The 56220-nt window shown below is 41.9% G+C and carries 66 protein-coding genes and 3 pseudogenes (2 of these 69 cut by a window edge); 39 read left to right on the top strand and 30 right to left on the bottom strand.

Translation table 11 applies throughout. The features are described from left to right. The 4 genes from M1D94_RS11835 to tatAC form a co-directional block, all read right to left on the bottom strand. On the bottom strand, positions 1-358 hold the 5' end (the start) of the coding sequence (locus M1D94_RS11835; protein ID WP_163136074.1) for a YrpD family protein. It extends 365 nt beyond the left edge of the window; only the first 358 of its 723 coding nucleotides appear in the window; the start codon lies at positions 356-358; the stop codon falls past the left edge of the window. 160 nt (positions 359-518) lie between these two features. After that, entirely contained in the window at positions 519-875 is a 357-nt protein-coding gene (locus tag M1D94_RS11830; RefSeq protein WP_070549048.1) for a YoqO family protein, read from the bottom strand. Positions 876-1120: 245 nt separating this feature from the next. Then, positions 1121-1345, bottom strand: a complete 225-nt coding sequence (locus tag M1D94_RS11825; protein ID WP_015713994.1) for a hypothetical protein — start codon at positions 1343-1345, stop codon at positions 1121-1123. A gap of 175 nt (positions 1346-1520) precedes the next feature. Next, on the bottom strand, positions 1521-1709 hold the full coding sequence (gene tatAC, locus M1D94_RS11820) for a twin-arginine translocase TatAC (protein WP_003231634.1): 189 nt from the start codon (positions 1707-1709) through the stop codon (positions 1521-1523). Between the two features lie 78 nt (positions 1710-1787). Here tatAC and M1D94_RS11815 point away from each other — a divergent pair. Further along, a pseudogene (locus tag M1D94_RS11815) lies at positions 1788-1947 on the top strand (hypothetical protein). Positions 1948-1963: 16 nt separating this feature from the next. Continuing rightward, positions 1964-2362 (top strand): hypothetical protein, encoded by a 399-nt coding sequence (locus M1D94_RS11810; protein WP_009967329.1) that lies wholly within the window; start codon positions 1964-1966, stop codon positions 2360-2362. Positions 2363-2426: 64 nt separating this feature from the next. Here M1D94_RS11810 and M1D94_RS11805 read toward each other — a convergent pair whose 3' ends face one another. Continuing rightward, a complete protein-coding gene (locus M1D94_RS11805) occupies positions 2427-2861 on the bottom strand; it encodes an SRPBCC family protein (RefSeq protein ID WP_015713997.1) in 435 nt (144 codons plus the stop codon). A gap of 148 nt (positions 2862-3009) precedes the next feature. Here M1D94_RS11805 and M1D94_RS11800 point away from each other — a divergent pair, with 148 nt between their 5' ends. From M1D94_RS11800 to pghL, 10 genes are all read left to right on the top strand, one after another. Next, on the top strand, positions 3010-3132 hold the full coding sequence (locus tag M1D94_RS11800) for a hypothetical protein (RefSeq protein WP_015713998.1): 123 nt from the start codon (positions 3010-3012) through the stop codon (positions 3130-3132). A gap of 37 nt (positions 3133-3169) precedes the next feature. Next, the gene (locus M1D94_RS11795; protein ID WP_003231626.1) at positions 3170-3358 is read left to right on the top strand and encodes a hypothetical protein; all 189 of its coding nucleotides are present in this window, start codon (positions 3170-3172) and stop codon (positions 3356-3358) included. Positions 3359-3650: 292 nt separating this feature from the next. Continuing rightward, positions 3651-5213 carry a spore germination protein gene (locus M1D94_RS11790; protein WP_077671711.1) on the top strand — a complete coding sequence of 521 codons (1563 nt, stop codon included), beginning with the start codon at positions 3651-3653 and terminating at the stop codon, positions 5211-5213. A gap of 29 nt (positions 5214-5242) precedes the next feature. Further along, a complete protein-coding gene (locus M1D94_RS11785; RefSeq protein WP_070549054.1) occupies positions 5243-6334 on the top strand; it encodes a spore germination protein in 1092 nt (363 codons plus the stop codon). Next, complete coding sequence (locus M1D94_RS11780) at positions 6324-7538, top strand: Ger(x)C family spore germination protein (RefSeq protein WP_424935104.1); 1215 nt, start codon at positions 6324-6326, stop codon at positions 7536-7538. The genes M1D94_RS11785 and M1D94_RS11780 overlap by 11 nt, the downstream gene beginning before the upstream one ends. Positions 7539-7664: 126 nt before the next feature. Beyond that, positions 7665-8471, top strand: coding sequence for a hypothetical protein (locus M1D94_RS11775; protein ID WP_038827866.1), 807 nt, complete (start codon positions 7665-7667; stop codon positions 8469-8471). A 4-nt stretch (positions 8472-8475) separates the two neighbouring features. Further along, entirely contained in the window at positions 8476-9093 is a 618-nt protein-coding gene (locus M1D94_RS11770; protein ID WP_424935103.1) for a DUF4166 domain-containing protein, read from the top strand. Continuing rightward, entirely contained in the window at positions 9090-10730 is a 1641-nt protein-coding gene (locus tag M1D94_RS11765; protein ID WP_456270253.1) for a YndJ family protein, read from the top strand. The genes M1D94_RS11770 and M1D94_RS11765 overlap by 4 nt, the downstream gene beginning before the upstream one ends. A gap of 89 nt (positions 10731-10819) precedes the next feature. Then, positions 10820-11134 carry a hypothetical protein gene (locus M1D94_RS11760; protein WP_166668700.1) on the top strand — a complete coding sequence of 105 codons (315 nt, stop codon included), beginning with the start codon at positions 10820-10822 and terminating at the stop codon, positions 11132-11134. Positions 11135-11357: 223 nt separating this feature from the next. Next, entirely contained in the window at positions 11358-12116 is a 759-nt protein-coding gene (gene pghL, locus M1D94_RS11755) for a gamma-polyglutamate hydrolase PghL (RefSeq protein ID WP_151870217.1), read from the top strand. Between the two features lie 26 nt (positions 12117-12142). Here pghL and M1D94_RS11750 read toward each other — a convergent pair whose 3' ends face one another. Further along, positions 12143-12592, bottom strand: coding sequence for a YndM family protein (locus M1D94_RS11750; RefSeq protein WP_003245454.1), 450 nt, complete (start codon positions 12590-12592; stop codon positions 12143-12145). Between the two features lie 208 nt (positions 12593-12800). Between M1D94_RS11750 and fosM the strand changes: the two genes are divergently transcribed. Together fosM and M1D94_RS11740 are read left to right on the top strand one after the other, a co-directional pair. Then, positions 12801-13235 (top strand): FosM family fosfomycin resistance protein, encoded by a 435-nt coding sequence (fosM, locus tag M1D94_RS11745; protein ID WP_456270252.1) that lies wholly within the window; start codon positions 12801-12803, stop codon positions 13233-13235. After that, positions 13144-13402 (top strand): annotated as a pseudogene (locus M1D94_RS11740) (hypothetical protein). The gene fosM and the pseudogene M1D94_RS11740 overlap by 92 nt, the downstream one beginning before the upstream one ends. A 370-nt stretch (positions 13403-13772) precedes the next feature. On the opposite strand, the gene lexA reads toward M1D94_RS11740, so the two are convergent. Further along, positions 13773-14390, bottom strand: a complete 618-nt coding sequence (gene lexA, locus M1D94_RS11735) for a transcriptional repressor LexA (protein WP_003238209.1) — start codon at positions 14388-14390, stop codon at positions 13773-13775. Between the two features lie 149 nt (positions 14391-14539). Between lexA and yneA the strand changes: the two genes are divergently transcribed. The 6 genes from yneA to M1D94_RS11705 all read left to right on the top strand — a co-directional run bounded on the left by yneA (position 14540) and on the right by M1D94_RS11705 (position 18901). Beyond that, complete coding sequence (gene yneA / locus M1D94_RS11730) at positions 14540-14857, top strand: cell division suppressor protein YneA (RefSeq protein ID WP_003231598.1); 318 nt, start codon at positions 14540-14542, stop codon at positions 14855-14857. 18 nt (positions 14858-14875) lie between these two features. Beyond that, positions 14876-15529, top strand: a complete 654-nt coding sequence (locus M1D94_RS11725) for a YneB family resolvase-like protein (RefSeq protein WP_041850785.1) — start codon at positions 14876-14878, stop codon at positions 15527-15529. Positions 15530-15592: 63 nt separating this feature from the next. After that, positions 15593-15826: a DUF896 domain-containing protein gene (locus M1D94_RS11720; RefSeq protein WP_003231595.1), complete on the top strand. Its 234-nt coding sequence runs from the start codon at positions 15593-15595 to the stop codon at positions 15824-15826. A gap of 168 nt (positions 15827-15994) precedes the next feature. Next, on the top strand, positions 15995-17998 hold the full coding sequence (gene tkt, locus M1D94_RS11715; protein WP_003231593.1) for a transketolase: 2004 nt from the start codon (positions 15995-15997) through the stop codon (positions 17996-17998). A gap of 152 nt (positions 17999-18150) precedes the next feature. Continuing rightward, complete coding sequence (sirA, locus tag M1D94_RS11710) at positions 18151-18597, top strand: sporulation inhibitor of replication protein SirA (protein WP_003231591.1); 447 nt, start codon at positions 18151-18153, stop codon at positions 18595-18597. An 85-nt stretch (positions 18598-18682) separates the two neighbouring features. Beyond that, positions 18683-18901 (top strand): YneF family protein, encoded by a 219-nt coding sequence (locus tag M1D94_RS11705; RefSeq protein WP_003221221.1) that lies wholly within the window; start codon positions 18683-18685, stop codon positions 18899-18901. Between the two features lie 73 nt (positions 18902-18974). On the opposite strand, the gene ynzD is transcribed toward M1D94_RS11705, so the two are convergent. Continuing rightward, positions 18975-19148: an aspartyl-phosphate phosphatase YnzD gene (gene ynzD, locus M1D94_RS11700; RefSeq protein WP_010886518.1), complete on the bottom strand. Its 174-nt coding sequence runs from the start codon at positions 19146-19148 to the stop codon at positions 18975-18977. 219 nt (positions 19149-19367) lie between these two features. Between ynzD and ccdA the strand changes: the two genes are divergently transcribed. From ccdA to M1D94_RS11685, 3 genes are all read left to right on the top strand, one after another. After that, positions 19368-20075, top strand: a complete 708-nt coding sequence (gene ccdA / locus M1D94_RS11695; RefSeq protein WP_015383767.1) for a cytochrome c-type biogenesis protein CcdA — start codon at positions 19368-19370, stop codon at positions 20073-20075. An 88-nt stretch (positions 20076-20163) separates the two neighbouring features. Then, positions 20164-20526 (top strand): response regulator, encoded by a 363-nt coding sequence (locus M1D94_RS11690; RefSeq protein WP_014476939.1) that lies wholly within the window; start codon positions 20164-20166, stop codon positions 20524-20526. A 78-nt stretch (positions 20527-20604) separates the two neighbouring features. Continuing rightward, complete coding sequence (locus tag M1D94_RS11685; RefSeq protein ID WP_072174017.1) at positions 20605-21096, top strand: CcdC family protein; 492 nt, start codon at positions 20605-20607, stop codon at positions 21094-21096. Positions 21097-21126: 30 nt separating this feature from the next. Here the strand turns inward: M1D94_RS11685 and yneK are convergent, their stop codons facing one another. The 4 genes from yneK to sspO all read right to left on the bottom strand — a co-directional run bounded on the left by yneK (position 21127) and on the right by sspO (position 22587). Then, positions 21127-21555 (bottom strand): DynA interaction protein YneK, encoded by a 429-nt coding sequence (gene yneK / locus M1D94_RS11680; RefSeq protein WP_003231580.1) that lies wholly within the window; start codon positions 21553-21555, stop codon positions 21127-21129. Between the two features lie 234 nt (positions 21556-21789). Continuing rightward, the gene (gene cotM / locus M1D94_RS11675; RefSeq protein ID WP_072174018.1) at positions 21790-22182 is read right to left on the bottom strand and encodes an outer spore coat protein CotM; all 393 of its coding nucleotides are present in this window, start codon (positions 22180-22182) and stop codon (positions 21790-21792) included. An 80-nt stretch (positions 22183-22262) separates the two neighbouring features. After that, positions 22263-22409: a small acid-soluble spore protein P gene (locus M1D94_RS11670; protein WP_003221237.1), complete on the bottom strand. Its 147-nt coding sequence runs from the start codon at positions 22407-22409 to the stop codon at positions 22263-22265. Between the two features lie 31 nt (positions 22410-22440). Next, on the bottom strand, positions 22441-22587 hold the full coding sequence (gene sspO / locus M1D94_RS11665; protein ID WP_003244839.1) for an acid-soluble spore protein SspO: 147 nt from the start codon (positions 22585-22587) through the stop codon (positions 22441-22443). A 227-nt stretch (positions 22588-22814) separates the two neighbouring features. Here sspO and acnA point away from each other — a divergent pair, with 227 nt between their 5' ends. From acnA to M1D94_RS11630, 7 genes are all read left to right on the top strand, one after another. Continuing rightward, positions 22815-25544, top strand: coding sequence for an aconitate hydratase AcnA (gene acnA, locus M1D94_RS11660; protein WP_021479772.1), 2730 nt, complete (start codon positions 22815-22817; stop codon positions 25542-25544). A 71-nt stretch (positions 25545-25615) separates the two neighbouring features. Beyond that, positions 25616-26128: a redoxin domain-containing protein gene (locus M1D94_RS11655; protein WP_021479773.1), complete on the top strand. Its 513-nt coding sequence runs from the start codon at positions 25616-25618 to the stop codon at positions 26126-26128. A gap of 80 nt (positions 26129-26208) precedes the next feature. Next, entirely contained in the window at positions 26209-26334 is a 126-nt protein-coding gene (locus tag M1D94_RS11650) for an FbpB family small basic protein (RefSeq protein ID WP_003244964.1), read from the top strand. A 64-nt stretch (positions 26335-26398) separates the two neighbouring features. Continuing rightward, positions 26399-26545 carry an acid-soluble spore protein SspN gene (sspN, locus tag M1D94_RS11645; RefSeq protein ID WP_003231569.1) on the top strand — a complete coding sequence of 49 codons (147 nt, stop codon included), beginning with the start codon at positions 26399-26401 and terminating at the stop codon, positions 26543-26545. A 36-nt stretch (positions 26546-26581) separates the two neighbouring features. Then, positions 26582-26833, top strand: a complete 252-nt coding sequence (gene tlp / locus M1D94_RS11640; protein ID WP_003231568.1) for a small acid-soluble spore protein Tlp — start codon at positions 26582-26584, stop codon at positions 26831-26833. 84 nt (positions 26834-26917) lie between these two features. After that, positions 26918-27334 carry a YbgC/FadM family acyl-CoA thioesterase gene (locus M1D94_RS11635; protein WP_017696516.1) on the top strand — a complete coding sequence of 139 codons (417 nt, stop codon included), beginning with the start codon at positions 26918-26920 and terminating at the stop codon, positions 27332-27334. A gap of 15 nt (positions 27335-27349) precedes the next feature. Beyond that, a complete protein-coding gene (locus M1D94_RS11630) occupies positions 27350-27649 on the top strand; it encodes a hypothetical protein (protein ID WP_024571429.1) in 300 nt (99 codons plus the stop codon). Between the two features lie 30 nt (positions 27650-27679). Here the strand turns inward: M1D94_RS11630 and M1D94_RS11625 are convergent, their stop codons facing one another. Together M1D94_RS11625 and plsY are read right to left on the bottom strand one after the other, a co-directional pair. After that, complete coding sequence (locus tag M1D94_RS11625; protein ID WP_003231562.1) at positions 27680-27967, bottom strand: HesB/YadR/YfhF family protein; 288 nt, start codon at positions 27965-27967, stop codon at positions 27680-27682. An 87-nt stretch (positions 27968-28054) separates the two neighbouring features. Further along, entirely contained in the window at positions 28055-28636 is a 582-nt protein-coding gene (gene plsY, locus M1D94_RS11620) for a glycerol-3-phosphate 1-O-acyltransferase PlsY (protein ID WP_003231560.1), read from the bottom strand. Between the two features lie 169 nt (positions 28637-28805). Here plsY and M1D94_RS11615 point away from each other — a divergent pair, with 169 nt between their 5' ends. From M1D94_RS11615 to parC, 3 genes are all read left to right on the top strand, one after another. Then, positions 28806-29213 carry a CoA-binding protein gene (locus M1D94_RS11615; RefSeq protein ID WP_003245606.1) on the top strand — a complete coding sequence of 136 codons (408 nt, stop codon included), beginning with the start codon at positions 28806-28808 and terminating at the stop codon, positions 29211-29213. A gap of 399 nt (positions 29214-29612) precedes the next feature. Then, positions 29613-31580 carry a DNA topoisomerase IV subunit B gene (gene parE, locus M1D94_RS11610; RefSeq protein ID WP_014479944.1) on the top strand — a complete coding sequence of 656 codons (1968 nt, stop codon included), beginning with the start codon at positions 29613-29615 and terminating at the stop codon, positions 31578-31580. Positions 31581-31583: 3 nt separating this feature from the next. Beyond that, positions 31584-34004: a DNA topoisomerase IV subunit A gene (gene parC, locus M1D94_RS11605; protein WP_014479945.1), complete on the top strand. Its 2421-nt coding sequence runs from the start codon at positions 31584-31586 to the stop codon at positions 34002-34004. Between the two features lie 46 nt (positions 34005-34050). On the opposite strand, the gene M1D94_RS11600 is transcribed toward parC, so the two are convergent. Together M1D94_RS11600 and M1D94_RS11595 are read right to left on the bottom strand one after the other, a co-directional pair. Beyond that, a complete protein-coding gene (locus M1D94_RS11600) occupies positions 34051-34176 on the bottom strand; it encodes a hypothetical protein (RefSeq protein ID WP_003231548.1) in 126 nt (41 codons plus the stop codon). 25 nt (positions 34177-34201) lie between these two features. Next, positions 34202-34555, bottom strand: coding sequence for a hypothetical protein (locus tag M1D94_RS11595; RefSeq protein WP_014476950.1), 354 nt, complete (start codon positions 34553-34555; stop codon positions 34202-34204). A 509-nt stretch (positions 34556-35064) separates the two neighbouring features. Between M1D94_RS11595 and M1D94_RS11590 the strand changes: the two genes are divergently transcribed. From M1D94_RS11590 to M1D94_RS11580, 3 genes are all read left to right on the top strand, one after another. Beyond that, positions 35065-36462, top strand: a complete 1398-nt coding sequence (locus tag M1D94_RS11590; RefSeq protein WP_021479777.1) for an alanine/glycine:cation symporter family protein — start codon at positions 35065-35067, stop codon at positions 36460-36462. Positions 36463-36764: 302 nt separating this feature from the next. After that, complete coding sequence (eglS, locus tag M1D94_RS11585) at positions 36765-38264, top strand: endo-1,4-beta-glucanase EglS (protein WP_326243430.1); 1500 nt, start codon at positions 36765-36767, stop codon at positions 38262-38264. A 74-nt stretch (positions 38265-38338) separates the two neighbouring features. Continuing rightward, positions 38339-38602: a YnfE family protein gene (locus tag M1D94_RS11580; RefSeq protein WP_077671716.1), complete on the top strand. Its 264-nt coding sequence runs from the start codon at positions 38339-38341 to the stop codon at positions 38600-38602. A gap of 258 nt (positions 38603-38860) precedes the next feature. Here the strand turns inward: M1D94_RS11580 and xynC are convergent, their stop codons facing one another. Beyond that, positions 38861-40129, bottom strand: coding sequence for a glucuronoarabinoxylan endo-1,4-beta-xylanase XynC (gene xynC, locus M1D94_RS11575; RefSeq protein ID WP_038827855.1), 1269 nt, complete (start codon positions 40127-40129; stop codon positions 38861-38863). 130 nt (positions 40130-40259) lie between these two features. Further along, positions 40260-41801, bottom strand: a complete 1542-nt coding sequence (gene xynD / locus M1D94_RS11570; protein ID WP_072175926.1) for an alpha-L-arabinofuranosidase — start codon at positions 41799-41801, stop codon at positions 40260-40262. A gap of 674 nt (positions 41802-42475) precedes the next feature. Here xynD and M1D94_RS11565 point away from each other — a divergent pair. The 3 genes from M1D94_RS11565 to M1D94_RS11555 all read left to right on the top strand — a co-directional run bounded on the left by M1D94_RS11565 (position 42476) and on the right by M1D94_RS11555 (position 44491). Continuing rightward, a complete protein-coding gene (locus tag M1D94_RS11565; protein ID WP_014479951.1) occupies positions 42476-42922 on the top strand; it encodes a GtrA family protein in 447 nt (148 codons plus the stop codon). 6 nt (positions 42923-42928) lie between these two features. Beyond that, on the top strand, positions 42929-43822 hold the full coding sequence (galU, locus tag M1D94_RS11560; RefSeq protein WP_003245127.1) for a UTP--glucose-1-phosphate uridylyltransferase GalU: 894 nt from the start codon (positions 42929-42931) through the stop codon (positions 43820-43822). A 72-nt stretch (positions 43823-43894) separates the two neighbouring features. After that, entirely contained in the window at positions 43895-44491 is a 597-nt protein-coding gene (locus tag M1D94_RS11555; RefSeq protein WP_003231529.1) for a DedA family protein, read from the top strand. Positions 44492-44539: 48 nt separating this feature from the next. On the opposite strand, the gene nrnB is transcribed toward M1D94_RS11555, so the two are convergent. From nrnB to M1D94_RS11495, 12 genes and pseudogenes are all read right to left on the bottom strand, one after another. Next, entirely contained in the window at positions 44540-45739 is a 1200-nt protein-coding gene (gene nrnB, locus M1D94_RS11550; protein WP_046160444.1) for an oligoribonuclease NrnB, read from the bottom strand. Between the two features lie 167 nt (positions 45740-45906). Then, positions 45907-47442 carry an acyl-CoA carboxylase subunit beta gene (locus M1D94_RS11545; protein ID WP_080344200.1) on the bottom strand — a complete coding sequence of 512 codons (1536 nt, stop codon included), beginning with the start codon at positions 47440-47442 and terminating at the stop codon, positions 45907-45909. Between the two features lie 10 nt (positions 47443-47452). Then, entirely contained in the window at positions 47453-48235 is a 783-nt protein-coding gene (locus M1D94_RS11540; RefSeq protein ID WP_282627602.1) for an enoyl-CoA hydratase, read from the bottom strand. Between the two features lie 20 nt (positions 48236-48255). After that, the gene (gene ldeG, locus M1D94_RS11535) at positions 48256-49155 is read right to left on the bottom strand and encodes a hydroxymethylglutaryl-CoA lyase (RefSeq protein WP_038827842.1); all 900 of its coding nucleotides are present in this window, start codon (positions 49153-49155) and stop codon (positions 48256-48258) included. A 14-nt stretch (positions 49156-49169) separates the two neighbouring features. Beyond that, entirely contained in the window at positions 49170-49391 is a 222-nt protein-coding gene (locus M1D94_RS11530; RefSeq protein WP_021479784.1) for an acetyl-CoA carboxylase biotin carboxyl carrier protein subunit, read from the bottom strand. Positions 49392-49405: 14 nt separating this feature from the next. Continuing rightward, the gene (locus M1D94_RS11525) at positions 49406-50740 is read right to left on the bottom strand and encodes an acetyl-CoA carboxylase biotin carboxylase subunit (RefSeq protein ID WP_282627601.1); all 1335 of its coding nucleotides are present in this window, start codon (positions 50738-50740) and stop codon (positions 49406-49408) included. Between the two features lie 9 nt (positions 50741-50749). After that, positions 50750-52399 carry an AMP-binding protein gene (locus tag M1D94_RS11520; protein ID WP_282627600.1) on the bottom strand — a complete coding sequence of 550 codons (1650 nt, stop codon included), beginning with the start codon at positions 52397-52399 and terminating at the stop codon, positions 50750-50752. A 43-nt stretch (positions 52400-52442) separates the two neighbouring features. Beyond that, positions 52443-53585, bottom strand: a complete 1143-nt coding sequence (locus M1D94_RS11515; protein WP_282627599.1) for an acyl-CoA dehydrogenase — start codon at positions 53583-53585, stop codon at positions 52443-52445. Positions 53586-53675: 90 nt separating this feature from the next. After that, a pseudogene (locus M1D94_RS11510) lies at positions 53676-53979 on the bottom strand (DUF5367 family protein). Further along, positions 53969-54121 (bottom strand): hypothetical protein, encoded by a 153-nt coding sequence (locus M1D94_RS11505; protein ID WP_282627598.1) that lies wholly within the window; start codon positions 54119-54121, stop codon positions 53969-53971. The pseudogene M1D94_RS11510 and the gene M1D94_RS11505 overlap by 11 nt, the downstream one beginning before the upstream one ends. Positions 54122-54205: 84 nt before the next feature. Further along, on the bottom strand, positions 54206-55738 hold the full coding sequence (locus M1D94_RS11500; protein ID WP_282627597.1) for a glycoside hydrolase family 10 protein: 1533 nt from the start codon (positions 55736-55738) through the stop codon (positions 54206-54208). Positions 55739-55873: 135 nt separating this feature from the next. Next, on the bottom strand, positions 55874-56220 hold the 3' portion of the coding sequence (locus tag M1D94_RS11495; protein WP_160243729.1) for a DUF1360 domain-containing protein. The gene runs 46 nt beyond the window's last position; the window shows 347 of its 393 coding nt (coding positions 47-393); its start codon lies beyond the right edge, outside the window; its stop codon occupies positions 55874-55876.

Raw genomic sequence — 56220 nt, 5'->3', positions numbered from 1 at the left:
CGATGTACGTTTCTTCATTTTTGGACCCAACCTTCATGAGGGGCTTCCAGACGTTGTATTGTTTGCTGTACTGAAGCCCGATATCTGCTTCAGTGCCGCTTGTTGCCCTAAAGCCAGAATAAATATAGGGAGTGGAGACCGAGTCGTTGTTTTTTACAGTTTCAGGAAGCGCAATTTTAGCTGTAAAAACGGCGCCCGTACTGTTCAGGTAGACACGGCCGCCGATTCCGTTAGGCAGCTGGGATGCTGCTTTTGCGACTTGAGCGTCTGCCGCGGGTAAGCCTGGTATACCTGATGAAAGGGTTCCGAAAAGAACTGCTGTTCCTACTGCACCTGCAATCAATACTTTTTTCACCAAAATTCCCCCTTTAGATAGTGGTTTCGCCATTTATTATACCTTATTTTGGAACTGGATTGATGTATATAAATAGACAAAATATTTCATTTTGAATGATGTTAGGGACGAAAAGCTTCTCCAATCTGAAAGCTATGTAACTTTATCAGAGGAAAGAACGAGATCACAATCGTTTTAACCGATTTGAAATTTTCCTCAAAATAAAAGTACAAATGCTTAAAGAAACGATCATTAAAAGAATGCCCGCTATCGTTTCCCAGCCTGTAAAAAAGAGGTGACGTTTCATCAATGTCTGTCCTTGTAAAATGATAAAAGCACAGATACCGACTAAGAAAAGAAAACAAATACTTAGGATTGCTAACGCTTTACGTGAGTATGTTTTCATGTCGTCTTTAAGGTATAGCAATACGAAAACAAAGCAGATAACATTGGCTATTGTGCTTATCACCTCAAAGCTTTTCATGACAACTGATATAAATAGACAAAGTAAAATGAGATAAAATACGATGTTTCTATACAAAAAACCTCTCCTTTTATGTATGATCCTCAAAGAGTTTATAAAAGTTTCTTTGTAACTGCAATAAACTGAATGCGCTCACTTATGAACTAACTAAACTATGTACTAAATTTTCATTATCGTTTTTTAGATTCAGTCACCAAGGTTTTCATAGAAAGGGAAGATTCAGAAATATACATATAGTGCATAAACAAAAAAGACCCGGCAATAGCCGGGGGAAAGTAAAAACGAGGAGATGTTAATGGCGTTTAGTAGTGTTTTTTATGCTTTTTATACTCTACAACATAATCATAGTCTTTTTTATCGTGATCATAATATTTTTTATCATAGTCATCATATTTTTTGTCGTAATCACAGTCATCATATTTTTTATCATGGTGGTCATAGTATTTTTTATCATATTCGTAATACTTCTTATAATACGTTTTTTTGACCGTATAATACTCTTCTTTGTATTTTTTGTAATAACCCATATATACTCCTCCTTTATTTTTACTACGCTTTATTATACGGCGAGTAGATTTTGCGGCTTGGACAGTTAAAATCATAGAAGGAAAAAAGGGCTGTCCAAATGATTAAAAAAAGACAGATGACACAAAAACAAATCAAAATAAAGAGCCGATTTTTCATCGGCCCAAACGATTTATCCTACATTTGTTTGTCTTCTTTGTTTTCTGAGTCATTTTTTCTGATATCCTGAGTCAGTCCGCTTGTTGCTTGTTTAAATTCTGATAAGGCTTTTCCTGCTGCACGGCCAAGCGCCGGCAGTTTATCAGGCCCAAATACTAAAAAACCCACAAACAAAATAACGAGTATTTTTGTGAAGCTTAATTCCATATCCTTTTCCCCCTGATTGAAGTACAACCTTTTAAACAAATTATAAGAGATAGCAGTACAAATGGGAATGCATTTATTTTGAACATTTTAAAACCAGCACAAAGGCAGATTCATAAAACGGCTGCTGCTGAATATAATGTCCAATGCCACCTGCCTAAGAAGCAGTGAGGCAGGCTGGATCAATTATGTAGCTCTGCCGGAAATGATACAAACGTATCTACGGCTATTATTGAAATAGAGGAGTGGTGTAGCTGATGAGATTCACTAAGGTAGTTGGATTTTTGTCTGTTTTAGGATTGGCTGCGGTTTTTCCATTAACGGCACAAGCAGAAAAAGCCGGAACTGCGGGGGCTGGAGAGTGGGATAAGTTGGGGACTTACACATATACTTACTCAAGTCCGACGGTATACTCGACCGGAGGAGATTTTAGAGTGTGCCTTTCAGGAAGCACTCCTTTTTCTGTTTCACTGCACTTGTATGAGGATGATCCCGGTGACAATCCTGATGATTATGTAGGGGCAAACTATTTTTCACCCGGAGAATGCCACACCTTTGGCAGTATTGGAAAATTTGTAGATGGGAGCAATAACAAGGCCGAGTTCTTTGTTACCGATTACTCTGGTAAATCTAAAACTGTTACGTTTTATGATTGATGGACTCAAATTGTGAAGTATAACCCTTGGAAAAAAACAAAAAAGAGAGATACCTCTCTCTTTTTTATTCTTCGATAGCCTTACGAAGCCGTTCATTTACAATGCCAGTCCAGCCGCCATCCATCTTACCGCGAACGACGGAGCTTTTCTCGTTTGCTTTGCCGATCACTTCATTCGGCTCTTTCCAGCCGCTGTGAATAAGGGTAAACCCTGTCTTTTCCCCCAAGTCTTCTAATTGAAAGGTAACGACCCATCCTTCTGTATCCCATTCAAAAGAAAGTTCAGTTGGAGCTTGAACAGCCAAAACTTTACAAGGGGACGGCCCAAACGGTGATTGTAAGTGAAATTCTTGTCCTTCTTTGAGCTGAAAGTCATTGGGCATAAACCACTTGGCAATGCCTTCTGAAGTAGAGACTGTCTCCCAGACTTTCTGAATGGGAGCCTCTAGGGTAATGCTTTTTGTAATATCTGGTAATGTGTTTTCGTTGTTTTGAGCCATTTCGTTTACCTCTTGACAAATGATGTTTTTTCAATTCAATCATATAATAACTAATAAGATCATGTCCATAGCGTGCATTATTTATGCTAGAGCTGCTGTTCAACAGCGTGTCAGTCGCCAGTCTGATCTGTGAATGGGAGAATTCTGCATGTTCGAGAAAGAGAGAGACGTGTATGTTGTCATTTCGTTCATGCTTGTTTGCTCAGCCGCAACTGTTATGTTTGAACTGGAATTCCTGTTCAGCCAATTTATTTTGCGATTTTTGTTTTAATAGTAAATGAGCCATTTTCTAAAACAGGAGGTTTTTTATGCTTGGAAAAATCAAAGCAGCCATTGATAACAGTCCAGGGAAGCCGGCCAGAATTTTAGTTAGTGAAAAAGCGTTTCAGCAATTAGAGGAAGAAATGCGCTTTGTTTACGTTTCCAAACCGAAAACGATAATGGGGATTCCTGTGGAAGTTTCAGATCAGGCAGAAAGCTTCAAGCTGGAATTTTAGTTTTCCCAGACTGCTAAAAGGCTCATTTTGTGTTAATTATGCAAAATGGTCAGGTTGATTTCTTTAAAAGCATGATGAAATGTTCATCATGCTTTTTTATTGAGAAAAAAGACGAACATAAAAAATAGGTATACGGGAAAAATAATCCTATTAGAGAGAGGGGAAATGACAGATGGATAACATGATATCAACACTTACTGATTGGAATGTGTGGTTTCAAGCGTTAGTAGTATTTCTCGTTCCATATGTAATCTATAAAGTGTTTACTTGGATTCATGTATAAGAAGGTGCAATGATGAGGTGGCGGAACAATCAGTACAAAACACAGAAGCAGCATAAATCAGATTATTCGACAGCTGAAAAGCAGGATCAGGATGTGTTAACCGGTAACATCGGATACGACTTAGAACATGTAAAAAGAAAAATAGGACATAACGGGGACGTTCATTTCCGTGAGCTTGAAATCACTCAATTACATGTGAAAGCGGCATTGATCTTTGTTGAAGGACTGTCTGATCAGGACTTGATTAATAAAGGACTATCAGTGTTAGTCATGAATCAACCTAATCAGGTAAGCGATGAAATTTCTCAATCCGGCAAAGGTATTTTAACTTCGAAACAGATAAAAAATCAAATCGTATCAATCGGTGATGTCATAGAATCAGAGAAAATCAGTGATATCGTGTTGAATGTTTTCATGGGTTCGACAGCGCTTCTCATTGATGGAATACCGCAGGCCTTTCTTCTGGGAACTGTAAAAAAACAAAATCGAAGTATCGAGGAGCCGCTTTCAGAAGCGCTTGTCAGAGGGCCGCGCACAGGCTTTACAGAAGAGTTGAGTACGAATACAGCTCTTTTGAGACAGCAAGGAAAAAATGATCAATTAACATTGCAGAGATTTGAAGTAGGAACACGATTAAAAAAGGATTTAATCATCGCTTATATGAATGACATTGCAGATCCAAAAGTAGTCGAGGAAGTAAGAAAAAGAGTGAGAGGGATTGAGATCGATCATTTGCCGGAGTCAGGCTACGTTGAACAGTTAATTGAGGATAATTATTTGAGCCCGTTCCCGCAAGTACAGAGTACAGAACGTCCTGATCGCGTCATAAGCGGATTAATGGAAGGAAGAGTAGCCATTCTGCTTGACGGCACTCCGTTTGCTTTGATTGTTCCAGTCACTTTCAGCATGATGCTTCAATCGCCTGAAGATTATTATGAACGGTGGTTCCCGAGCTCGCTCATCAGATTGCTGAGGTTCATCGCAGCAATGATAACGTTATTCGCACCCGCTTTATATATATCATTTATTTCTTTTCATCCGGGGTTAATTCCGACCAAGCTGGCGATTTCAATTTCCGGGACGCGCCAAGGTGTTCCGTTCCCATCTCTGATTGAAGCCTTATTTATGGAAGTCGCGATTGAAATTTTAAGAGAGGCGGGGCTTCGTTTGCCAAAACCAATTGGACCCGCAATAGGCATAGTTGGCGGATTAATCATCGGGGAAGCAGCTGTGCAGGCGGGGATTGTCAGTCCAATCATGGTCATTGTTGTTGCGCTCACAGCAATTTCTTCATTTGCCATCCCGCATTATAGCACAGGTATAGCACTTCGGATGCTTCGGTTTGGCGCGATGTTTTGTGCGGCGGTGTTTGGATTGTTTGGAGTCATTATGTATTATCTGCTGCTAAGCAGCCATGTCGTAAAGCTAAAGAGCTTTGGTGTGCCATACGCAAGTCCGGCAGTGCCCTATCACTTAAAAGATTGGAAAGACTTTGTTATCAGAATGCCTCTTTTAGTCATGAAGCGCCGGCCTAAAATGATGAATACAGATAATACAAAACGGGTGAAGTGATGAACTCGACAGGATGGTGATAAAGTCTCATGTTCAGCCCAACCAGTAAAATCACAACCGCTCAGGCAACGATTATCATCATTAATTATATGCTTGCTGCCGGAGTTCTTACGCTCCCTCGGACAGTAACAGAACAAACACAATCTCCTGATGGATGGATTTCAGTTTTATTAGGCGGGGTTCTAGCGGTAATAGCCGGGATGATTATAGTTAAATTAAGCCAGCAGTATCCTAAGGAGACCTTTTATGAATACTCCCGACATATTGTAGGAAAATGGCTCGGGCATCTGATCAGTATTGTTTTTATTACTTATTTTCTGGCACTCGGTGCATTTGAAGTCAGAGTCATGTCCGAAATCGTGGATTTTTTTCTCCTCGAAGGGACACCGTCTTGGGCCATCATTATGACAGTTCTTTGGATTGGGCTTTATTCAATTACACAAGGCCTAGATCCGATTGCACGGCTTTTTGAAATGATTTTTCCGATTACGGTCATCATCTTTTTAACGATAGCCCTCATGAGTTTAGGCATATTTGAGATCAACAATTTGCGGCCTGTATTAGGTGATGGAATCATGCCTATTCTTAGAGGTGTAAAGACAACGAACCTTTCATTTACATGTTCAGAAATTATGTTCATTTTAGTAGCATTTATGAAAAAGCCGAAAAATGCGGTGAAAGCAGTTGTGATCGGGACAGGCGTTGTGACCAGTTTTTATATGATTACGATGATTATGGTCATCGGTGCACTATCAGTTGAGGGAGTTGTGACGAGAACATGGCCGGGGCTTGACCTGATGAGAAGTTTTGAAATACCTGGTTTAATATTTGAACGGTTTGAATCATTTCTGCTTGTGATTTGGATTATGCAGCTTTTTGCCACGTTTATTATCACTTTTTATGCAGCTTCCCTGGGAGTCTCACAAGTTTTTAAAAAGAAACCCCTTTCATGTATGTTTGGGCTGCTTCCTGTTATATATATCCTCTCTTGCATGCCGAAAAATGAAAATGACGTCTTTATATTGGGCGATACGGTCAGTCATATCGCTTTGTATATATTTGGCGCTTTGCCGATTTTGCTGTTAGTCATTTCGAAATGGAGGAAAAGAGGTGAAAAGTAAACTAAAACGTCAATTGCCTGCTATGGTCATAGTATGTCTGCTGATGATTTGCGTAACAGGATGCTGGAGCAGTCGGGAAATAGAAGATCTGGGTCTCACATTCGCTATCGCAATTGATAAAGGAAAAGAAACGAACACTGAAAAAGAGTTAAAAGAAGAGGGCGGGAGCTATCCGAAAAAAGACAACATTACGCTGACCTATCAATTTGTTAATGAAAAAGCGGCAGGCGCGGGCACAAGCGGGGGAGGCGGTAGCGGACAAGGAGCACAAAAAGCGTACATTAATATAAGTGAAACAGGGGATTCATTACAGCAGATCGGAAGTGAGGTTGCATTAAGACGGGACCGAGAAGTGTTTAGCCCGCATTTAAAAGTTGTTGTCATGAGTGAAGATGTGCTGCACACATTTCCTATCGACGAAATGCTGGATCAATTTTTTCGTGATAATGAAATCAGGCTGAGCTGTCTTGTTTTATCTGCTAAAGGGGAAGCAAGAGACGCTCTCCAGCTGAAAGAGAACGGAGAAATTCCGGCATTTCGGCTGATTGGATTAGGTGAAAATGAACATAAAGTTTCCAGAATTCTTCCCCCTATGACACTCGCGAAACTAATTGGAAAACTGCATTCTGGCAGCAGTTTTTTACTGCAAAATGTGGTTGCGGCCAATGGAGCGGTCAAGTATTCCGGAGCAGCTGTAATCAACGGAAAATCGAAAAAAATGATAGGCACTTTAAATGAATATGAAACTGAGGGGATTACATGGATTAGAGGAGAAGGGAAAGGCGGAGTTGTCAAAAGCCATGATAAAAAGAGCCAACAAACGATAGCGTATGATATCAATAAAATCAAAAGCAAAATTCAGCCAATCGTAAAAGGGAAAGATATTTCATTCCATGTCGATATTGAATCAGAAGGCGATTTGGTTGAAAACTGGAACACAAAAGAGGCGTTGGACACCCAGTTTATAGATCGTCTCGAAACGACTATTGAAAACGAGGTAAAGAAAATAGTTGGTCAGGTATTAAAAAAAATTCAGCGTGATTATAAAGCAGATGTTGCGGGTTTTGATGAATCTTTAAGACTTACATATCCTCACTTATGGAAAAGGGTGAAAAATAACTGGGATGACACCTTCAGTAAAGCCGACATCACATACAGTGTGAACGTCACAATTACTCATTACGGCACGGTTAAAACTCAGTAATGAATCCCAAGGAAGAGAAGGAAACCTCTCTTCTCTTTTTTATACTTTTTTTGGAGAGATATACACTTTTCAAATCGACCAATATGCTAATATAGGAATTGCTTGAAATAGAAGGGAGAAGGGGCTGTGAGGCAGAAACCGATTTATGTAGAAATCGAAATGAAATCTGATCTGGATACACTCTGGGAATATACACAAAACCCATCACTGCATAAGGAATGGGATCTCCGGTTTTCAAATATTACGTATTTGAATAGACAACCATGCGAAAAACAGAAGTTTCTTTACGAAACAAGGGTAGGCTTTGGATTAAAGGTGTCAGGTACAGGAGAAACCGTCGGTGTTTTCAACAAATGTTCATCTGAAAGGTCTTCTTCACTGGCTTTTGGCTCTAATCATCCGTTATCTCTGATTCGGCATGGAAGCGGCTACTGGAAGTATATACAGAGAGAAAATGGGAAAATGACGTTTTTAACACAGTACCAATACAAAACAGCCTACGGACTGCCGGGAAGATGGATCGATCGTTTATTATTTCGACCGCTGCTTGGCTGGGCGACTGCCTGGAGCTTTGATGCATTAAGGCTTTGGGTAGAGCAAAATAAACATCCGAAGCGCTTTATTCGATCCGCTATCATCTATGTGTTCATGTGTCTGTTTTTCAGCCTGTTTTGGTTCTATCAAGGCTTTGCAGGTGTTGAGACAAGCATATTGGCAGGAACAGCGGAGATAGGCTTAGCTATTTTGTGGCTGATTCCTTTAAAAAGAAAATGGATCATTCATGGTGTCCAGGCTTGTATTTTTGCTGGGTTTGCTTGTCTAGGTTCCGAAATATTCATGTGGGTTCTATTGAGTGTGTTTTCCGCTGCAAGCGGCGCTCTTAGCCTGCAGCTCCCCAGTGCCAGGCGCACAAAACGAAAGAGAAAGAAGTGACATTGTGAGTTCGATTTATGAAAAATCAATTATTAACTATCATTTGCTGCATCCCAAGCTGCAGAAACGGTACCAATTAGACGGGTCTCAAACATTCAGCGGTACGGGAACGATGTCAGAAATAAGCGGAGGCTCTTTTCTGGTTAGAATGCTGTTAAAGCTGGGTGTTTTTTTCAGATGCTTCTTTTCAGAAAGAGGCAAAGACATTCCATTTACAATACAAAATAGAACTTGTCTTTTGAAATCACAACATACAGGGATAGAATGGAATCGTACATTTTTCTTTAAAGGCAAAAAACGTTTCTTTGACGCGATAATGATATATGACGAGAAAGAAAATAGAATACTTGATTTCTTCGGCAAACCTCATCTGCTGTTGTCTGTTTTGACGTTCGAGGCATCTCTTGACGGCTCTCTTACGATCATATCGGGAAAGCAATGGCTATTAATATGCGGAAAAAGAATCCCGTTGCCGAAATGGCTGACCGGTACATCCGTAGTTTGCGAAACGTTTGATGAAAAAAAGAATTGTTTCACCATTGAAGTGCATGTGCAAAATACAATTCTTGGCACTCTTTTCTTTTATAAAGGAACGTTTCAGGAGGAAGAGAGAGAATCATGAAACGAAATGGCATAGTCAGTGCGCTTTGTTTTATAGGATTTCTTGCAGCGGAAGCACCGGATATTTCAGTGGCAGAGGCACTCGTTTTGTTATCCATTCTATTTTTTGTGCCGGGAATTTTCCCTTTTGTTTTTCGTCAATCGCCGGTTCGTGCTGCTCAGTTTATGGAATATGGGCTAATCCAGTGCTATCCGGTAGCCGCATTCTTTGCGGTGCTGGCTCTAGTGACGGAGGTTGGAGGTTTCGCGCTAATCTGGTGGATGTACACAGTTTTTATTGCATTGTATGCGATCCTCCGCCTTTGGGAAACAAAGATACATAGAATCGAAGAAACATCAGTTTTGTTCGGTCTTATTTATTTGGCGGGAGGAGGATTTTGTTTTTTTGCTTATGCTGCCCATTTGCAGATCATGCAATTTGGCCCTCTCATCATTTTGCTGACTGCTGTCCACTTTCACTATTCTGCTTTTCTGATCCCGATCTTCAACGGCTTACTCGGCAGAACCATTAGAAAACATCGAATGTTGTATAGTTGGATAACATGGGTGATTTTGCTTTCGCCCCTTCTTATCGCACTGGGCATCACATATTCAAAAACACTTGATGTCATTGCGGTTAGCATTTATATGGCGGCGATTTATCTTCATGCATTTTTGGTGTTCACGGCAGCTTTTCGCACCAAGACGGGGACATTTCTTATTCGGGTTTCTTCCGCTGTTTTAATGATAACGATTGCTTTCTCGATGATTTATTCATTTGGTGTATTTCGGCAAGAAGTTACATTGACCATCAATCAGATGATTTGGATTCACGGTTTTGTCAACGCGTTTGGTGTTATCTTGCCCGCTCTCATAGGGTGGAGAATAGAGGATCCGAAGTCTTTTGATGCAGACAGTGTAAAGACATTCAGCCGTATCTACGGAAAAAGAAAGATTGGAGAAGAATTTTTAGCTAGCATTCAAGCTGAAAATAACGCTCGGTACAGCGGACTTGTGGATGATATGGGCAGCCTGCGTTCAAAAGATTTTTCACCAGAAAAACTGGCGCCGCTCATTCTTTCGTTTTATGAACAAACCATCGAATACAATATTAAAGCAAAAGTAACATGGAGCACGTGGTTTCGGCCGCTTGCAATTGTTTACGAATGGTTCAGCAGAAGAATCGGTCAAATACATCTTTCGACGAATCCTGACTGGTATAGGATGTACAGCAAGATAAGAGGTGTTCATTCGAAAAAAGAAGGAAGGGAAAGAGTACGTGCCTGGATTAGAACAAATGAAAAAAACGAAACCATTTTTACCGCTCTTTATTCAGTGTATCGTTCAAATGGAGAGGGGTATATGAATATTTCTTTACCGCTTCCATTCAGTAGCATGACAGGTATTTTAAAACCATATCATCATCAGGAGAAGCTGGTTTTAACAAGCAGGCGGAGAAAAAGCAGAGCGGGGGATGAGGGGATTTATCTGCAAACAATAGCGGGAACTTGTCCGCTTCCTTTATCTGAAACCTTTCTGATAGAAGCTGCACATGACAACAAATTAACCGCTGTTCATCATATGTGGCTGTTTGGAATAAAATTTCTAACTGTTCATTACAGCATTACACATATTAACCAGCCTATTGAAAGAACCTAACACAAAGAAGAAGCTTCGTCTGCCAGTTGTAATAGATGCACTGTTTTAAAAAAATTCTGCGCCGCATCAAGACAGGAAAGGAAGGGTTTATGGTGTTTTATATCAGTTTATTTCTGATTCTTTGGCTGGCTGCGGGGTTTGCAGTGGGAATGAAACAAGTGTATGTCGATCAGCTGTTTGATAAAACTGTGATCGAAAGGCTGGAAAAAGAAGCGAATGATCATGGACACGCTGACCGGATGATCAAACAGCGCGCCCTTTATATTGCAGCAGTGACATTAAGCGGGTTTATTTCTGTTTATTATGAAATGAAAACAATCCCGCAAAGGCGAAACATAAGAAAAATTGAAAAAAACATCATGAAATTAAATCAAGCAAAAAAACGAAGAATGAAGAGAAAATAAAAATGCACAGGCCAAAGGGCAGGTGCATTTTTGTTTTGTATGGAAATGGGGGAGGTGGTGCCAGCTTACTTTTCATAAATTCAAAAATGAGAAGAACAGCGCCCGGGCTAATGGTATATAATATTGTGAATTTAACAAAAATTTAACAAGGAGGACAAGAGAATTCGTGCTAAAGCCTCAAAGAGACCTACATCCTGTTGATTTGGACTTAGAGGCGGAGTAGATGAAACCGGCCAAAGTATCCCTGCTCCGCCGTTTGCTCCATTCCTTGAAGCATGTTGATTGTAACATAGCCAAACGTTTTCCATCAACTATTAAAATTGTAAAATTATTGTTTATTTTTATGGTATTTACTCCGATTTCTTCAATTTATGCTGAAGATGTATATCAGAATTTTGAGGAATTAAAAAACAATGAAGATCCTTCTGATTACGACATTTTTACGAAAGAAACCGGAAGCCCTGTTCTTGTTTTAGCTATTCACGGAGGAGGTATTGAAGGCGGGACAAGTGAAGTAGCGAGAGAGCTCAGCAAAGAGTACTCGATGTATTTATTTGAAGGCTTAAAATCGACAGGAAACTCAGTCCTGCACATTACGAGCACGCACTTTGATGAACCTCGGGCCCTTAAAATGACGGGAAATCATGAATATGTCATTTCATTACACGGGTACGCAGAAGAAGATCAGCAGATCGAAGTCGGCGGTACAGATCGCGTAAGAGCGGCAGATTTAGTTGAGAAATTGCAGCATGCCGGTTTTCCTGCTGTATTGCTCAATACGGACCATCCGCATGCGGGCGTTAGTCCGAATAACATTGCAAATAAATCAAAAACAGGTTTAAGTATCCAGATAGAAATGAGCACAGGCTTTAGAAAGTCTTTGTTCGGCATCTTTTCTTTAAAAAGCAGAGCTGTTACTCAAAATGAGAGGTTTTATAAGTATACAGAAGTGATGTTCCGTTTTCTCAAAAATAGCTACTGAAAAATAGGAGGCGATAAGACAGCCTCCTATTCCTTATGTTTCTCTTTCGTTTCGGGAAATAGCTCGTCCGCGGCTTCCGTTTGATACTGCAACGTGTTATCTCTCGCTGACAGTTCATTTCGGAAATTTTCATCAAGCACATTTTTCAGTAAATACCGATGAAAAAAGTATTCAAAAACAGTAAGACAGGCAGCGGAAAGGAGAGCTGCTCCAAATGGTGAGAAATCGTTTCTTGTTTGGGTTAAAACAAATACCCAAAGAATAACGAATGAAAGGCCAAAGTCAGCCAATGAAGCTGTAATATTGTTTGTTCTGGGTAAGACGAGCATGTCACCAGAAAGATAGGAAACAAAACCTAAGAAAAGTGCAATAAACATCACACTTAAAAAGGATGCGTGATAGACTCTGTCCAAAATCACATATAAAAGGGCGAGAGTGAAAGCAATCTTTGAAGCAAGCGCAATGATATGTTTCATTTGACCACCTAAATTGTTATTTTTTGAAGAAAATTCTTGGGCGTAAACAAATGATAAATAATGCAATTCAAAACCATTCATAATGGTCATGTTACTATTTTAAACAGTCCGTTTTTGTTTACACTGGTATTTTTTTTCAGCAGTATGAAACTTTCTTATGAAAAAAGACGTATATGTGGATGATCAGCTTTCAAGGGGGGAATGATTTGTGGAGATAAAAGGAATCAATCACTTGTTATTTTCAGTTTCGCATTTGGATACATCGATTGATTTTTATCAAAAAGTGTTTGATGCAAAGCTTTTGGTAAAGGGAAGAACAACTGCATATTTTGACATGAACGGCATCTGGCTAGCGCTTAATGAAGAACCAGACATCCCGAGAAATGACATTAAGCTTTCTTATACCCATATTGCTTTTACAATTGAAGATCATGAATTTGAGGAGGTATCAGCTAAATTAAAAAGACTTCATGTCAATATTCTGCCTGGCAGAGAACGAGATGAACGCGATCGAAAATCAATTTATTTTACCGACCCTGACGGCCACAAATTTGAATTTCATACCGGAACACTTCAAGACAAGCTTCGATATTACAAACAAGAAAAAACCCATATGCACTTTTATGATGAAACGGCCTTTTGATATCACACACCATATTTCATATAAGGTTAAATTTAAAGAAGGGTGTTGGTGGAGACTTTATGTTTGGGGAAGGTTTCTACCCGATTAGTTCAACGATGCCATATCTTTTGAACTGCACAAGTGATTCGGTGAAGGAGAATTTGAAATACATATTACATTTTATATGAAGAAAGCGAGCTGTTTTAACAGAGTGTTGAACTACCTAAACTATGTACTAAATTTTCAGTTATATCAATTGCCTCGCCCTTTAATAAATATAAAACCGCATCCTTCCACGACCTAAAAATGAAACGTTTTTAAGAAGATAGCGTCTAATATTCTAAACGTTCATATTTTGAATAAAAGTTTCCTGAAGGAAAGAAAATTTCTTGACTTCAACAATTGTTTGGTGGATAATTATGGTGTAAACATGATGTTCTTTTTCCTCCTATTCAGGCTCGCACCCAAAAGTCAGGGCGAGCCTGCTTTTTTTGAACAACAAACCCCCTCTCCGTAAAGGAAAAGGGGGTTATTTCATGCATCTGATAGATCAATAGATTAATGGACGGTTCTGAACACGCCAATCACTTTCCCTAGAATGCTGACATTCTGCAAAATGATAGGTTCCATCGTTGGGTTCTCAGGCTGCAAGCGAATGTGTGTATCCTCTTTATAGAATCGTTTTACAGTTGCTTCATCATCTTCTGTCATCGCAACTACAATTTCCCCATTGTTCGCTGTGTTTTGCTGTTTAACGATGACATAGTCCTTATCGAGAATACCAGCATCTATCATACTGTCTCCCATAATCTCCAGCATAAATACATGCTCGTCTGGAGGAACCATGCGGTCAGGGAGCGGAAAATATTCTTCAATATTTTCTACTGCTGTAATAGGAGATCCCGCCGTGACTTTCCCGATGACCGGTACATTAACGACCTGGCTTTGCGGAATGTCTACTTCTTCATCAAGAATTTCTATTGCTCTTGGTTTTGTCGGATCCCGTCTGATCAGCCCTTTTGTTTCCAAGCGGGCCAAATGGCCGTGGACAGTAGAGCTGGACGCAAGCCCGACAGCCTCTCCGATCTCTCTCACGGAAGGCGGATATCCTTTTGATTTAACCTCTGCTTTAATAAAACGGAGGATATCAAGTTGCCTTTTTGATAGCTTCGTCATTTTTCGCACCTCAAAACGTCGATTTTAAGAAGATTATAGCATGATTTTCCTTACAGTACAAACATAGGTTCGAAAAAACAATTGACAGAAACGTTTGTTCGTATATACTGAAATTATAAAAATGCGAACAAACATTCCTGTTGGAGGTTATGATCATGAGTAAAGAATCTATTATTTTTGTCGGTCTGTTCACAGTGATTTTGAGCGCGGTTATCCTTATGCTGTCATATACAAGCAGCGGCCAAGAGCTTAATCAGTATGTTAAAATAGAAGTCCAGCAAGGCGACACACTCTGGTCAATTGCTGATCAGGTAGCCGATACAAAAAAGATAAACAAAAATGATTTTATTGAATGGGTAGCTGATAAAAATCAACTTCAAACCTCTGATATCCAGCCGGGTGATGAGTTAGTGATCCCATTGAAAAAGAAGCATCAGGATGCATATGAATTAGCAACTGTAAGATAGAGAGGAAAGAGAGATAAAATGAAAGCACTCATTTATGCCCGTGTAAGCACAAATAAAGAACAGCAGGAAACGTCATTAAAGCGGCAGGAGGAGGAGCTTACGGCCATTGCAGCGGAGAACGGCATGGAAGTGGTCAAAGTGATTTCAGAAAAAGCCAGCGGATATGAAATGGATCGGGATGGTGTATTTGAGCTGCTTGATGTGATTAAGAACGCTGGAATTGATGTCATTTTGGTTCAGGATGAGACTAGGCTCGGACGGGGAAACGCAAAAATCGCACTGCTTCATTGTATTTATAGAGAAGGTGTGAAAGTCTATACAACGGCTCATAGAGGTGAACTGGAGTTATCGGAGGCTGACTCAATGGTCTTGGAAATCGTCAGCATTGTGGAAGAGTATCAGCGAAAGATTCACAACATGAAAATCAGACGGGGAATGAAACGTGCAGTAAAAAACGGTTTTAAACCGCAAAAAAACTTAAAAAACCAACATGGGAACAGTGGAAAAGAAAAAATAGAGGTGCCAATCTCAGAGATCGTCCGCCTGAGAGCGAATAAACTGACGTTTGCTGAAATCGCGGCTACCCTAAGAGGGTTTGGCTATGATGTCTCTAAAGCAACCGTTCACCGGCGTTTTCAGGAATACATAGAGAATGAAGAGACAGCAGAGTGAATCAGTTGTAAAACTTTTTTTGATCTAGTACTATATAGACAAAATGCAATAAAGGAGTTTAACATGATTTCAAACGCGAAAATTGCCAGAATTAATGAACTTGCTGCCAAAGCTAAAGCTGGCGTTATTACAGAAGAAGAAAAAGCCGAACAGCAAAAGCTCCGTCAAGAGTACTTGAAAGGTTTTCGTTCTTCTATGAAGAACACGTTAAAAAGTGTGAAAATCATTGACCCAGAAGGCAATGATGTTACACCAGAAAAGCTAAAAAGAGAACAAAGAAATAACAAACTTCACTAATATAAGAGGAATACGGCAATATCGTATTCCTCTTTTGCATATACTATAATCAAAACTCTTATGTGACAAAATTCAACAAGTTTCTCTCAAATTTAAGCTGAAACAGTTGAGAAAAAGTCGTCAGACATTTATGATGTAAGGGTACAACACATAAGGAAGGGGATTTTTATGGATACAATTGAAAAGAAATCAGTTGCTACCATTCGCACACTGTCAATAGACGCTATTGAAAAAGCAAATTCTGGTCACCCAGGGATGCCGATGGGAGCCGCTCCAATGGCATACACGCTGTGGACAAAATTTATGAACGTAAGTCCGGCAAACCCTGGCTGGTTTAACCGTGACCGTTTTGTTTTATCTGCTGGACACGGGTCAGCACTATTATACAGCATGCTTCATTTAAGCGGGTTTGATCTTAGTATTGAAGATCTTAAGGGATTCCGCCAGTGGGGCAGCAAAACACCAGGACATCCGGAATTCGGACATACTGCCGGTGTTGATGCTACAACAGGTCCGCTTGGCCAAGGAATTGCCATGGCAGTCGGTATGGCAATTGCTGAACGCCATTTGGCGGAAACATATAACCGCGATTCATTTAACGTAGTCGATCATTATACATACAGTATTTGCGGTGATGGTGATTTAATGGAAGGTATTTCTTCTGAAGCCGCTTCACTCGCAGGCCATCTTCAGCTTGGCCGTCTGATCGTACTATACGATTCTAATGACATCTCTCTTGATGGAGACCTCGACCGTTCATTCTCTGAAAACGTGAAACAGCGTTTTGAAGCAATGAATTGGGAAGTTCTTTATGTTGAGGATGGAAACAATATTGAAGAATTAACAGCGGCTATCGAAAAAGCACGCCAAAATGAAAAGAAACCTACATTAATTGAAGTGAAAACGACAATCGGATTCGGTTCACCTAACCGTGCCGGTACATCCGGTGTTCACGGTGCACCGCTTGGTAAAGAAGAAAGCAAATTAACAAAAGAAGCTTACGCGTGGACATATGAAGAAGACTTCTACGTTCCGTCAGAAGTCTATGAGCATTTCGCTGCAGCTGTTAAAGAATCAGGTGAGAAAAAAGAACAAGAATGGAATGCTCAATTCGCTAAATATAAAGAAGTTTATCCTGAACTTGCTGAACAGCTTGAACTGGCAATCAAAGGAGAGCTTCCGAAGGACTGGGATCAAGAGGTTCCTGTGTATGAAAAAGGAAGCAGCCTGGCATCCCGTGCATCTTCCGGTGAAGTTCTCAACGGACTTGCGAAAAAAATTCCTTTCTTTGTCGGAGGTTCTGCTGACCTAGCGGGATCGAACAAAACGACTATTAAAAATGCCGGTGATTTTACAGCGGTTGATTACTCAGGCAAAAACTTCTGGTTTGGTGTACGTGAATTTGCGATGGGTGCAGCCTTAAACGGTATGGCGCTTCATGGCGGTCTTCGTGTATTCGGCGGAACTTTCTTTGTCTTCTCTGATTACCTGCGTCCTGCGATTCGCCTTGCAGCGTTAATGGGCCTTCCTGTGACATATGTCTTCACACATGACAGTATTGCGGTTGGTGAAGACGGTCCGACGCACGAGCCTGTTGAACAGCTTGCTTCACTCCGTGCGATGCCTAACCTTTCTTTGATCCGTCCAGCAGACGGCAATGAGACAGCAGCAGCATGGAAGCTTGCAGTGCAAAGCACTGACCACCCAACAGCGCTAGTGCTTACACGTCAAAACCTTCCTACCATCGATCAAACATCTGAAGAAGCATTGGCAGGAGTAGAAAAAGGTGCATATGTCGTTTCTAAATCTAAAAACGAAACACCTGACGCTCTTCTCATCGCTTCCGGATCAGAGGTAGGTCTTGCAATTGAAGCGCAGGCTGAATTGGCAAAAGAAAATATCGATGTTTCTGTTGTCAGCATGCCTTCAATGGACCGTTTTGAGAAACAATCTGATGAATACAAAAACGAAGTCCTTCCTGCAGATGTGAAAAAACGTCTTGCAATTGAAATGGGCTCATCATTTGGATGGGGCAAATACACGGGGCTTGAAGGTGACGTTCTCGGCATAGACCGATTCGGTGCATCTGCTCCTGGTGAAACCATCATTAACGAATACGGCTTCTCAGTTCCGAACGTAGTGAATCGAGTTAAGGCATTAATCAATAAGTAAGCTTTTGAAAGAGGATGAGTCAAATCATCCTCTTTTTCTTGTTTATCCGACAAAAATAGTATTGGCTGTTTAACAGTAATAGACAATTCTTTCTTTTCTTCTTTTGTATAATAGAGAGCAAATGAAATGCTGCTGGAAAAGGGGATGAAAAGATGGAACGTCACTACTATACGTACCTGATCAAAGAGGAATTTGCCAATCACTATTTCGGCCGGGAATCGGTTATGTTTGAGCTGTTTCAAGACTATCATTGGACAAGCCTTGAAAAGCAGCAGTATGAAATGACAGAGAAACAGATTCAATATATTACACAACCAATCCCGATTTTACATATGCATCAGCGGTTAAAAATGAATTTAAACAAGACGGATTACAGGCAGCTGGATTATATTTATAGAATAGCTTTGCCGAAAGCAAAAGGCCACGCGACGTTTATGATGAAGGAGCACATGATAGAAATTGTGGCTTCGGGAGATTACGAGGCAGAAACAATATTCTTTGAAGTGTTAAGAAAAGTAAGCCCTTGCTTTTTAGCAATGGATTTCAATTCGAAGCGTTACGGATGGCTAAATCCGGTGAAAGAAAGAAATTTTGTCTAAAACCGAAGAAAAAGAGATGTAAATGTTGTATAATAGCTTTTGGTTTAGTACACTTTAAACTAGACAACATGAAGGAGGAAATAAAATGACTTTATGGGTTGGCATCCTAGTGGGCGTTGTTGCATTGCTCATAGGTGTTGCACTCGGGTTTTTTATTGCTCGTAAATATATGATGAGCTACCTGAAAAAGAATCCGCCTATTAATGAACAAATGTTACGCATGATGATGATGCAAATGGGAATGAAACCTTCTCAGAAGAAAATCAATCAAATGATGAAAGCCATGAATAATCAAACGAAATAATACGTAAAGATTATGATATAGAGAAACATGGTTATAAAATAAAAAACCCTTATACGGGTTTTTTATTTTGCAATCATTCATCACCCGCTACTGCTCGAAGGCGCTGCTTTTGATATTGTATGAGAAGATGGTCAAGCTCCTGACTGAGCTCTATCGTAATATGAGATGTCATTCCGTTCGCCATGACAATTTGCAGCAGCTCTGCTCTTTTTTTTTCAATTTCTTTTAATAGATGCTCTCTAATCACAGGGATGTATCCTTTCATACATTAGATCTTCAAAGTGAATGTTTATATTATATCCATATTTATACTAATTTTCAAATGAGAAGGAGTATAATGTCTCAATGTCAAATTAAATTATATAAGTTTTTTCTGAAAATAGAAATCCTTCAAGTGAAAGTGTTAAAAAAATGAAATGATTTTGTCATAACTTGAAGGAATGTCAAATCATGAAGGGATGATGACATGGGAGACGTGAATTATTTTTTGACATTCGGTGCGGGGTTTTTATCCTTTATTTCGCCTTGCTGCCTGCCGCTTTACCCAGCTTTTTTGTCATATATTACAGGGGTCAGCATGGACGATGTAAAAACAGAAAAGCTGCTGCTGCAGAAAAGAAGCCTGTTTCATACTTTGTGTTTTTTGCTTGGCTTTTCAGTCATTTTTATTGCTTTAGGCTATGGAACATCTTTTATTGGCAGCCTGTTTAGGGATTATCACGATGCGATTCGGCAAATTGGCGCGTTGCTTATTATTTTGTTCGGTTTCATTACACTCGGTGTGTTTCGGCCTGAGGCTATGATGAAAGAGCGGAGAATCCATTTTAAGCATAAACCAAGCGGGTTTTTAGGGTCGGTCTTAATCGGAATGGCATTTGCAGCTGGATGGACACCATGTACCGGTCCGATATTAGGTGCTGTTATCACACTTGCAGGCACCAATCCGGGTTCAGCGGTGCCATACATGATGTTATATGTACTCGGTTTTGCGGTACCGTTTCTTTTATTGTCTTTTTTTATCACAAAGCTGAAGTGGATAAGGAAGAACCAGCTTTTCATTATGAAAGCTGGCGGCGTTTTGATGATTGTGATTGGTGTGCTGTTATTCTTTAATTGGATGAGCCTGATCATTATTTTGCTGTCAGATCTTTTTGGAGGCTTTACTGGTTTTTGACGGTAAATTACTTTCGTACTACTACTAATCCTTTTGTTTTTGGTACAATAAGACTATTATCTGTGGAAATCGATTGTTGGAGGGGAATATGACAAGAGTTTTAGTTGTAGACGACGCCAAGTTCATGAGAGTGAAAATCAGAGAGATCTTGGAAGATGCAAATTACATAATCGCAGGCGAAGCGGCGGACGGTGAACAAGCAGCGGACCTGTATAAAAAACTGCGACCGGACCTTGTGACAATGGATATTACAATGCCGGTGAAAAACGGCATAAAAGCGCTTCGTGATATCTTAACCTTTGATCCTAAAGCGAAGGTCATCATGTGCACCGCCATGCGCCAGCAAAGAATTGTAACGGAAGCAATTGAGCTGGGGGCAAAGGATTTTATTGTTAAGCCGTTTGAGGAAACAAAAGTGCTGGAAGCTGTAAGCCGCGTTATGGGACATTAAAGTCATTTCTTTTCAAAATGGTTTTTTTTATTGTTTTGGAGTATAGTATATAGTATCAACACTCCGAGAAACAAAGGAATGATAAGTATGATGATTATAGTTTCATCGATTATTGCTGTGTTAATGGCTGTAGCTGTGATGGTGGTCAGAATAAAGTCCTCTGACAAGCCTGTTTCACCAAAAAAAATCATTCTTCCGCCGATTTTTATGAGTACGGGAGCGTTAATGTTTTTATTTCCGGTATTTTGGGTAACTGGTGCAGAGTTTTTGGAAGCATTCACTTTAGGTGTGATTTTCTCTATTTTTCTAATCAAAACTTCTAAGTTCGAAATTAAAAATAATGAAATTTACATGAAACGCTCTAAAGCATTTGTTTTTATATTAGTCGGTCTTTTGGTGATCAGAATCGTGATGAAATCCATCTTGAGCACATCAATCGATTATGGTGCACTGAGCGGAATGTTTTGGATTCTGGCTTTCGGTATGATTGTGCCTTGGAGAATCGCCATGTATTTATCATATCGAAAACTTCATAACGAGCTGCAGTCAGCTAATATTCAAATGAATTAAAAAACCTTTCCTCTTGTCAGGAAAGGTTTTTTATTTGAGAAGGGTCTGATAAGGTTCCAAATCGATTTTTTTGTCCCGCAGATGCCTTTTTAAGAAGGTATGGTCTCTTTTAGGAGTTGCGAGAATATAGCCTTTGATCATAAGTTGCTGATCAATCTTTGCTACCTTTTCTTTTAATGCAAGCTCACCGATTTTGCCTGCGATTTTGGCTTTTGCTGCATCTCTGAACAGTTCTGGCACCGGCGCAGTCAATTCATCTAGAAACTGTTTGTTTTCATCGTTCCATAAATGTCTGCTGTTTTCAATATAGTAATCCTGCCAATCAAGCTCTGATCTGCCGTCCTCTTTTGGTAAACGCTTTAAAAACTTTCGAAACATGAAAAAACCGCCGATTGATAATAAGACTACCATCATGATCACCCAAAACAGAATAAACCATAAAAACCATCCTTCCAGCATCAATCATTCCCCCTTATTCTAACCATATTGTATACGAAGAGAGATTAGAAGAACACAGTAAAAAAAGAATAGAAAAAAGTGATAGACGTCTAGTCAAAAGAGATAGTAGATCATATTCTATTGTATAGTGAATCTGCTATTTGGCCATGGGAGAGTCACTAGAGGGTATTTGACGATAAATGGACGGAAAAAAAAGTCACTTTCATAATAGGGGATGAAAGTGACTTTTTATGTTTAGCTGAGAGGAAATTGAAGAGAAAAAGAAGAGCCATCTTCTGTTTCTTTATTGACGGCGACTGTGAGTATTTGATTTTCGCATTCGGCTTGAATTGTTTTGTCATTAAAATAAAAAGGAAGCATCATTTGTTTTTCAAAAGTCTGTCCTGACGATTTGACAGTTAAGATGAACTCGCATCCAGAAAGGGTAACTGTTACTTGTGTAGGCTGTAAAAAAGTCAGATCCGCTTCTATAATATACTGCTGACTAGTTTCATATAAATCAATAGGCAATGTTTCGTCGTACCAGGCGAAGGGGTCTTCAAAAAATTGCCGAAGCCATTCATCCATACTATCGAAATCATTTGCATCGTTGCGTTTTGAATGGTCCATGGAAGCATTCCTCCACATATCAACCTTGCTTAACATCATATGCGGTGGATTATAAATGGGTGAACGCATAAAAAAACAGACACTAAGGTCTGCTTTTCTTACATATCATGGCTTGAGTTGTGCTTTTGTCTTGTATGGTTTCGGTTCTTTACTTTTTTGCTTCCGCTTAGAGGCTCAGGTTGGCCGGGATTGTGTCCTTTGGGGGCGTTTTTATGCATATCTTTACTTGTATTCTTATTGGTCATAAAATGAGAACCTCCTTAAAAGAGTTCGGTGTTATTGATTGGTTTTTCTTTTTTTGTTATTTTGGCGTTCTGCTTCAGTCAGTACAAGCTGGTCGTTTTCAATATAGCCGGCGCCTTTGCCTTGGCTTTTTGCGTCATTCATTCCGTTAATGACGTGATTCGCTTTTCTTTTGACCATCATTATCACCTCAATCATAATATGGCTCCTTTTATTGTGTTATATGAGAGAGCGTAAACAGTAAAAATTACCGGTACATTTTTCTCATAAGCCGAACTTATTGTATTTAATAAAAACATTGATATTTACTTATGTATGATTTTGTTTTAATATGAAATTGTGAGAAAATTGTGATGGAATGTAATGTTCATCTGAGAATGATCTGATCTGAAGGGGGATTTTGGAGAATGGCAAACGAGCAAAAAACTGCAGCAAAAGACGTTTTCCAAGCGAGAAAAACGTTTACTACAAATGGGAAAACATATCATTACTACTCTTTAAAAGCGTTAGAAGATTCAGGTATAGGAAAGGTTTCGAAGCTTCCTTATTCCATCAAAGTTCTTTTAGAATCAGTATTGCGTCAAGTTGACGGCTTCGTTATCAAAAAAGAACACGTGGAAAATTTGGCAAAATGGGGAACTGCCGAATTAAAGGATATCGACGTTCCGTTCAAACCGTCTCGTGTTATTTTACAAGACTTCACAGGGGTTCCGGCAGTAGTAGATCTGGCTTCACTGCGTAAAGCAATGGCAGCTGTCGGCGGAGATCCTGATAAAATCAACCCTGAAATTCCTGTTGATCTCGTTATCGACCACTCTGTACAGGTAGATAAAGCGGGTACAGAAGATGCATTAGCAGTAAATATGGACTTGGAATTCGAAAGAAATGCAGAGCGCTACAAATTTTTAAGCTGGGCAAAGAAAGCGTTTAACAATTATCAGGCAGTGCCGCCTGCAACAGGTATTGTGCACCAGGTCAACCTTGAGTTCTTGGCAAGTGTTGTCCATGCCATTGAAGAAGACGGCGAGCTTGTAACGTATCCTGATACGCTTGTCGGAACAGACTCACACACAACAATGATTAACGGTATCGGTGTTCTCGGCTGGGGTGTCGGTGGAATTGAAGCTGAAGCGGGAATGCTTGGACAGCCTTCTTACTTCCCAGTTCCAGAGGTAATCGGAGCGAAACTTGTCGGCAAGCTTCCAAATGGAACAACAGCTACTGACTTGGCGTTAAAAGTAACACAAGTGCTGCGTGAAAAAGGCGTTGTCGGTAAATTTGTTGAATTCTTTGGACCGGGAATTGCTGAACTGCCGCTTGCAGATCGCGCAACAATTGCGAATATGGCTCCGGAATACGGTGCTACATGCGGATTCTTCCCAGTAGATGAAGAAGCGCTTAACTACCTGCGCCTGACTGGCCGTGATCCTGAACATATTGATGTTGTTGAAGCATACTGCAGAAGCAATGGCTTGTTCTACACTCCAGATGCGGAAGACCCTCAATTTACTGATGTGGTTGAAATTGACCTGTCTCAAATTGAAGCAAACTTATCGGGTCCAAAGCGTCCTCAGGATTTGATCCCGTTATCTGCTATGCAGGAAACGTTTAAAAAGCACTTAGTCAGCCCTGCAGGTAACCAAGGATTCGGTTTAAATGCTGAGGAAGAAAATAAAGAAATTAAGTTTAAACTCCTTAACGGTGAAGAAACAGTTATGAAAACGGGTGCGATCGCCATTGCTGCGATTACAAGCTGTACAAATACATCAAACCCATACGTTCTGATCGGCGCCGGACTGGTAGCGAAAAAAGCGGTTGAGTTAGGGCTTAAGGTGCCTAATTACGTGAAAACGTCACTTGCACCGGGTTCTAAAGTTGTTACAGGATATCTTGTGAATTCAGGCCTTCTTCCATACATGAAAGAGCTTGGCTTTAACCTCGTTGGGTACGGCTGTACAACATGTATCGGGAACTCAGGTCCGCTTTCACCGGAAATCGAAGAAGCGGTTGCGAAAAATGATCTTCTGATTACGTCTGTCCTTTCCGGAAACCGTAACTTTGAAGGACGTATTCACCCGCTTGTTAAAGGCAACTATCTTGCTTCACCGCCGCTTGTTGTGGCATATGCGCTGGCTGGAACGGTAAACATTAACTTGAAAACCGATCCAATTGGTGTGGGCAAGGATGGTCAAAACGTATACTTTAATGATATTTGGCCGTCAATGGACGAAATCAATGCACTTGTTAAGCAAACTGTTACGCCAGAGCTATTCCGCAAAGAGTATGAAACAGTATTTGATGACAACAAGCGCTGGAACGAAATTGAAACAACAGATGAAGCTTTATATAAATGGGATAGCGAGTCAACTTACATTCAAAATCCGCCATTCTTCGAAGAAATGTCTGTTGAGCCAGGCAAGGTTGAACCATTAAAAGGTTTGCGTGTTGTCGGTAAATTCGGCGATTCAGTCACAACTGACCATATTTCTCCTGCGGGGGCAATCGGAAAAGATACGCCTGCCGGAAAGTACTTGCAAGAAAAAGGTGTTTCTCCTCGTGACTTTAACTCCTACGGTTCCCGCCGCGGAAACCATGAAGTCATGATGAGAGGAACATTTGCAAACATTCGCATCAAAAACCAAATTGCACCGGGTACAGAAGGCGGATTTACAACGTACTGGCCGACTGGTGAAGTAACATCCATCTATGATGCGTGCATGAAATACAAAGAAGATAAAACTGGTCTTGTCGTATTAGCAGGAAAAGACTATGGTATGGGATCTTCACGTGACTGGGCTGCAAAAGGAACAAACCTTCTCGGCATCAGAACGGTCATTGCAGAGAGCTTCGAAAGAATTCACAGAAGCAACCTTGTATTCATGGGTGTGCTGCCGCTTCAGTTTAAACAAGGTGAAAATGCGGATACACTCGGCTTAACGGGTAAAGAAGTCATTGAGGTAGATGTTGATGAAACAGTTCGTCCTCGTGACCTTGTGACTGTAAGAGCAATCAATGAAGACGGCAATGTAACAACTTTTGAAGCAGTCGTACGCTTTGATAGTGAAGTTGAAATTGATTACTACCGCCATGGCGGCATCCTTCAAATGGTGCTTCGTGAAAAAATGAAGCAGTCCTGATGAATCAATAGGAAGAGAAGGCATTTCGCTTTCTCTTCTTTTTATGACACAATGTGCTGCGGAGGTGGCATATGCTGAAAAAATGGCTCGCAGGGATTCTGCTTATCATGCTAGCCGGTTATACGGGATGGAATTTATATCAAACATACAGCAAAAAAGAAGTCGGAATTCAAGAGGGGAAACAAGCACCTGATTTTACTTTGAAAACGCTGTCAGGAGAGAAAAGCTCTTTACAGGATGCAAAAGGCAAAAAAGTGCTGCTCAATTTTTGGGCAACTTGGTGTAAGCCGTGCCGTCAGGAAATGCCTGCGATGGAAAAGCTGCAAAAAGAGTACGCCGACAAACTTGCGGTTGTTGCGGTAAATTTCACTTCAGCTGAGAAAAGTGAGAAACAGGTCCGAGCGTTTGCTGATACGTATGATTTAACGTTCCCCATTCTGATTGATAAAAAAGGGATCAATGCTGACTATAACGTGATGTCATATCCAACGACATATATCTTAGATGAAAAAGGTGTTATCCAAGACATACACGTTGGCACCATGACAAAAAAAGAAATGGAACGAAAACTGGATCTTGATTAGATTCAGTTTTTTTTATGCTCAAATATGCTTACAAGTTTTCAGAATTGGAAAAAATAAAAGAATATGCGGAGGTGAGAAGCGTGAAGAAGATGAGAAAACGTTCTTTTCATGAGCTCGTCATGGAAAACAAAAAAGAGCTGATGACCAATACAGAGTATTTAAATCAGCTTGAGGAAAAGCTTGAACAGCGATTTAAGCAAAAATAACCTTTAATTTGTATTCATGTTTACCCCTCCTTTTGAGAAACCTATCTGTTGAGGAGGGATAAACATGGGAAACAACAAGAAAAACGGTCAGCCTCAATATGCTCCAAGCCACTTGGGTACAAAGCCTGTAAAATATAAAGCCAATAAAGGGGAAAAAATGCATGATACTTCAGGTCAGCGGCCGATCATCATGCAGACAAAAGGCGAGTAGCGAAAAATCGAGTTTATTTCTAGGAGGTACATCCGAATGACAAAGAACCAAAATCAATATCAGCAGCCTAATCCTGATGATCGCTCTGACAATGTGGAAAAATTGCAGGATATGGTTCAAAATACAATTGAAAATATAGAAGAAGCAGAAGCATCAATGGAGTTTGCTTCAGGAGAAGATAAACAGCGTATCAAAGAAAAAAATGCAAGACGCGAACAGAGCATTGAAGCGTTTCGTAATGAAATACAGGACGAATCTGCAGCGAGACAGAACGGATACCGTTCTTAAAAAACCAGGGAAACCTGGTTTTTTTCTTTCTGATTTGATTATGGTAAAATGGGGCTAAATTGACGTTAAGGGAGCAGAGTAATCTTGCATGTATCAAAAAAAGAAATAGAAGTGCGTTATGCAGAAACAGATCAAATGGGAATTGTCTATCACGCAAATTATCTTGTGTGGATGGAGGTCGGCAGAACGGCCTTAATTAAGGACTTAGGCTTTTTATATAGTGATATGGAAAAAAGAGGCGTTCTGTCCCCAGTCGTTGATATCAACATTTCCTATAAAAAGCCGCTTCATTACGGAGAAACCGCGGTTGTACATACATGGATAGAGGAATATAACGGCTTTAAAACCGTCTATGGTTATCACATTTATAATCCGGCCGGTGAGCTTTCCATCAAAGCCACCTCATCTCATATTTGTGTGGATAAAGAAAGCTTTAAGCCAATTCAATTCCGCAAAGCTTTTCCTGATTGGCACACAGCATATGAAAAGGCCAAAAAATAGGGAAGTGAACGGGATATGGCGTTTGGTGTGAAACGGGAGGAACTTAACCGGTGGAAACAAGCAGTGAAAAGAGGAGAAATCGCATTTTTAACACATTACTGGCTGGATGACCGATTTCCAGAAGCAAGGACTGTGACAAAAGCCGGCTGTGCAGACATTGATAAGCTGGTTCAGTGGGGAGCGGCGTACGGGTTAAAAAAAGAATGGATCCATAAGAAAAGTGAATTTCCTCACTTTGATCTGCTGGGTGAAACACAAAAATATATTTTGGAACAAGAAAACCTAACCGATCATCTTATACGATTTCATTTGTAAAAAAAGAACGCACATGATGTGCGTTCTTTTTTATTGGTATTCAAAAACCGGTTCATCAGCGTCTTCTGAATAGCTGACGAGAAGGTCGTGGTTATCAAAGTACCATAAATCACTTTCTTCAATAAAGAAGGTAATGCCGTCAGCTTCTGCAGTGACTCCAGCCTCTTGTGGGGCATCTTTCGCTACACCGAGAGAAAAACCCTTTTGAACGTTGCTGCAGCCTCCATAGCGCACGAAAAAGCGAACCTGGTCTCCGCTTTCCAAATCGAGTTCTTCTTTATACCAGTTCAATGCGTCTTCGTTAATTGTCATATTCATAACAGAACACCCCTTTGTTCTTCATTTGAATTTTCTCTATTATAAACGTATTAGGCTATTCTGTGTCAAAAGAGAAGTTTTTTAAGCTTATAACCATTTTACTTTAGGTTCTGTTTTATTGATAATTCGTTTAATGTTCGCTCGGTGTCTGTATATGACAAAAATAGTGAGCAGGGTAACGACAATCAATAAATACGTATCATGGACAAAGAAACTATATATAACAGTATAGATCCCTGTTAACATCGATGAGAGAGAAACAAATTTAGTCAAGTATAAAAAGATGAAGAATACCGCAACCATCGTGATAAATAACAGGGGTGCGTAAAACAGCAAAACGCCTCCTGATGTCGCCACGGCTTTACCGCCTTTAAATTTGGCGAAGATGGGAAACACGTGGCCTAAAACCGCAAAGACTCCTGCAAGAAGCGGGTGAATATCAACATGCATGAGAAAAGGCAATGCAGTTGCCAGTGTCCCTTTCAAAATATCTCCGGCTATGACAACCGAACCAGCTTTTACACCCAATGTACGGAATGCATTGGTAGCGCCTAAGTTGCCGCTTCCGTGCTCCCGAATATCAATTCCCTTGGCAAGCTTGCCCACAATTAAGCCAGATGGAATGCTGCCTATCAAGTAGGCCAAAATAATCAATAAAGCAATTAACATCTACATTTCTCCTTTTTCAAATTCCCTTCTTTTTATTTTAACATGAGATGTCATGATCTGATGATAAGTTTTTTTGTAAAGTTTGCTTACAAATCCAATCAAACATGCATCATATTTTGATTTCTCCTGTTTTGATCGTGTAAAATAAGTGGAAAAGGAGTGACATACGATGCAAAACCCTTCTAAAGCGGAAATTAAAGAGATTCTTCAAAGAAGCAAACGTATAGCCGTAGTAGGGCTTTCAGACCGTCCGGATAGAACGTCACATATGGTTTCAAAAGCAATGCAGGACGCGGGTTATGAAATTATCCCTGTGAACCCGACAATTGATGAGGCGCTAGGTGTCAAAGCCGTTTCATCTTTAAAAGAGATTGACGGTCCGATTGACATCGTAAATGTATTCCGGCGCTCAGAACAGCTTCCTGGAGTGGCGGAAGAGTTTTTAGAGACAGATGCGCCAGTATTTTGGGCACAGCAAGGGCTAGTTAATGAGGAAGCATACCAGATGCTAAAAGAAAAAGGCAGAACGGTTATCATGGATCTGTGCATAAAAGTGGCACACGCTGTAACAAAATAGGTGCAGAACTGCAAAAATCCTTGTAAATTCAAGGATTTTTGCTTTTTAATTTTAAGATATTGTTTGCGTATTACGGTGAAACAGATACAATAAAGCTTGAACAGCTTTTTTTGAATACCTTGTCCAGCTGGGTTTCGGCCGTTCGATTTGCGAAGGTCTGCTGCTTTATATATAATAAACAAACATACGTTCTCATAGTGTGAAAACAGCACTAGCCGATGTTTTGAGAAGAACTGATTCGTTAGCTCTATGTTGCGATTGCAAACATATTGGTTATAATGAGGAGTCCAAGGCAGTACTGGCTCGAGGCGAGGTTTATAAAAAATATCTTATATACAAATGATGTGTAACACTGAAAAAGAGAAAGACAATGTTAGTTTTTGAAAGGGGTTTGTACGTTTGGCTAGAAAACAGCAATTTGATTACAACGAAGATGCCATACAGGTGCTCGAAGGCCTTGAGGCTGTCAGGAAAAGGCCGGGTATGTATATTGGCTCTACTGACGCACGGGGTTTGCACCACTTGGTTTATGAAATTGTAGATAACTCTGTCGACGAGGTGCTTGCCGGCCATGGAGATCACATAATCGTCAAAATACATAAAGACAATAGTATTTCTGTACAGGATAGAGGCCGCGGCATGCCGACCGGAATGCATAAGCTCGGCAAACCAACCCCTGAAGTGATTTTAACGGTGCTTCATGCCGGAGGAAAATTCGGCCAAGGCGGCTATAAGACAAGCGGCGGGCTCCACGGAGTTGGTGCATCAGTCGTGAATGCTTTATCTGAATGGCTGACGGTTACCATTGAGCGGGACGGTTTTGTCTATCAGCAGCGATTTGAAAATGGAGGAAAACCGGTTACATCTCTCGAAAAGATCGGCAAAACAAAAAAGACGGGAACTCTTACACACTTTAAGCCAGATCCAACGATGTTCAGCACAACCACTTATAATTTTGAAACGCTCTCTGAGCGCTTAAGAGAGTCTGCGTTTTTGTTAAAAGGATTGAAAATTGAGCTGATTGATGAACGCAATGACCAGCATGAGGTCTTTTATTATGAAAACGGCATAGAAGCGTTTGTTGCTTATTTAAATGAAGAAAAAGACGTCTTGTCTGAAGTGGTCTCGTTTGAGGGTGAGCATCATTCTATAGAAGTGGACTTTGCTTTCCAGTTTAACGATGGTTATTCTGAAAATATTTTGTCGTTTGTCAACAATGTCAGAACAAAAGACGGCGGGACGCATGAGTCAGGTGCAAAAACTGCAATGACGCGTGCTTTTAATGAATATGCGCGAAAAGTGGCTTTGCTGAAAGAAAAGGATAAGAACCTTGAAGGCACCGATATAAGGGAAGGGCTTTCAGCCATTATTTCTGTCCGCATTCCTGAGGAGCTTCTTCAATTTGAGGGACAAACAAAAGGAAAGCTCGGTACCAGTGAAGCAAGATCAGCGGTTGATGCGATTGTTTCAGAGCAGCTTGCTTACTTTTTAGAGGAAAATCGGGACACCGCAACGCTTCTTGTCAAAAAAGCAATCAAGGCGAGCCAGGCGCGCGAAGCGGCACGCAAAGCCCGTGAAGAAGCAAGAAGCGGCAAAAAACGAAAAAAATCAGAAGCGACTTTAAGCGGAAAGCTGACGCCTGCGGGTTCAAGAAACCCGGCAAAAAATGAATTGTATCTCGTTGAGGGAGATTCAGCAGGCGGGTCAGCCAAACAGGGAAGAGACCGCAGATTCCAAGCGGTTCTGCCTTTACGCGGTAAAGTCATTAATACAGAAAAAGCTAAGCTTGCTGATATCTTTAAAAATGAAGAGATCAATACGATCATTCATGCGATCGGCGGGGGAGTCGGAGCAGATTTCTCAATCGATGACATCAACTACGACAAAATCATCATTATGACCGATGCCGATACTGACGGCGCCCATATTCAAGTGCTGCTTCTTACCTTTTTCTATCGCTATATGAAACCGCTCATTGAGCATGGCAAGGTGTTCATTGCGCTGCCACCTTTATATAAGGTCAGTAAAGGAAGCGGGAAAAAGGAAATCATTGAATATGCATGGTCTGATGAAGAGATGGGTGATGTCCTGAAAAAAGTCGGCAAAGGCTATACCATTCAACGATATAAGGGTCTTGGAGAGATGAACGCAGACCAGCTGTGGGAAACGACGATGAATCCGGAGTCCCGCACACTTGTTAGGGTCAAAATTGACGATGCGGCACGTGTAGAGAGACGTGTGACGACGTTAATGGGAGACAAAGTAGAGCCGCGCAGAAAGTGGATTGAGAAAAACGTCGCTTTCGGCTTAGATGAAGAAAGCAATATTTTAGAAAATGAAAACTTATCGGTCGCTGAGGAGGTTTAATGATTGTCACAGCCAGAATTATTTCATGATTTACCATTAGAAGAGGTGATCGGCGACCGTTTTGGACGCTACAGTAAATATATTATTCAAGACAGGGCGCTGCCCGATGCGAGAGACGGATTAAAGCCGGTACAGCGCAGAATTCTGTATGCAATGCATACAGATGGAAATACGTTTGATAAAAACTTCAGAAAAGCGGCCAAAACGGTCGGTAACGTCATCGGTAACTATCATCCGCACGGTGACAGCTCGGTTTATGAAGCAATGGTGCGGATGAGCCAGGATTGGAAAGTTCGTAATGTGTTAATCGAAATGCATGGAAACAATGGAAGCATCGACGGAGATCCCCCGGCAGCCATGCGTTATACAGAGGCACGATTATCTCCGATAGCATCTGAACTTCTTCGGGATATTGACAAAAACACGGTTGAATTTGTTCCGAACTTCGATGATACAAGCAAGGAGCCTGTCGTACTCCCGGCGATGTTTCCTAACCTATTGGTCAACGGATCTACCGGGATTTCAGCAGGATACGCGACCGACATTCCCCCTCATCATCTGGGAGAAGTCATTGATGCTGTCATTAAGCGTATTCAAATGCCATCTTGCTCTGTTGATGAACTTATGGAAGTCATTAAAGGGCCTGATTTTCCGACAGGCGGTATTATTCAGGGCGTTGACGGGATAAGAAAAGCTTACGAAACCGGAAAAGGAAAAATCATTATCCGCGGAAAGGCTGAAATTGAAACAATCAGAGGCGGACGAGAACAAATTGTCATTACTGAAATTCCATTTGAAGTAAATAAAGCAAACCTTGTAAAAAAAATGGACGAGTTCCGTATTGATAAAAAGGTTGAAGGCATCTCAGAGGTTCGTGATGAAACGGATCGAACAGGGCTGAGAGTGGTCATTGAACTGAAAAAAGAAGCTGATGCCAAAGGTATTTTGAATTTCTTATACAAAAATACTGATTTGCAGATCACATATAACTTCAATATGGTAGCTATCCATAACCGCCGTCCGATGCTGATGAGCTTGCCGTCTATTTTGGATGCATATATCGGACACCAAAAGGAAGTTGTCACAAATCGGTCCGTTTATGAGCTTCAAAAAGCAAAAGACAGACATCATATCGTAGAAGGGCTCATGAAAGCTTTGTCTATTTTAGATGAAGTGATTGCAACAATCCGTTCTTCTAGCGATAAACGTGACGCTAAAAACAATTTGATCGCGAAATATGAATTTACGGAGCCTCAGGCTGAAGCCATCGTGTCATTGCAGCTATATCGTTTAACCAATACAGATATTACAGCGCTTAAGGAAGAGGCAGAAGAGCTCGGTAAAAAAATTGAAGAGCTCGAATCTATTCTGAGCAATGATAAAAAACTGCTAAAAGTGATTACAAACAGCTTAAAAGCACTGAAAAAGAAATATGCAGATACGAGACGCTCCGTGATTGAAGAAAAAATTGAAGAAATTAAAATCAATCTCGAAGTCATGGTTGCATCTGAGGATGTATATGTAACCGTTACGAAGGATGGTTACCTAAAACGGACGAGCCAGCGCTCATTTGCCGCTTCCAACGGACAGGACTTCGGAATGAAAGATACGGACAGGATGCTGCATCAGTTTGAAATGAATACGACAGACGTGCTGCTGCTCTTTACGAACAAAGGAAGCTACATCTATTGTCCTGTTCACCAGCTGCCTGATATCAGATGGAAGGACATGGGCCAGCATTTTTCAAATCTGATCACTATTGACCGTGATGAAACGATTGTAAAGGCCATACCGATAAAAGAATTTGATCCGTCGGCATATCTTCTATTCTTTACGAAAAACGGGATGGTGAAAAAGACAGAGCTCACCCATTATAAAGCACAGCGTTATTCTAAGGCGCTTGTGGCCTTAAATCTGAAGGGTGAAGATGAACTGATTGATGTACATGTAACAAATGGGGAAAGCCAGATCTTTATGGCCACTCACTTAGGGTACGGTCTATGGTTTGGAGAAGACGAAGTGAATGTAGTTGGCGCACGTGCGGCAGGTGTCAAAGGGATTAACTTAAAAGAGGATGACTTTGTTGTCTCCGGTGAGATCCTTCAGCAATCTGATTCAATTGTCTTGTTCACACAGCGGGGAGCGGTAAAACGCATGAGTCTTTCTGAGTTCGAGAAGACATCCCGCGCAAAACGCGGTGTCGTAATGCTAAGGGAACTGAAAAAGAATCCTCACCGAGTTGTAGCACTGTTCGCTTGCGGTCTTGAACAGCGACTAATGGCAGAAACAGAAAAAGGCGACAGAAAAGAACTGCAGGCAAAAGAGTTGCGGACAAACGACAGATACAGCAATGGCTCTTTCTTTTTTGATGAAGAGGAATCAGGCAAGGTTACAGCTGTTTGGCGCCTTCATACAGAACAATAATAAAAAACCCGCTCATACTATATGAGCGGGTTTCGTTTGTTTTTTATCAGCTTTCATGGTTGGTGAATAGATCTGTTACAGCATGAATGACTTCAATCCCCTGCCATACAAATAAATTCAGCGCTGTGAAAGAAAATAAGCCTAAAATCACCATTCTTAAGATAAACAACATGTTTAACAGCCTCCTCATATTTTCGTTACATAATCGGGTGATGTTGAACATGAAGTTTGCCGAAATAAGACGATTGATAAAATTTGGCCAGTATAAAGCTTTTTTTCCGCTGACGTCTGCGGGAGTATCCCGTACTTTTGCTTTCAGCGGTCAGCAGCAGAACAGCCATTGCCCATAAAGCGGTCAGTGTAAATGCCCCTGTGATGGATTTCTTCTCATCATCAGCATTTTGGCCGGCTTTCATCTCATGCATTTCCTGCTGGTCGGCTACGGCTTTATAATGATGGCCGATATCAAAGGCGTGGGGAATTGAGAGCAAATGAAAACTGGCAATCGCCAAGAATAAGATGGATGCTTTCAATATCGTTACTTTTTTCAAATGATCTCCCCCTCCTTTAATATTACTGAATATTTTTATAATAATACCCCAATCCATCCTAAAAGTAAACCTGATTTATTAAATTTAAAAATAAATTTCACTTTGTTAAGTATATATCTTTTTACTTATCTTTGAAAGAGAAACATTCTTTTTTTAGTGTATGTATACCCGATTTATGTTGTGAATAAAAGCATATTTTAGATGATATGTTTGTTGTTTAGGGTTTATTACTTTATTTATGTGTAAATCAAAGAGAAAGGCAAGAGAATGGGAAGAAATCATTACATTGTTAATAGGGCACTCTTAATTAAATGCCAGCTTGCAAGGAATGTTTTTATTCGTAGGAAAATAATAGAGAAGGGATCAACAGAGTAACATCTGGCTATGACAATATTCTTCTCGAAAAAACTTCCTAATTCGTCATATTGTGATATAATAAAACTCGTTATGTTAAAAAATCTAACATCAAAATCGAATTCGTATTGAATTGATGAAAACGGGAGGTAAATATGGAGTCTTTTTTCAATAGTTTGATTAATATTCCAAGTGATTTCATCTGGAAATACCTATTTTATATTTTAATAGGGCTTGGATTATTTTTTACCATACGTTTTGGTTTTATCCAATTCCGTTATTTTATTGAAATGTTCAGAATAGTAGGGGAGAAGCCGGAAGGAAATAAAGGTGTTTCATCTATGCAGGCATTCTTTATTTCGGCCGCATCCCGAGTCGGCACAGGGAATTTGACTGGTGTAGCCTTAGCAATTGCGACAGGCGGACCAGGCGCTGTATTTTGGATGTGGGTAGTGGCTGCAGTAGGTATGGCTTCAAGCTTTGTTGAGAGTACGTTAGCGCAGCTTTATAAGGTGAGAGACGGGGAGGATTTCCGCGGAGGGCCGGCCTACTATATTCAAAAGGGTCTTGGTGCCAGATGGCTTGGCATCGTTTTTGCAATCTTAATTACCGTCTCATTCGGCTTGATTTTTAACGCTGTTCAAACAAATACAATTGCTGGAGCATTGGATGGCGCATTCCATGTAAATAAAATAGTTGTAGCCATAGTTCTGGCGGTTTTAACTGCGTTTATCATTTTCGGCGGTTTAAAACGTGTTGTCGCTGTTTCACAGCTAATTGTGCCGGTTATGGCAGGCATTTATATTCTTATCGCTTTATTTGTTGTCATCACGAATATTACGGCTTTCCCTGGCGTTATCGCTACAATTGTTAAAAATGCTTTAGGTTTTGAACAAGTCGTCGGCGGCGGAATAGGCGGCATCATCGTTATCGGTGCGCAACGCGGACTTTTTTCAAACGAAGCAGGAATGGGGAGCGCACCAAACGCGGCTGCGACGGCTCATGTATCCCATCCGGCAAAGCAAGGCTTTATTCAAACATTAGGTGTATTTTTCGATACATTTATCATATGTACGTCCACAGCATTTATTATTTTGCTGTACAGTGTAACACCAAAAGGCGACGGCATCCAAGTAACACAGGCTGCTCTTAACCATCATATTGGAGGCTGGGCGCCGACTTTCATCGCAGTCGCAATGTTCTTGTTTGCATTCAGTTCAGTTGTCGGCAACTATTATTATGGCGAGACAAACATTGAATTTATTAAAACAAGCAAAACATGGCTGAACATTTACCGTATCGCTGTAATTGCTATGGTTGTGTATGGATCTTTATCAGGCTTCCAAATCGTTTGGGATATGGCGGACCTCTTTATGGGTATCATGGCGCTGATCAACTTAATTGTGATTACGCTGCTGTCAAACGTTGCTTACAAAGTGTATAAAGATTACGCGAAACAGCGTAAGCAAGGACTTGATCCTGTGTTTAAAGCGAAAAACATCCCAGGGCTGAAAAACGCTGAAACATGGGAAGATGAGAAACAAGAAGCATAATATAAATATAAAACAAAGCTGCATTCAATAGTTGAATGCAGCTTTTTCATTATTGGAAATAAATTTAATTTTTCGACTCGAATGAAAAATGACGTGTAAAGTCCCAATTCAGTCCAGTTTTCTTTGTTCTATATGTGTCATGTGTGTCTTATTCAATGGAGATAGAGTAAATTGACAGGCTTTTAAACCTCCCAAAAACAAGAAATTAGGTTGATAGACAATCATAAGAAAGATTTTTACAATGAGTTCGTGCTCATAAGAAGTGGAGAGCCAAAATGATGCGAAGGAGGAAAAGATCAGATATGAAACGGTCAATCTCGATTTTTATTACGTGTTTATTGATTACGTTATTGACAATGGGCGGCATGCTGGCTTCGCCGGCATCAGCAGCAGGGACAAAAACGCCAGTAGCCAAGAATGGCCAGCTTAGCATAAAAGGTACACAGCTCGTTAACCGAGACGGTAAAGCGGTACAGCTGAAGGGGATCAGTTCACACGGATTGCAATGGTATGGAGAATATGTCAATAAAGACAGCTTAAAATGGCTGAGGGACGATTGGGGTATCACCGTTTTCCGTGCAGCGATGTATACGGCAGATGGCGGTTATATTGACAACCCGTCCGTGAAAAATAAAGTAAAAGAAGCGGTTGAAGCGGCAAAAGAGCTTGGGATATATGTCATCATTGACTGGCATATCTTAAATGACGGTAATCCAAACCAAAATAAAGAGAAGGCAAAAGAATTCTTCAAGGAAATGTCAAGTCTTTACGGAAACACGCCAAACGTCATTTATGAAATTGCAAACGAACCAAACGGTGATGTGAACTGGAAGCGTGATATTAAACCCTATGCGGAAGAAGTGATTTCCGTTATCCGCAAAAATGATCCAGACAACATCATCATTGTCGGAACCGGTACATGGAGCCAGGATGTGAATGATGCAGCCGATGACCAGCTAAAAGATGCAAACGTTATGTACGCACTTCATTTTTATGCCGGCACACACGGCCAGTTTTTACGGGATAAAGCAAACTATGCACTCAGCAAAGGAGCGCCTATTTTTGTGACAGAATGGGGGACAAGTGATGCTTCCGGAAATGGCGGTGTATTCCTTGATCAATCGCGGGAATGGCTGAAATATCTCGATAGCAAGACCATTAGCTGGGTGAACTGGAATCTTTCTGATAAGCAGGAATCATCCTCAGCTTTAAAGCTGGGGGCATCTAAAACAGGCGGCTGGCAGTTGTCAGATTTATCTGCTTCAGGAACATTCGTTAGAGAAAACATTCTCGGCACCAAAGATTCGACGAAGGACATTCCTGAAACGCCAGCAAAAGATAAACCCACACAGGAAAACGGTATTTCTGTACAATACAGAGCAGGGGATGGGAGTATGAACAGCAACCAAATCCGTCCGCAGCTTCAAATAAAAAATAACGGCAATACCACGGTTGATTTAAAAGATGTCACTGCCCGTTACTGGTATAAAGCGAAAAACAAAGGCCAAAACTTTGACTGTGACTACGCGCAGATTGGATGCGGCAATGTGACACACAAGTTTGTGACGTTGCATAAACCAAAGCAAGGTGCAGATACCTATCTGGAACTTGGGTTTAAAAACGGAACGCTGGCACCGGGAGCAAGCACAGGGAATATTCAGATCCGTCTTCACAATGATGACTGGAGCAATTATGCACAAAGCGGCGATTATTCCTTTTTCAAATCAAATACGTTTAAAACAACGAAAAAAATCACATTATATAATCATGGAAAACTGATTTGGGGAACAGAACCCAAATAGTTTAACTTTTGGCGGGCATCAGCAATGATGTCCGTTTTCATTATCTTATCCAGTAAAACAAGGAGGTTTAGGCTGTGGATGAAATACTGAAGCGGTATATGATGCTGTTCAAAGAAATGAATAATGCGATAAATGGTCCGGACTATCCAGGTAAGGAAAAAGACATCCAGCATCAAAAAGATCAGATCGAAGTTTACGAAAAACAGCTGCAGCAAGGATTTTCTACAGATTATGACTATGATGTGTTTGCTGATTCTGTTATCAAATGCGCATATGGCGATATGACGCTGGAGGATTTAGAAGCAGTTTATTATGGATTGACAACGCCATTTTTTTGATTTGTCATTCAGCAGAAAAATTTTAATTTCTGTCTCACTAACTTAAGTATACTTTTATATTGAGACAGGAATTTATTTATTTTCTTTACTTCCTAGAATATATATTATGTAAACTATAAAAGATGAAGATTAAAGCTTTGCTGTTTTTATGTACATCCTTTCTTCTTTTTGTAATTCAGCAACAAAATAAAAAAGCGATTTCCCAATCGGAAAATCGCCAATTCAGACACTCTATTATTTATGTGTGTCTTTGTGCTCTTAACGATTTACAACAAATGTTGTTACGCTTTGAGCTGGAAGATGGGCCCAAAAATGATTGCCTGATACAGTGAGATTCGTTCCAGGTTGTAGATTGCTGCTGCTGCTCGTGATCCATCTAGATACGTTTGAAGCAGATCCATTCTGCAAAACAAAGTTTTGGTTGACTCCTGTGTTGCTTTTATTGATGGCAACAATAACGACCTTGTTGTCACCTTTATAGGCTGACACGTAAACGTTCGCATTAGGGTTTTTCGTTGCATCAATCCTTACATAGCCGGGACGCACAAACTTTGAGAAATGAGCCATATTGTAGCCGCGTTTGCTGATCGTACCATCTTCTTTCATAGGTCCATATGATCTTCGGATGTACCACCATACATAAGCTTGAAAGTCCCCCTCTACCATCGCATTGTGAATATGCTGTGAAACATCCAATGCCTCAGGCCATCGATCCGCCGAGTTGTTATCACTGTTTGGATAGTATACTTCCGTCATCCAAAGGTCCTTCCCCGCTCCTTTTTGTTTGAATAGAGGATAAGGGAATTGGCTGACCTGGGTGCCGTACAGGTGAGTTCCGAGAATATCCATATTGGCAAGAGCCTGCGGATCGTTCAAGATCGGGTCCGACAAATTCTTTAAGTATTGAAAAGACTCAGGTGCAATGACGCGGGCATTGATCGAGCCGGCGTTTTCTCTCATAAAGCGAAGTATTTCTTGCGGCGTCCACCACGTCCACTCGTGAGCGTAATCAGGCTCGTTTTGGACCGAAATCGCATAAAGATTCACACCATTATTTTTCATGAAGGTAACAAAATCGTTAAGATGCTGCGCGTATGCGGCGTACTTATCGTATTTCAGCCGCTTAGCTGATGTGTCACCATTCCGATTGAAGGTCTCAACCATATCACTTGGAGGATTCCAGGGAGATGCAAAAACGATTGCCCCATGTTTGACCGCACTCTTGGCAGTCTCCACCTCTTTATACCAATTATTTCGATTTTCATCTACATGAATTCTTAAGATTGAAAATCCTAACTGGTTCTGTCCATTGCCAAAAGCAGTTTCTCTTTGAGCTGCTGTAAGATCCCCAGCCCAAGCCGGATGATTCATCCCTCCAAAACCGCGAATCACTTGTTTCTCTGCAGATACATTAACTGTTACATCACTTGCTGCCAAAACTTCAGTAGCGCCTGGCCCTAACATGACTGACAGCATAGTGAAACATACTAATAGTACACAAATTGTTTTTTTTATACGTGGAATCATTTATTCCTCTCCTTCGTAATGTGTCTTTTACGGTATTAAAAAATCTGCATGGCATATCCATAATGGCGGGCTGTTCCGGTGCTGGCCCGTACTTCACCCGCCTCGTTTTTAAGCGGTCCCATTACGAGTCCTATCTTTGCGTAAACTGCCAGTAATCAAAATTAAACAAGTTTCCTGTACCTGTTCCGGTAAATACAAAGAATACTTTGTGCACACCGTTTGCCCCGCTTACTGCAGTTTCTATTTCTCTCCACGTTTGCGCTCCACCTGTGGAAGGTACATTCAGAGTTCCAACAAGCTTACCATCAGCACTGTCGAGGCGCACTTCTATTTTCCCGCCTGAAGTGGATGCTACATTTGCTTTAAATGACCTGGCACCGCCCGCTCCGAAGTCTGCATTTCCTACAGCAATCCAGTCTCCATTTTGAATGCTTGTTACATGCTGATTATTTACTGGCCCGCCGGGTGCTGTGGACTTCTCTGTCAAAATGCGTCCATTCCAAGCAAACGTTTCAGCTTCTACCCGGTTATAAGGATTCAAATTGGAAAGCTGTGTTACACCTGCATAATTTGCTGCTACCTCTTGGATGGATCCATCTGGGTTATGCACCAGCTTATTAATATGGGGAGAACGGTATCCTTTGCCGGCCCCAAACAGAGCGGAACTGACAGTTTGCGCGTGGTACACCACATACCACTCGTTTTTAAAATTGAAAACAGCATGATGGTTGTTTCCGCCACCTCCGAAAAATGCACCCGGATTTTTCAGGAAATGCCCTCTATATGTAAAGGGACCCATGGGATTTGAACTGGTCATGTAGCCGATCTCACCCGGGGGTTTATCGGCCGGGTGCGTGCCGCCGAAATTAATGCAATAGGAGTAATAATATGTTCCGTTATACTTGTGCAATCCCGAATCTTCAAACATGAAAGGCGCATCAATTGTAGATGCACTTCCAACAACACTCGTCATATCAGGCCCTAATTTTATGACTCTAGCCGTTTTAGGATTGGCCCATTGTCCCTGCGTTGGATTTGAACCGCCAGGAACGCCTCCCCCGGCATACAGGTAACCGGTGCCGTCATCATCTACAAATACTGCCGGATCAAAAAGCCATACAACACCAGACATTCCTGGCGTACTTGGCGTTACGAGCGGTTTTCCGATTGGATCGGTCCATGGACCAATCGGGCTGTCTGCGGTGAGAACCCCGATACCTCCGCCGCTGTTTGCGAAATAAAGGAAGAATTTATCCTTGCCATTGATTTTTTTTACTGCGATTGACGGTGCCCATGACGCCCCTGCCCATTTTGCTATCCCACGGCCACCATTAGCTCCATTGGCACCTGCTACTGGAATGGCTCCGTGGTCTGTCCAGTTCACCATATCCGCTGAAGAAATGACGAATACTTTATTCAAATTGGCAAATGAATTATCTTTAATCGTTCCGTTGCTATTATATTCATAGTCATCACTTGACATATAAATATAGACTCTCCCGTTATAGGTCAGCGCAATCGGATCTGCGCCCAAATGATGGTCGATAAGCGGGTTTGAATTCCCTACATGTTTTGCAATTGTACTACTGGTGGCAGCATACGCAGACTTTCCAGATAAACAGCTCAATAGTAAAGCAAAAACAAATAAACATACGCTACACTTTTTCCTCATCACTTAACAGCCTCCTTTTTCCTTAAAATGAAGGGTTCTTTTGAAATTTGTTAACAACAGGTCATGAAGACTGCACCACTTGTTTCTTCAAGATCAATCTAGAAAAGTTCCCCCATTCCTAGCGGTCATTGTCCAGAAAATAAAATGGCGAATTGTTAAGTCCCCTATAACGCTTGAGCAGGTATGTATATTTATTCAAAAAAATCCCTTTATCTAACATCCTACATTATTAAAAAAATAGTGTATAGAATACTTTTGGAGGAATTCGTGTTCGATTCTACAAAGGAACTGGATACATTTATTCATTGTTTAGATGGGGCTACATATACGGCTGTTACCGACTCTTCTTCGCTTAGACTGTTCCCTCGATTATTGACATAATAGACATCATCTCTGCTGATAAGGAATCAAGGCTTAAAACCACTCAATCTATTGAAGTATTGTTCTCTTCTTTGCAAGACCTTTCGTTATCATTTGCCCTCTTCCCCTGCGAAATATGTCATATTTTTTCATCTTTATGTAATGAGCGTTTTCGAAAAATCAGCCGTTCATGCCGCTGCTTTTTAAAGAGTATAAAAACTATTGAGCGGTATACCCGCTTTTTTCATGTTTTGTTCATATTTTATTAATTGTTTATTCAACACTGTCCGCTATAGTAATCCATATCAACAAATATGACTGCCACTCGCATCTTTTATGAAGGGAGGTCCGTTACGCTGAAAGAAAAAATAAAGACCTTAGGCCGTTTTTGCACCGTAGGCGTCGGCAATACGCTGATAGATTTTGGTGTCTTCTTTCTTCTTACCGCTTGTCATGTCTCTTATCTGCCGGCGCAGATCTGCTCCTATACTGCAGGTATCGTCAACAGCTATGTGTGGAACCGGAATTGGACGTTTTGTGTGAAACGTAAGGCTGACGGGAAAGAGATCGTGCGTTTTCTCATGATTAATATTGCCGCGTCGGGGATCACCTTTTTGCTGCTTTATTTGTTTCAAAATTGCGGCTGCTCGCTTTTGGTGAGTAAGCTCGCCGCCACTATCGGCGGAATGATGATGAATTTTATCGGAAACCGAATCTGGGTATTTGGAGATTCGCTGAAAAACATACAGGATCAGGAGTGAGGATGAATGAGAAAAAAAGTGAGAAAAGCGGTTATTCCCGCAGCGGGTTTAGGAACGAGATTTCTGCCGGCGACAAAGGCGCAGCCTAAAGAAATGCTCCCAATCGTCGACAAACCAGCAATCCAATATATTGTAGAAGAGGCCGCAGAGTCAGGAATTGAAGATATACTGATTATTACAGGGAGAAACAAACGCTCGATTGAAGATCATTTTGATCGGTCGGCGGAATTGGAATTCAATCTCCGGGAAAAAGGCAAGACGGAGACACTTAAGGAAATGCAGCAGATTGCCGATTTGGCCAACATTCATTACATCCGCCAGAAAGAACCGCTCGGATTAGGCCATGCGGTGCTGTGTGCGGAGCATTTTATCGGAGATGAGCCTTTTGCTGTTCTCTTAGGTGATGATATTATGGTGTCTGAAACACCGGCTCTTCGGCAATTAATGGATGTATATGACGTTTATGGCACAGAGGTTGTCGGTGTACAGTCAGTTCTCCCTGAGGATGTCAGCAAATATGGTATTATAAATACATCAGGGTCTCAAGGGCATGTATACGAAGTGAACGATTTAGTGGAAAAGCCTTCTCCTGAAGAAGCACCTTCGGAAATCGCAGTAATGGGACGTTATGTGCTGAATTCTTCGATCTTCTCCGTTTTGAAGACAATTGGCAGAGGCGCGGGCAACGAAATTCAGCTGACAGATGCGCTTCGTGAGGTTTGCCGTAAGGAGCCGATCCATGCCCGGCTGCTGGAAGGAAATCGATATGACATTGGCGATAAGCTGGGCTGTTTTAAAGCGAGCACCGAAATCGGCTTAATGCGTCCCGAAATGAGATCTCAGCTTTTGGCCTATTTAGAAGATGTGATCAAACGGGAAACGAAAGAAATGCTGCGGTAAAAAAATTGTAACCATCTTGCTCGTCAATCAGTCATATAATAGTGAAAAAGATTAGGACAGGTTGTGAAGAATGTGGGCAGTTTGATAAGCGAAATTTTAACATGGCTGACGAACATGGGATATGCGGGTATTGCGATTGGGTTAATGATTGAAATCATTCCGAGTGAGATTGTATTAGCTTATGGCGGCTATATGGTATCGGAGGGCACGATTGGATTTATTGGCGCAATTATTGCGGGTGTTATCGGGGGCACCATTGCCCAGATCTTTATTTACTGGATCGGCCGCTATGGCGGCAGGCCATTTCTGGACAAATACGGGAAGTATTTATTGATTAAAAAGCATCATATCGACATGTCGGAAAACTGGTTTCAGAAATACGGCGCCGGAGTTGTCTTCTCGGCTCGTTTTATACCGGTTGTCAGACATGCCATATCCATTCCGGCAGGTATTGCCAGAATGCCTTTTCTCAAATTTGTGGTACTGACTGTGCTTGCTATCATTCCATGGTCTATCCTGTTTGTTTATTTAGGCATACAGCTAGGAAGCCAGTGGGATGATGTTGAGAATATAGCAGGCACTTATACAACACCGATTATGATATTGGCTGTTGTCGTGATAGCCCTTTATTTTGTGATTAAGAAACGTACAGCCATATTTAAACGATAGCTAGCAGATATGCATAGGGGTGACTGACGCTCCCCTATGCATATTTTTTTACTTCCGATGTTGATTTGCCAGCTTCAGATTCTCCGCTAAAAATGCGACAAACACTTCATCCCGCACGAGCGATGCGGCATAATTTCTCTTAATAAACCATTCTGCCTCTTCAAACGCTGCGAATGTTTCGTCTTGGGTTTCTCCGTTAATTTGAATATTCCATTCGTTGTCTAAAGGGAAAAGAAAAAATCTCATTTGTGCGCGATTTTCATATAATGATCCATTCGCAGATCCCTTTAGATTATAGATGTTACGGAAGGCATCCGGCCGTACAGGATCAATACGGAAAGCTTCAGCTACAAACAACTCGTATACTTCATCGGTTATTGAACAGCCGGACGCTTTTGCATGCCCTCCGCCGCCATATCGGCCGGCGATTTCTGACACATCGATGTAATCATGAATGGTGCGGAGACTGACTCGTTTTGACCCCATGCTCAAAATCGCAATGTAATCGAGGTGCGGATTATCTTTCCCTAGCCTGTTCCCCAGCTCTGAATGGTACGATTCAGCGTGAACGATGCCTACACAGTGTTCGTGAACAAAAGTTTGTACCATTTCCCTTTTCTTTCTGCGGAGGTAGCGCTCGATTTTTTCGTCTTCTAAATCAAGCAGTTTTTCTTCAAAATCATCGAAGAAAAATTCGTCATGCGCGGAAAGGCGCTGGATCATTTTTGCTTCAAATTCATCGATTGACAGCAAAAAGAAAAGATCATTAAGCCGCTTTGCCTGTTTTTGATCGTACCGCTCCCACTCCCATGTATCGTATTGGCGGACGAGCTCTGTGAATTGATCTAAGGCATTTGTCGGTTTCATGAAGCCATTTTCAACGAGATAGCCATATAAAAGCGATGTCGCGGATGTGAGCCTTCCATCATCGTATTCCACCTGGACAAATCCCCATTCATGCTCATTCAAATGAAGGGCTGTTTTATGATGGTCAATGAGCTTCACTTTGCCCCCTGTATGAACATACTCATTCAATCTCTCTTCGTTTTCTTCATTGACGGCGAGATCGGTGATGAATAACGCGTCCTGTCTGTTACTCTCCTTCGCTTTTTCTAAAAAGTACTGCACCTGTGCGTTTAAGCCGTTGACAGAGTTATACCGGACCTCTACGTCTTTTCCGAACGCTAATTTTGCTACGATTCCGCACCCTACTCCGTCCAAGTCGTTATGTGAATATAAATGATACATAATATGGGCCCCTTTTTATGATTAACTGACAATTGCCGCTAGAGGTGCGGCAGCCTTTATTTACTATTCTAAAAAACAAAGTGTTTTATGCAAATGTAATTAGTTGACATAATGTTGTTATTGTAAATATATAAAGGAGCGCTTTTTACGCTCCTAAGTTCTTGCTTTTATACTGGATAAACCGGATGCTTTCGATTGGTAAATGTCATTTCCTTTGTCATGTATGCCTTGAGCCGTTTGGCCAGCTCATCACGCAGCGAATTGGCTGGGATAACAGCATCAATGATCATTTCTGAAGCCAGACGGTAGATATTGATGTCCTCTTTATATTCTTCCCGTTTGCTGCTGATAAATGCGGCTCTCTCTTCTTCTGGCAGCTCGGCGATTTTTTTAGCGTAGACAGCGTTTACAGCGGCCTCAGGGCCCATGACGGCGATTTGGGCGGTTGGGAGCGCTAGACAGCAATCCGGTTCAAATGCCGGTCCTGCCATTGCATACAACCCAGCCCCGTAAGCTTTTCGGACAATGACAGAGAGTTTTGGAACAGTTGCCTCCGACATCGCAGAAATCATTTTCGCTCCGTGTCTGATAATCCCAGCCTGTTCTACTTTTGTGCCAATCATAAAACCGGGGATATCCGCTAAGAACAGCAATGGGATATGAAAAGCGTCACATAAGGTAATAAACTTAGCCGCTTTGTCTGCTGAATCGTGGAATAAGACGCCTCCTTTTACCTTCGGCTGGTTTGCAACAATGCCGACAGGCTGTCCGTGGATTCGTGCGAGGCCCGTCAATAATTCCGGTGCAAATAAGGCTTTGATCTCAAAAAATGAGTCTTCATCTATGACCCGCTCAATCAGCTCATGCATATCAAAAGGTGCGTTTTGATTTTGCGGAATGACGTCGGCAAGCGGGGTGTCGAAGTGTTTTGGCGGGCGTTTCTCATGAATGGGCGCTTTTTCTTGAAAATTTGCCGGAAAGTAAGACAAATAAGCCCGCGCCAGCTGTATGGCTTCTTCTTCAGTTTCTGCAAGAATATCTCCGCAGCCGGAGATTGAGCAATGCATACGGGCGCCACCCATTTCTTCAAGAGACACTTTTTCGCCAATAACCATTTCCGCCATCCTTGGCGAGCCTAAATACATGGAGGCGTTACCGTCTACCATAACGACGATATCACAGAAGGCCGGAATATAAGCGCCACCTGCTGCAGATGGTCCGAAAAGCAGACAGATTTGCGGAATGCGTCCCGATAATTTGACTTGATTGTAAAAAATTCTTCCTGCACCGCGTCTCCCTGGAAAGACATTGATTTGGTCGGTAATTCGGGCGCCTGCCGAATCGACTAAATAAATGAGCGGACAGTTTAATTTTTCGGCGGTTTCTTGAATTCTGATGATTTTTTCAACTGTTTTAGCTCCCCATGACCCCGCTTTCACTGTTGAATCATTCGCCATGACGCAAACAGTTTGGCCGCCGATTTTGCCGATAGCGGTGACAACTCCGTCAGCGGGAAGCCCGTCTGACATACATTCCGCAAAAAAAGCGTCTTCTAGCTCAATGTCATCGTCAAAGAGAAGGGAAAGCCGCTCTCTGACAAAGAGCTTGCCTTTTTCCCGATTGCTTTGATGATACTTTTCCGCTCCGCCTTTTCGAATCCGTTCAGCCCGTTCTGTTCGTTCCTTTTCATAATCCATGAGCATTGCCTCCCTTTTATATTCCCTTGTATACGGCCCGTCTTTTTTCTTGAAAGGCCTGAAGCCCTTCTCTCCTGTCTTTTGTCGGGATGGTTTGTTCATACGCTTTTTGTTCAATCGCAAGGCCTGTAGCGAGATCTGTCTCCAATCCTCTATTGATTGCAAATTTAGCCTGACGGACAGCGATCGGCCCGTTGGCAGAAATGGCTGCGGCCAGTTCCTCTGCTTTTGGCATAAGGTCACAAGGAGCGGTGACATGCTCTACAAGGCCGATTTCTTTTGCTTCGTGTGCGGTCACGCGGCTGCCTGTATAAATGATTTCTTTTGCTTTTCCTCTGCCAATCAGCCGGGGCAGCCTTTGGGTCCCTCCAGCGCCCGGGATAATAGCTAACCCTGTTTCCGGAAGTCCCAGCACAGCTGATTCAGTTGCGATTCGAAGGTCGCATGCCAATGCCAATTCTAGTCCGCCGCCTAATGCGCTTCCATTTATCGCAGCTATGACCGGCTGAGGCAAGGCATCAAGTAAAGCCGCCGTTCTTTGAATGAGAGATACACTTTCCAGAACCTGATCTTCTTTCAGTTTTATCCGTTCCTTCAGGTCTGCCCCTGCACAAAACGCTTTTTCACCGGTGCCTGTGAGGATGACGCAACGGATGTTTGAGTTGAATTCAATTTCCTGGATAATCATTTGCAGGTTTCTAAGCATTTCCGCTGAAAGAGCATTTGCTGCCTGAGGCCTGTTTAAGGTGATCAACGCAATATGTTCATTTTTAACAGTAAAAAGAATAGAATCTCCCATTGTATGCGTCCTCCCTTTTATCAAGATGATTTAAACACCTGTAAATTTCTGCTCGGCAGCGGTTTGCCCATTTTTTCTTCAATCCATTTGGCCGCAGATAGCAGTTTTTCTAGCTTTACATTTGTTTTGATATCCATCTGTTCAAGCATGTACACGATATCCTCAGTTGCGGCGTTTCCTGATGAACCTGGCGCATATGGGCATCCCCCAAGCCCGCCTGCCGAGCCGTCGAACACCGTGATGCCCATTTGGAGTGCTGTGACCATGTTGGCCAGAGCGGTTCCTCTCGTATCATGAAAATGCAAGGCAATTTGATTAGCCGGGAATCGTGCCAAAAGAGCTTCAAGTACAGTTTCCACTTGGGCGGGATTAGCCGCTCCAATCGTATCTCCAAGCGAAAGTTCAGAAATCCCAAATTCAAATAGAGCTTCTGAAAGGCGAATGACTTGTTCAATGGGGACATCTTTTTCGTACGGACAGCCGAAAACAGTCGAGAGGTAGGCTCTTGTTGTGAGGTTTGCTTTTTGTGCGTCGTTGTTTACTTGTTTGAGTATATGAAGGGATTCAGAAGTGGATTTATTGATGTTTTTTCTGTTGTGCGTCTCGCTGGCGGACATAAAAACGCAAGCCTCGTTAATGCCTCCTTCAAGTGCATTCTCCAGTCCTCTTTGATTCGGGACAAGTGCCGCGTACGTTACCCCTTTTAAACGGTCGATGCCTTTTGCTACGTCGATAGCATCTCGAAGCGCCGGAATCCATTTCGGGTGAACGAAGGATGTGATTTCAATATACGAAAGCCCTGTCCGGGAAAGCTGGTTGATCCAGGTTATTTTATCCTCTGTTGCGATCCATACGGGCTCGTTTTGTAAGCCGTCACGCGGGCCGACTTCTTTGATTGTCACTTTTTTAGGATATGACATGGTCTTCCTCCAAATTATTGAGTGGAATCGCTCAGTTCGAGCAGTACGTCTCCTTCATTTACAAAGTCGCCTTCATTTTTTTTGACTTCTTTTACGATTCCGCTTCTATCTGCAACGATCGGGATTTCCATTTTCATCGATTCCAAAATGGCTACCTCCTGGCCCTTTTCGATTTGGTCGCCGGCTTTGACGTGGACTTTCCACAGGTTTCCTGCCATTTGTATGTTAACCGTCATGACAACTGCCTCCTTTACAGGTGTTGTTTCAAAAAGTCAGTCGTGACATCCCCTTCTTTAAATGCCTTTGTTGCCGCAGCCTGTATGAGAAGCGGAAGATTTGTTTTGATTCCCTCTACACGATAGTCGCGAAGCGCTGTCTCTAGTTTTTCAATTGCTTCTGTTCTGGTTTGGCCTTTGACAATCATCTTAGCGATCATCGGGTCATAAAAAGGGGTAACGATGCTGTCTTTTGCTACCGCACATTCGTGTCTGACTCCTTTTTGGTCAGGAAGTGAAAACGCAGTGATCGTACCTGGTGACGGGAAGAAGGTCTTGGGATCTTCCGCGTATATTCGAACCTCTATCGCATGCCCGTTCCGTTGGATGTCTTTTTGGGAGAATGTGAGTGTATGGCCCGCAGCAATCCGCAGCTGCTGCTCAACTAAGTCCAGGCCTGTTATTTCTTCAGTCACGGGGTGTTCAACTTGCAGTCTCGTATTCATTTCGAGGAAATAAAAATTTTGCTTCTGGTCAACTATGAATTCGATGGTGCCTGCGTTCGTATAGCCGATTGCCTTTGCTGCTTTTACCGCTGTTTGCCCAATCTTCATTCTTAGTTCATCGTCTACAAATGGAGACGGTGCTTCTTCAATGACTTTTTGGTGGCGCCTCTGAACAGAGCAATCACGTTCAAACAGATGTACTGTATGGCCGTGTTGATCGGCCAAAAGCTGAACCTCGATGTGACGCGCATGTTCAATAACTTTTTCTATATACATCGACCCGTCACCGAAAAAATCTGCTGCGCGCTTTTTGTTTCCCTCGTACGCTTTTTTTAATGCTTCTTCATTTTCAACACGCTGCATTCCGATGCCCCCTCCGCCCGCTGAAGCTTTCAGCATGACAGGATAGCCGATTTGACCTGCGGTGCGGCAGGCTGCCTCTATATCTCCGAGGGATTCAGAAACGCCCGGCACCACAGGGACACCTGCAGCCTCCATTGCTTTTCGCGCTTCAATTTTGCTGCCCATCTTTGCGATGATATCAGGGGAAGGTCCGATAAACACGATGTTTTCTTGCTTGCAGCGTTCAGCGAATCGGCTGTTTTCTGATAACAATCCATATCCAGGGTGGATCGCGTCGGCATTTGCTTTTTTCGCCGTCTTTATGATTCTCTCTATATTTAAATAACTTTCACTGACTCTCGATTCCCCGATCAAATAAGCCTCTGTAGCGGCTTTTGTATGGAGCGCGTCCTTGTCGGCTTCTGAATAAACCGCAACCGTTTTAATGCCGAGACGGCTGCATGTTCGGATAATTCTCATTGCAATTTCTCCGCGGTTGGCGATCAGTACTTTTGTAAACATGATTTCACCTCATTGACTTGATGATAGGTTGAACATTTCAATCGTTTTTCCTCGCAGTTTATATTTTTGAATTTTGCCTGAGGCCGTCATCGGATAGTCATCCGTAAAAATAACATAACGCGGAATTTTGTGGCGGGCGATTTTCCCTTTGCAATAGGCTTTAAGCTCATCAGGTGATACGCTTTTACCGTCTTTCAGTTTAATCCAGGCTGCAGCTTCCTCCCCGAATTTGGCGTCAGGCACACCAACGACCTGTACATCTAAAACAGCGGGATGCCGGTATAAAAATTCTTCAATTTCCCGCGGATAAATGTTCTCGCCGCCTCTGATGAGCATATCTTTTAATCTTCCGGTGATGCGGCAGTACCCGTCTTCATCCATGACAGCAAGATCTCCGGTAAACAGCCATCCGTCATGATTGATTGCTTTTCTGGTCGCATCTTTGTCTTTATAATAGCCTTTCATGACGTGATAGCCACGGGTGCACAGTTCTCCCTGCATGCCTCTTTGAACTTCTTGACATGTCCCAGGTTCTACAATTTTCACCTCAGTATGTGGCAGGGCGCGGCCGGTTGTTTCGACTCTTCTTATGAAGGAATCATTTGCTCTCGTTTGCGTAATGACTGGCGAGGCTTCGGTTTGTCCATAGGCGATCGTAATGTCTTTCATGCCCATTCTTTCAATCACAGCTTTCATCACTTCACTTGGACAGGGAGAGCCGGCCATGATTCCTGTTCGGAGCGTCGATAGATCATATGCATCAAAATCCGGATGATGCAGCTCGGCGATAAACATGGTAGGCACACCATGGAGCGCTGTGCATTTCTCTTTTTCTACCGTTTTAAGGACGGTAACGGGATCAAATTCTTGCACGGGTATCATGGCTGCCCCGACGGATACACATGCCAAAACCCCAAGGACGCATCCAAAGCAGTGAAAAAACGGAACCGGGATACACATGCGGTCTTGAGAGGTTAAAGCCATACATTCAGCGATATTAGCAGCGTTATTGATGACATTGAAATGGGTCAGCATCACGCCTTTTGGAAACCCTGTCGTTCCTGATGTGTATTGCATATTAATCACATCGTCTTTATCCAGGCTGTTCATTCTCTCTTCAAGCTCAGCATCTGTCACTGTTTTCGCCAATATCTCTGTATCGTCCCAATGATACATGCCAGCCAACCGTTTATTGCCAATATAGATTAGCGTTTTTAAAAAGGGATAGCGTTCAGATTTCAGTTGGCCGGGCTTTGCTTCTTGCAGTTCTGGAATTAAACTGTTTACGATGTCTGGATAAGAAGTGCCCCTGTATGAATCCATGATAATAAGCGCGGCGGCATCCGATTGCTTTAACAAGTAGTCCAGCTCGTGTGCTTGATAATTGGTATTGACGGTTACGAGCACGGCTCCGATCTTCGCAGTTGCGAACTGGACGGCAAGCCATTCAGGGATATTAGAAGCCCATATGGCGACGTGGTCTCCTTTTCCAATCCCCATCCGCATAAGACCTTTAGCGGTTTGACGGCACAGACTGTCAAATTGAGCGTACGTATAGCGGATATTTCGGTCTGGATACACAACAGCATCTCGATCGGGATACGCATCAGCTGTTTGTTCCAGCAGCCTGCCGATTGTGGAATGGATGAGTTCAGCCATTCATTGTTCCTCCTTTCTTAATGATAGGAAAGCGTTTACATTTTTATTTTAAAAGCTGTCTGGCGATCACGAGACGCTGAATTTCAGATGTGCCTTCACCGATTTCCATTAATTTTGCGTCCCGCAGCATCCGTTCCACCCCATACTCTTTCATATAGCCTGAACCTCCATGGATTTGAATGGCTTGATTGCAAGCTCTTGTCGCCATTTCAGATGCGAATAGCTTGGCGTACGCCGCTTCTTTGGTGAACGGGTGGTTATGGTCTTTCAGCCAGGCGGCTTTTAACACCATTTGCCGTGCCAGATCAATTTCCATCGCCATGTCAGCAAGCTTAAATTGAATCGCTTGAAAGGAAGAAATCGGCTGTCCAAACTGCTTTCGTTCTTTCGCATATGCCAATGATGCGTCAAGGGCCGCTTGGGCAATGCCGACTGCAAGAGCAGCGATGGAGATTCGCCCTCCGTCCAGCGTATATAGAAACTGTTTAAACCCTTTTGTTGGATCGCCAAGTAAGTTGGCCGCAGGCACTCTTACATCTTCAAGCAAGATTTCCGCTGTATTCGAACCGCGGACGCCCATTTTATCGTACGGGCTCGTAATCGTAAGTCCTGGTGTATCAGTTGGCACGATTAATGCGGAGATGATGTTTTTTCCGTCTTTGTTTTTGCCTGTTACGGCGGTTACAATAACTGTGCGTGCGTAGCTTGCATTAGTGATCCAGCACTTTTCGCCGTTGATTACATACTCGTCACCATTTGAAATCGCTTTTGTTTGAGTGCCTCCTGCATCTGAGCCGGCATTTGGTTCCGTCAGGCCGAATGATCCGAGTGCTGCGCCTGAAGCCAGCGGCGTCAAATGCATCCGTTTTTGTTCTTCTGTTCCGAAGTAGTAAAGAGGGCTTGCGCCTAGCGAGACCGCTGCAGCATAGCTTAATCCAGTACTGCCGCAGGCTTTGCCGACTTCTTCAACCGCTAAGGCATATGAAATCGTATCACCGCCAGATCCGCCGTATTCTTCTGGAAATGGAATACCCATCAGACCGAGTTCACCCATTTTTTCAAATGTTTGCATCGGGAACTCGCCTGTTTGATCTACATGTTCAGCGTGAGGAGCAATTTCTTTTTTCGCAAAATCTTTTACCATTTCACGCACCATTTGTTGTTCTTTTGTCAGCTCAAAATTCACATCGTTTCCTCCTTCACATCTTTGTAACATCCTATTAGGCGAGTTCTATAATCATTCCCTGACAAGAAAAGTCTGAAAATTAAAACTGAATCATTTTTTATGTGATAATTTCAGCGGAATGAGCAAATACATGCAGTAGGCGCATACCATCCATATCGCAAACGCAATAACTTGGCCCTTTGATAAAGCCGGGAAGATGAGGGAGATTCCAAAGGGAAATCGTATCAATCAATAAACCGACCGCTGATCCCCATATACCTAGCTTGATCACCGCGAACTGTGATTGATCGAGTTTTTGATAGAGAAAGAACACAAGGCATAAAACAAGAGCGGTGAACGCTTCCAAGAGAAGAAAGTTCGGCAAAAAGGCTTCTTCAGCCGGATCAGTCAACACAGCATCTCCAAACAGCACAAAAAATAATGTGGCACCTAACCAGACTAGAAATGAAAACGTAAAACACGTCCTGTACGTGTTTCTCTTCGATTTTACTTAGTACTAGTTTCTCAGATTCCAATAATGGAAAATGTCCAAACACCGCCTACAGCGGTTTACCATCGTTTCCTGTCTCCAAAATCACTTTTAAAAAAAAGACGACTTAGAAAGCCGTCCTTCTCATTTCTTATTTTGTTGTTCGTTTGGAAGCCTTGCTTTCGTTATGAAGCCGGTCTGCTGAAGTGACATAATACGTATATTTCTTGTTGGGATCTGCCGTGTTATCTAAGAAGGTTTGCTGCTCATGTGTTTTTCTTTGCGTTGCCAGCAATGTTTTCTGCTTTTTCCCTTCGGCTCTGTATATCGCATAATAGGCTGTTTCTTTCGTTTTTTGATTTGATGGGTGATCTTTAATCTGCAGAAGATTGCCGTTTTTGTCTTCGGTGACTTTCGTAAGCTTCGGTTTTTTTGGGGCGGTATTGTCAAGCCAAGGCATTTGCGGAACCAGTGCCGGCTTGCTGTAAAGATCGGCGATGAGCCTGTCTTTGATGCCAAGCGGATTTTTGTTGAGGTCCTTGAGGCTGAAATGCATGCTTCCTTTCACCAGTTCAAGCTGGCGGTTCAAAGTGATTTGCCGCACATATTCCTCAGGGTCGGACCAAGGCGGATCAAAATTGTTATTGATTTTATATGCTGCCTGGCCAATATATAAGTGAACAGGCCTATTTTTGACTTCATTGCTCCACCAATCAGCCAGCACGTCGTAAGCCGCTGCGTTAAAGCCAATACTCCAATAAATTTGCGGAGCAATATAATCGATGTCGCCTTCTTGGATCCAATGTCTTGTGTCTGCATATAGATCGTCATAATTTCTGACGCCTGCTTTTGTATTCGATCCGGTCGGGTCATCTGCGGCGTTTCTCCATACTCCAAAGGGACTGATGCCGAATTTGACATACGGTTTTGCAGCTTTAATTGTTTGGTTGATTTGTTTGACAAGCTGGTTCACATTGTCCCGCCGCCAGTCATCGATATTAGAAAAAGCGTCTTTTCCGTATTGTTCGTACTGTGCTTGATCAGGAAATTCCTGTCCCGCTATTTTATAAGGGTAAAAATAATCATCCATATGAACAGCATCGATATCATAATGTTTTACGACTTCTTCAATGCCTTTGACGATAAAATCTCTCGTTTCTGGAATGCCTGGATGATAATACAGCTGGTTTCCGTAGGCGGCAACCCAATCTGGATGTTTTCTTGCCGGGTGACTCTCAGACAATTTATTAAGATCTGTATGATTCATTGTAATACGGTAAGGGTTAAACCACGCGTGAAATTCCAAATTTCGTTTATGGGTTTCTTCAATCATAAATGCAAGAGGATCATAGCCCGGGTCCTTCCCTTGGACACCGGTTAAGTATTCCGACCAAGGCCCGTAAGCTGACGGATAAAAGGCATCAGCCGTCGGTTTAATCTGAACGATAACGGCATTCATTCCCATTTTCTTCACATCGTCCAGCAGTTTGATATACTCCTGTTTTTGCTCTTTCACAGATAACCCTTTTTTGGACGGCCAATCAATATTTAATACGGAAGCAATCCATACGGCTCTCAGCTCCCTGTCAGACTGCGCATTGGCCATAAACGGAACGGAAATGACAAACGTTCCGATGATCAAGCTGACAAGGAAACGGACAATCGACTTTTGGCAAACCTTCATTCTGTTTCTTCTCCCCCATTACATCACTTTCACTATTCGCTATTACGGTATTCCCGGGCTATAAAAGGGTGATTAACAGAATGTCTATCTCTCTAAATAAACGAAAAAAGTCCTAAAGCATGTTGTGAGCCGCTTTTAGGACTTTTTATCATTCATCATGGTTTGCAGACTTTTTAACACGTCAATAAGTTTTACGCCGACACCGACAGCCGTTTCAAGGATCGCTTGTGCTCCGGCAATGGCTAAAATAAAGATCACCGGTATTGCAATACGAGGCAAATAAAGATAGCCAAGTCCGATCAAAATGGCACACCAAACACCGGCACACCAGTAGCAATTGAGCATGTATCCAAAGTTAGAAGCCGGCACACTTTTTTCATCTACATGCCCGTTTTGATCAACAATCCTTTTCTTTTTCATAAAAGGTTTTCGGATAAATTCTGTGATTTTGTCGAATACAATCAAATGTGTCAGCCTGTAAC

This window comes from Bacillus sp. JZ109 (genome assembly GCF_053903135.1).
The sequence above is the reverse complement of the archived record's forward strand: the minus strand, read 5'-3'. Positions and strand labels throughout refer to the sequence as shown.

What these genes read in the sequence shown, in the direction of transcription:
- M1D94_RS11825 (WP_015713994.1), bottom strand. Translation starts at nt 1,345, where the DNA reads ATGGGTTATTACAAAAAATACAAAGAAGAGTATTATACGGTCAAAAAA.
- tatAC (WP_003231634.1), bottom strand. Translation starts at nt 1,709, where the DNA reads ATGGAATTAAGCTTCACAAAAATACTCGTTATTTTGTTTGTGGGTTTT.
- M1D94_RS11810 (WP_009967329.1), top strand. Translation starts at nt 1,964, where the DNA reads ATGAGATTCACTAAGGTAGTTGGATTTTTGTCTGTTTTAGGATTGGCT.
- M1D94_RS11805 (WP_015713997.1), bottom strand. Translation starts at nt 2,861, where the DNA reads ATGGCTCAAAACAACGAAAACACATTACCAGATATTACAAAAAGCATT.
- M1D94_RS11800 (WP_015713998.1), top strand. Translation starts at nt 3,010, where the DNA reads ATGTTCGAGAAAGAGAGAGACGTGTATGTTGTCATTTCGTTCATGCTT.
- M1D94_RS11795 (WP_003231626.1), top strand. Translation starts at nt 3,170, where the DNA reads ATGCTTGGAAAAATCAAAGCAGCCATTGATAACAGTCCAGGGAAGCCG.
- M1D94_RS11790 (WP_077671711.1), top strand. Translation starts at nt 3,651, where the DNA reads ATGATGAGGTGGCGGAACAATCAGTACAAAACACAGAAGCAGCATAAA.
- M1D94_RS11785 (WP_070549054.1), top strand. Translation starts at nt 5,243, where the DNA reads ATGTTCAGCCCAACCAGTAAAATCACAACCGCTCAGGCAACGATTATC.
- M1D94_RS11765 (WP_456270253.1), top strand. Translation starts at nt 9,090, where the DNA reads ATGAAACGAAATGGCATAGTCAGTGCGCTTTGTTTTATAGGATTTCTT.
- M1D94_RS11760 (WP_166668700.1), top strand. Translation starts at nt 10,820, where the DNA reads ATGGTGTTTTATATCAGTTTATTTCTGATTCTTTGGCTGGCTGCGGGG.
- pghL (WP_151870217.1), top strand. Translation starts at nt 11,358, where the DNA reads ATGAAACCGGCCAAAGTATCCCTGCTCCGCCGTTTGCTCCATTCCTTG.
- M1D94_RS11750 (WP_003245454.1), bottom strand. Translation starts at nt 12,592, where the DNA reads ATGAAACATATCATTGCGCTTGCTTCAAAGATTGCTTTCACTCTCGCC.
- lexA (WP_003238209.1), bottom strand. Translation starts at nt 14,390, where the DNA reads ATGACGAAGCTATCAAAAAGGCAACTTGATATCCTCCGTTTTATTAAA.
- yneA (WP_003231598.1), top strand. Translation starts at nt 14,540, where the DNA reads ATGATCATGAGTAAAGAATCTATTATTTTTGTCGGTCTGTTCACAGTG.
- M1D94_RS11725 (WP_041850785.1), top strand. Translation starts at nt 14,876, where the DNA reads ATGAAAGCACTCATTTATGCCCGTGTAAGCACAAATAAAGAACAGCAG.
- M1D94_RS11720 (WP_003231595.1), top strand. Translation starts at nt 15,593, where the DNA reads ATGATTTCAAACGCGAAAATTGCCAGAATTAATGAACTTGCTGCCAAA.
- tkt (WP_003231593.1), top strand. Translation starts at nt 15,995, where the DNA reads ATGGATACAATTGAAAAGAAATCAGTTGCTACCATTCGCACACTGTCA.
- sirA (WP_003231591.1), top strand. Translation starts at nt 18,151, where the DNA reads ATGGAACGTCACTACTATACGTACCTGATCAAAGAGGAATTTGCCAAT.
- M1D94_RS11705 (WP_003221221.1), top strand. Translation starts at nt 18,683, where the DNA reads ATGACTTTATGGGTTGGCATCCTAGTGGGCGTTGTTGCATTGCTCATA.
- ccdA (WP_015383767.1), top strand. Translation starts at nt 19,368, where the DNA reads ATGGGAGACGTGAATTATTTTTTGACATTCGGTGCGGGGTTTTTATCC.
- M1D94_RS11690 (WP_014476939.1), top strand. Translation starts at nt 20,164, where the DNA reads ATGACAAGAGTTTTAGTTGTAGACGACGCCAAGTTCATGAGAGTGAAA.
- M1D94_RS11685 (WP_072174017.1), top strand. Translation starts at nt 20,605, where the DNA reads ATGATAAGTATGATGATTATAGTTTCATCGATTATTGCTGTGTTAATG.
- yneK (WP_003231580.1), bottom strand. Translation starts at nt 21,555, where the DNA reads ATGCTGGAAGGATGGTTTTTATGGTTTATTCTGTTTTGGGTGATCATG.
- cotM (WP_072174018.1), bottom strand. Translation starts at nt 22,182, where the DNA reads ATGTGGAGGAATGCTTCCATGGACCATTCAAAACGCAACGATGCAAAT.
- M1D94_RS11670 (WP_003221237.1), bottom strand. Translation starts at nt 22,409, where the DNA reads ATGACCAATAAGAATACAAGTAAAGATATGCATAAAAACGCCCCCAAA.
- sspO (WP_003244839.1), bottom strand. Translation starts at nt 22,587, where the DNA reads ATGGTCAAAAGAAAAGCGAATCACGTCATTAACGGAATGAATGACGCA.
- acnA (WP_021479772.1), top strand. Translation starts at nt 22,815, where the DNA reads ATGGCAAACGAGCAAAAAACTGCAGCAAAAGACGTTTTCCAAGCGAGA.
- M1D94_RS11655 (WP_021479773.1), top strand. Translation starts at nt 25,616, where the DNA reads ATGCTGAAAAAATGGCTCGCAGGGATTCTGCTTATCATGCTAGCCGGT.
- sspN (WP_003231569.1), top strand. Translation starts at nt 26,399, where the DNA reads ATGGGAAACAACAAGAAAAACGGTCAGCCTCAATATGCTCCAAGCCAC.
- tlp (WP_003231568.1), top strand. Translation starts at nt 26,582, where the DNA reads ATGACAAAGAACCAAAATCAATATCAGCAGCCTAATCCTGATGATCGC.
- M1D94_RS11630 (WP_024571429.1), top strand. Translation starts at nt 27,350, where the DNA reads ATGGCGTTTGGTGTGAAACGGGAGGAACTTAACCGGTGGAAACAAGCA.
- M1D94_RS11625 (WP_003231562.1), bottom strand. Translation starts at nt 27,967, where the DNA reads ATGAATATGACAATTAACGAAGACGCATTGAACTGGTATAAAGAAGAA.
- plsY (WP_003231560.1), bottom strand. Translation starts at nt 28,636, where the DNA reads ATGTTAATTGCTTTATTGATTATTTTGGCCTACTTGATAGGCAGCATT.
- M1D94_RS11615 (WP_003245606.1), top strand. Translation starts at nt 28,806, where the DNA reads ATGCAAAACCCTTCTAAAGCGGAAATTAAAGAGATTCTTCAAAGAAGC.
- M1D94_RS11600 (WP_003231548.1), bottom strand. Translation starts at nt 34,176, where the DNA reads ATGTTGTTTATCTTAAGAATGGTGATTTTAGGCTTATTTTCTTTCACA.
- M1D94_RS11590 (WP_021479777.1), top strand. Translation starts at nt 35,065, where the DNA reads ATGGAGTCTTTTTTCAATAGTTTGATTAATATTCCAAGTGATTTCATC.
- eglS (WP_326243430.1), top strand. Translation starts at nt 36,765, where the DNA reads ATGAAACGGTCAATCTCGATTTTTATTACGTGTTTATTGATTACGTTA.
- xynC (WP_038827855.1), bottom strand. Translation starts at nt 40,129, where the DNA reads ATGATTCCACGTATAAAAAAAACAATTTGTGTACTATTAGTATGTTTC.
- xynD (WP_072175926.1), bottom strand. Translation starts at nt 41,801, where the DNA reads ATGAGGAAAAAGTGTAGCGTATGTTTATTTGTTTTTGCTTTACTATTG.
- M1D94_RS11565 (WP_014479951.1), top strand. Translation starts at nt 42,476, where the DNA reads ATGACTGCCACTCGCATCTTTTATGAAGGGAGGTCCGTTACGCTGAAA.
- galU (WP_003245127.1), top strand. Translation starts at nt 42,929, where the DNA reads ATGAGAAAAAAAGTGAGAAAAGCGGTTATTCCCGCAGCGGGTTTAGGA.
- nrnB (WP_046160444.1), bottom strand. Translation starts at nt 45,739, where the DNA reads ATGTATCATTTATATTCACATAACGACTTGGACGGAGTAGGGTGCGGA.
- M1D94_RS11545 (WP_080344200.1), bottom strand. Translation starts at nt 47,442, where the DNA reads ATGCTCATGGATTATGAAAAGGAACGAACAGAACGGGCTGAACGGATT.
- M1D94_RS11540 (WP_282627602.1), bottom strand. Translation starts at nt 48,235, where the DNA reads ATGGGAGATTCTATTCTTTTTACTGTTAAAAATGAACATATTGCGTTG.
- ldeG (WP_038827842.1), bottom strand. Translation starts at nt 49,155, where the DNA reads ATGTCATATCCTAAAAAAGTGACAATCAAAGAAGTCGGCCCGCGTGAC.
- M1D94_RS11530 (WP_021479784.1), bottom strand. Translation starts at nt 49,391, where the DNA reads ATGACGGTTAACATACAAATGGCAGGAAACCTGTGGAAAGTCCACGTC.
- M1D94_RS11525 (WP_282627601.1), bottom strand. Translation starts at nt 50,740, where the DNA reads ATGTTTACAAAAGTACTGATCGCCAACCGCGGAGAAATTGCAATGAGA.
- M1D94_RS11520 (WP_282627600.1), bottom strand. Translation starts at nt 52,399, where the DNA reads ATGGCTGAACTCATCCATTCCACAATCGGCAGGCTGCTGGAACAAACA.
- M1D94_RS11500 (WP_282627597.1), bottom strand. Translation starts at nt 55,738, where the DNA reads ATGAAGGTTTGCCAAAAGTCGATTGTCCGTTTCCTTGTCAGCTTGATC.